Consider the following 55824-nt stretch of genomic DNA (forward strand, 5'->3'; position numbering starts at 1 on the left):
GCACGGCGATGTCGACGCCGTCCTTGCCGGAGCCGAAACCGGAGATCACGCGGCCGCGCACCGGCCAGCGCATCTTGCCGATGCCGGTGGCGTCAGGCGCAACGGCATCGTCGTCCTCGGCCTGCTGGATGACTTTCGAATCTTTCTTCGGCGGCGTGTAGGACGCCAGCGTTTCCGACGGCGTGGTCTTTGCCGCTGGCTGCGTCGTGGCCGTGATCACCGGATCGATCTTGGCAGGCTTGGCGCTGGCGACCGTCGCGGCCCCACCAGTCGGCACCTTCAGGGTCTGGCCGATCTTAAGCAGTCCATCCTTCATCCCGTTGGCCTGCTTCAGAGCAACGACGCCAACGCCGGTCTTCCTGGCAATCGAAGACATCGTATCGCCCGACTGGACCGTGTAGGTCCCAGCGGCCTTGGCCGCGGCCATCTGCGGCTTGGGCTGCTTGGGCTGGTTTGCGGCGGCCGCCGTGTCGACCTGAGCGGCGGACTTGCCCTCCTTCAGCTTCGGCTGCTGGGGCAGGACCGCGACCTTTTCGGGTGCCGTGGCCGGCTGGTCGTGCTTGCCGTCTTTCGCCGGCTTGACCTCGGCGACTTTCGGCTCGCCTTTGTTCGAGTAGGCATAGGCCGGGATAACCAGCTTCTGGCCGGTCTTCAGACCCTTGGTCGCGCTCAGCCCGTTGACCTTCATGATCGCGTCGGCCGGCACCTTGTAGTGCTGCGCTATGCCTGAAATCGTTTCACCGTCCCTGACGACGATCTCGGTCGCATGCGGCGTACCAGCAGCTGCCACGCGCGGTGCATCGGGCTGCGCAACCTTGAACGGCGATGCGGCCGGAGCGACGGTACCGGTCGTGGTCCTGTCGACATGCGGCGCCGCAGCCAATGCGGTGCGCATCGGCTTTGCGGCAGGCGCCAGTGCGGGAGCCGGCTGCGCCTGGGCAACGGGCGGCGGCAATGGCCGCGTCGAAACCGGCTCGAGGCTGGAGCGGCTGACCGACTGTGTGTGGCTGCCATCGATGGGGGCGGCCGCGACATCACCCGGATAGGGCTGCTGTACGGCATCCTGCTTGTTGATGATCGCGCGCTGATTGTTCGTCGAGGATGTAAAGACGTCGTCGACGCCATTGAACCGCGAAACCTGGGAACTGCATCCCGCAGCAGCACCCGCGACCACCAGTATGGCGCAGCCTCGCGCCAGATTGCGACCGTTTGTCTTCAAAACTCTGAGTTGCATCGCACTAACCCGCACATACCCGGTACAAACTAGGCATGATTAAAGCGCGTTAATGTTACTCGACGGTTAACCCCATGGAATCCGGCGAAATTTTTCTTAAAATATTAGAGGGTGAGCTGAGGGGAGATTTTACGTCAGCCGAGCCGGTGTCGAGGACGGGCGCGAAGCTGGCGTTTGCAACATCGCCTATATGACGGCGGCCACGCTGCGCAGGATAGGCTGCAAGCGGACAAGGCCGATATCCTCACGCTCGAACCGGCTGCCGATCTTGGTCAGCTTGGCCAGCACCTGCTCGCCCTCCTCGGGCCCGATCGGGGCGATGACGATGCCGCCGCTCGACAGTTGGTCGAGCAGGAAGCGCGGCAGGCTGTCGAAGGCTGCCCATGCGACGATGCGATCGAACGGCCCTTCGTTCGGCAGCCCGCCGGAACCATCGGCCTGGCGCACGATGACATTGCCGATACCGAGCGCCTCGAAACGCTGCCTGGCCTGCTCGACGAGCGTCCTGTAGCGATCGGTGGTGACGACCCGCGCCGCCAGCCGCGACATCACGGCCGAGGTATAACCGGAGCCGGTGCCGATCTCGAGCACGCGATTGCCCTGCTCGATGGCGAGTGCGGCGATCACCGCCGCCTGCATGTCCGCGCCTTCGATCGCCTCGCCGCATTCGATCGGCAGCATGCGGTCCGACCAGGCGATCTGATGGAACTGGGCCGCCAGGAAGCCGCGCCGCGGCGTCGCCTCGAAGGCTGCGATCAACGCCTTCGGCACCGTCCCCCTGCCGCGCAGGCGCAACAGAAAGGCGGCAAAGCCTTCACGGTCATCGAGGCCCTGGTTCATGCAAGCGCCTTGCTCAGTTGATCACGGATTTCATGCGCGGTGAGGTCTAGCTGCAGTGGTGTCACCGACACCAGCCTGTTGCGCAGAGCATAGAGGTCTGTGCCTTGCTTGCCTTCGACCGGCTCGCGGCCGAAACGCAGCCAGTAATAAGGCAGGCCGCGCCCGTCACGGCGCTCATCGACCCACAAGCTGTGCACCAGTTTGCCTTGCGAGGTGACGACCGTTCCGGCGACCTCTTCTGGAAGGCAGTTCGGAAAATTGACGTTCAGCAAAACACCGTCCGGCAACGGCGTCGCGACCAGTTTCTCCAGCAGCGCCGGCGCCAGCGCCTCGGTCGTCTCGTAGGGGACGACGCGGTCCTCGCCGACATAGCTGTAGCCCTGGCTGAGCGCGATCGAGCGGATGCCGAGCAGCGCGCCTTCCATGGCGCCGGCGACGGTGCCGGAATAGGTGACATCGTCGGCGATGTTGGCGCCGGAATTGATGCCGGACAGGATCAGGTCGGGTGCGCCGGGAAGGATCTTCTTGACACCCATGATGACGCAATCGGTCGGCGTGCCGCGCACGGCAAAGTGCTTCTCGCCGATCTTGCGCAGCCGCAGCGGCTCCGAGATCGACAGCGAATGGGCGTAGCCTGACTGATCCTGCTCCGGAGCCACCACCCAGACGTCGTCGGACAGGGTGCGTGCGACGCGTTCGAGCGACGCCAGGCCTTCGGCATGAATGCCGTCGTCATTGGTCAGGAGGATGCGCATTATTTCGCTTCGATCTTTTCCAGACCGCCCATGTAAGGCCGCAGCACTTCAGGAATGGTTACGCTGCCATCCTCATTCTGATAGTTTTCGATGACAGCTATGAGCGCGCGACCAACCGCGGTGCCCGAACCGTTGAGCGTATGGACGAAGCGGTTGCCCTTGCCGTCTTTGTCCTTGTAGCGGGCGTCCATGCGGCGCGCCTGGAAATCCCCGCACACCGAGCAGGACGAAATCTCGCGATAAGCGTTCTGGCCTGGCAGCCAGACCTCGATGTCGTAAGTCTTGCGCGCGCCAAAGCCCATGTCGCCGGTGCACAGTGTCATGGTGCGGAACGGCAGGCCGAGTCGCTTCAGCACTTCCTCGGCGCATTGCGTCATCCGCTCGTGTTCGGCGAGCGAGGACTCCTGATCGGTGATCGACACCAGCTCGACCTTGTAGAATTGGTGCTGGCGCAGCATGCCGCGCGTATCGCGCCCCGCCGAGCCCGCTTCCGAACGGAAGCACGGCGTCAGCGCGGTGTAGCGCAGCGGCAGTTTTTCATGCGCGGTGATTTCTTCGCGCACCAGATTGGTGAGCGGCACCTCGGCTGTTGGGATCAGCCCAAGCCTGCCCTCCCCGTGCGGCGTGAAGAATAGATCTTCCTCGAACTTCGGCAACTGGTTGGTGCCGAACAGAACGTCGTCCTTGACCATCAGCGGCGGGATGACTTCTTGGTAGCCATGCTCGGTTGTGTGCAGGTCGAGCATGAATTGTCCGAGCGCGCGTTCCATCCGCGCCAGGCCGCTTTTCAGCACGGTGAACCGCGAGCCTGACAGTTTTGCCGCCCGCTCGAAATCCATCATGCCGAGGGCTTCGCCGATCTCGAAATGCTCCTTCACCCAGTTCGGCGGTGTCGGCGCCTTGCCGACGACGCGCTTGACGACATTGTCGTGCTCGTCCTTGCCGACAGGTACGTCGTCGAGCGGCACGTTGGGCAGCACCGCAAGCGCATCGTTCAGCGCCTTGTCGAGTTCGCGTTCGCGCGCCTCGCCATTCTGGATGAAGGTCTTGATCTCGCCGACTTCGGCTTTCAGTCTTTCGGCAAGTGCCGCATCGCCTGAACGCATGGCGTTGCCGATCTCTTTCGAGGCGGCATTGCGGCGCTCCTGCTTGGTCTGCAATTCGGTGACGTGTTCGCGCCGCGCCTCGTCCGAGGCGATCAGCCCGTCGACCGTGGACTGCGCCTCACCGGCCGACCACGAGCGCTTGACTAGCGCCTCGACAAGGGCCTTCGGGTTGTCGCGAATCCATTTGATGTCAAGCATGGTTCATCCGTCCTCAGGAAGCATGTCGCCCAAAAGTGCGCAGCGGTTTTGGACAACGACATGCTCAAAACAAAACTGAAACGCAGCGCTTGATAGCGATGCGTTTCAGCAAGAGGGGGTAAACCGCATCCTTGATCGATGCAAGATGAGGCTAGGCTGCGGCTGCCGTTTTCCACGCAGCCCGGTATTACGAGGCAGCAGGCGCCGGAGGCTCGTCTGGGGCTTTGTCCGCCACGGTTTCCGCGGTGTCCAGCTTCTCGCGCGCCACACGCTGCTTTTCCTGATCGCGCTCGATCAGCCGGGCGGCCCAGATGGAGACCTCGTACAGAAGGATCGTCGGGAGGGCCAGGCCGATCTGGCTCATCGGATCGGGTGGTGTCAGCACCGCCGCGACGACGAAGGCAATGACAATTGCCCATTTGCGCTTCTCGGCCAGCGCCTTTGAGGACAGCATGCCGACCCGCGTCATAAGGCTGGTCACCACCGGCAGCTGGAACACCAGGCCGAAGGAAAAGATCAGCGTCATGATCAGGCTGAGATATTCCGACACTTTCGGCAGCAGCGAAATCTGCACCTGTTCGTCGGTGCCGGTCTGCTGCATGGCGAGGAAGAACCACATCACCATCGGCGTGAAGAAGAAATAGACCAGAGACGCACCCATCAGGAACAGGATCGGCGAAGCGATCAGGAACGGCAGGAAGGCGTTGCGCTCGTTCTTATAGAGGCCTGGCGCGATGAATTTGTAGATCTGCGTGGCGATCAGCGGAAAAGCGATCACCATGCCGCCGAACATTGCGAGCTTGACCTGGGTGAAGAAGAATTCCTGCGGCGCGGTGTAGATCAGCTCGACCTTGTGCGGATCGAGCCCTGCCCACTGCGTCGCCCATCTGAACGGCACGACCAGAAGGTTGAACAGCTTCTTGGCGAAGAAGAAACAGACGAGAAAGGCGACGAAGAAGCCGCCCAGCGACCAGATCAACCGCCGGCGCAACTCGATCAGATGCTCCATCAGCGGCGCCGACGATTTCTCGATCTCGTCCTTTTCCTTGTCCGAAACGCTCACTTGGCGGCTCCCGCCGTCTTCTTGGCCGCCGGTGTCTTGGCCGGCGTAGGCTCCGGATCGGCTTTCGCCACGGTCTTGATCGCGATCGCCTTGGCCGCAGCAGGCTTCGCGGTTTTGCGCGTTTCAGCCTTTGCCGCCGCCACGGTCTTCGCTGGCGCTTTGGGCGTAGGCGGGGCCTTGGTGGCGATCGTTTTCGCCGGCGCAGGAGCCTTTGCGACATTCGTCGAAGCCGTGGCCGGTACTTTTGCAACCGGCATTGCCTTTGCCGGCGCAGCCTTGGCCACCTTCGCCGCGGACGCCTTTGGCGCTACGACCGGTTCTGTCGGCAATGACGACGTCACCACCGAGTCATCGGCCATTGCCGGGAAAATTGGCGCTGCCGGCGTGGCTTCCGGCCCGTTGACGCCAGGCATGGTCGTTGCGCCATTCTTCAAAGGCTCGGCCGCCAGCGGCGTCGAAGCGGCAGGCATTGCCGGATCGGCCGCCGGCTTGGGCTTCATCGCCGCATCGACGCCGGAGCGAACGTCGGCCGCGGCCTGCTCGAACGGATTGAGCTGCTTCTTGATCTCGGCCATCGGGCTGAGGCCTCTGAGCTCGTCGACCGACTTCTTGACGTCGTCAAGCTCGGCTTCCTTCAGCGCTTCGTTGAACTGCTTCTGGAAATCGGACGCCATCGCGCGCAGCTTCGCCGTCGTGCGCCCGAAAGTGCGCAGCATATTGGGCAAATCCTTGGGTCCGACGACCACGATCATGACGATCGCGATGACCAGCATTTCGGTCCAGCCGACTTCAAACATGGCACTCTGTTCCGACTAGAACCTGTGGCTCAGCTCTTGCTGGCTTTTTCCTTCGCGGCCGCAACGGTCTCATCCGCACGGTGTTCGACGGTGCGCTTGTCTTCGGCAACGTCATCGTCGGCCATGCCCTTCTTGAAGCTCTTGATGCCCTTGGCCATGTCGCCCATCAGCTCGGGAATCTTGCCGCGGCCGAACACCAGCAGCACGATCACCAGCACGATCATCCAATGCCAAATCGAAAATGAACCCATAGCAAATCTCTCTCGAACGTTTTCCCTGGCGATGATCTATGCGCTTTCGCGTAGGGATTCAAACACAACTGCGACAGAGTTTATGAAAGGGTGGCGGATGTCACGCATTTTCAACGCGATGGCCCGCTACGAATCCGCGCATCCTCGACAGATTGGCAGCTACGCCAGTCAATCCTCCGTGACGCGCGGCGTCAGCAGGCCGAGTTCCTCGAGGTCGATGTCGGTCAGAGCGTCCTCGTCGTCGGTCAACGCGTCGGGATCGGCCGGCGGCTGCGGAATGGAGAAATTCGACGGCATGCGGCCCGAAAGCAGCCCGGCCCCTTTCAGTTCCTCCATGCCCGGAAGATCGCGGATCTCCTCCAGCGCGAAATGATCAAGGAAAGTGTCGGTGGTGCCGTAGGTGACAGGGCGTCCCGGCGTTTTGCGCCGGCCACGCATGCGCACCCATTCCGTTTCCAGCAGCGTGTCGAGCGTCCCTTTCGAGGTTTCAACGCCGCGGATGTCCTCTATTTCGGCGCGCGTCACTGGCTGGTGATAGGCAATGATCGCCAACACCTCGAGCGCCGCGCGCGACAGCCTCCTTTGTTGGACAGTATCGCGGCTCATTAGGAAAGCCAGATCGCCGGCGGTGCGGAATGCCCAGGCATCGCCGACGCGCACCAGATTGACGCCGCGCCGGGCATAGATCTGGCGCAGTTCGGCCATGGCCAGGGCGACGTTGATGCCATCTGGCAGACGCGCCGCAAGCTGCTTTTCGCTGACAGGTTCAGCGCTGGCGAACACGATTGCCTCCGCCATGCGTACGGCTTCCGCCAGATGCAGCCGCTCGGCCGGATTCTGCACCTGCTGCTCTGAAGGATACTGGGAGAGCGACTCCTCTTCGGGTTCATCGCCGACCTTGAACGGGATAACCGAAGCGTTGGCGCGTTCGCTCATGATGCCACCTCGACTGCCTTGATTGCCTGCGCGCGGCCGCGCAGATAGATCGGAGCGAACACGTCGTCCTGCCGCATGTCCATCGTGCCTTCGCGCACCAGTTCCAGCGTGGCCGCGAAAGAGCTGGCGATCGCCGTGCGCCGCTCCTCGGGGCTGGTCATGTACACGATCAGGAAACTTTCCAGCGTCGCCCAGTCGTGCAGGGCTCCGACCAGGCGGGTCAGGATATCGCGCGCGTCCTTGAGCGACCAGACACCACGCCTGGCGATCGTCACATTGTTGATCGCCTGCTTCTGCCGCTGCTGGGCATAGGCGGTCAGGAGATCGTAGAGCGAGGCCGAATAGGCGTTACGCTTTTCGACGATGACCATTTCCGGCATGCCGCGCGCGAACACATCACGGCCAAGCCGGTTGCGGTTGACAAGGCGAGCCGAGGCGTCGCGCATGGCTTCCAGCCGCTTCAGCCGGAACTGCAGCACCGCCGCCAGTTCCTCGCCGCTTTCGCCCTCATCGCCCGGCTGTTTGGGGATCAGAAGCTTCGACTTGAGGAAAGCCAGCCACGCCGCCATCACCAGGTAGTCGGCGGCAAGCTCGAGCCTGAGTGCCCTCGCCGTCTCGACAAAGGTCAGATATTGCTCGACCAGCGCCAGGATCGAAATGCGCGCCAGATCGACTTTCTGGGTGCGGGCGAGATGCAGCAGAAGATCGAGCGGACCTTCGAAGCCGGCCACGTCGACGACCAGCGACGGGTCGCCGGTGACGCGTGAATCGTCATTCTCGGCCCACAGACGGTCCATCGGTGCGGCCTTCGCGGCCTTGCTTTCCAATGTTTCCGCCACTGCTTTTCACTTTCCCTTGCTAGGCCACCGCATCGAAGTAGGTGGCGAATTCGGCGCGTATCTCGGTTTCTTCCACCGCGTCGCGGTTCTTTATATAGGTCAGCGCCCGCTTTGCGCGCTCCAGCGACGCGCCCTCGAGCCCCGTGGTCCGCGATGCGATGCCGGCCATCTCCTCGAAAACGCCATTGCAGTGAAGGACCAGATCGCAGCCCGCGGCAAGGATCGAGGCCGCCTTTGTCGGGAAATCCCCAGAAAGTGCCTTCATCGAGGTGTCGTCGCTCATCAGCAGCCCGTCGAAACCGATTTCGCGCCGGATGATCTCGTCGATGACCTTGCCGGAGGTGGTCGCCGGATTGTTGGGATCGATGGCGCTGTAGACGACATGCGCCGTCATCGCCATCGGCAGATGATTGAGCTCCCGGAACGGAGCAAAATCATGCCGCTGCAGATCGCTCAGCGAGGCATTGACCACAGGCAATTCGAAATGCGTGTCGGCAAAGGCGCGTCCATGGCCCGGAATGTGCTTCATGACCGGCAGCACGCCGCCCGACATCAACCCTTCGGCCGCGGCGCGGCCGAGTTCGATCACCGGTCGCGGTTCCTTGCCATACGCACGCGCGCCGATGACATCGCTGGCGCCCTCGATCGGCACATCGAGCACCGGCAGGCAATCCGCGGTGATGCCGTAGCGCAGCAGGTCAAAGGCATGCAGCCGCGCCATCAGCCAGGCCGCGCGGGCGCCGGCATCGTGATCGTCGCGCCACAGCGCGCCGAGCGCACCACCGGCCGGATAGTTCGGCGCCAGTGGCGGCCGCAGGCGCTGCACACGGCCGCCCTCCTGGTCGATGAACACCAGCGCGTCCGGACGCCCGATACAGTCGCGCATCTCGGCGACCAGATCGCGGATCTGTTCGGTCTCGCCGATGTTGCGCGCAAACAGGATGAAGGCCCAAGGGCATTCATTGCGATAGAAATTGATTTCTTCGCGTGTGAGCGATTTCCCGGCACAGCCGAGGATCATGGATTTTGATTCGGTCATGTCAGCAGTTTAGGGCTTCACGCGATCAAAGGGAATCATCCGGATCACAAGCCGTCAAACGCCAGATCTGCTTTCCCCATGAAAAAGCCGGCGCGGTGACCGTGCCGGCTTTTTTCAATTGGTTGGCTCCGGCTCTAGCGCGAGACGAAGCAGTTGCCGCCGGCGGCCTTGTAGCTGGTGCACAAATTGATCGCATCATTGCGCGACTGGGCCGGAACGCGCACGCGGTAGAACGTGCCCTTGCCGGCGATCTCGGCCTTGACGATGTTGGCGGTACGGCCGGCGAGCACGCTGCCATAGCGGCGCTGCAGATCCTGATAGCTGGACTGGGCGCTTTCGACCGTCGGCTGTGACGCAATCTGCATCGACCACGAGCCGCCGCCGGTCGCGGTCGACGCCGGATCGATGGACGCAACCTGATCGGGCTTGACCTCGCCGACGACGTCAACCGGCTGGTCGGACGGACGCTGCGGCGCGACCGGAACCTTGGTCGGCGTGTTGGCGGACTGCGCCTTGGCCTCAGCCTTGGGCTTGGCTGTCGCTACCGGCGCTGCCGCCACCGGTGCTGCAGCCACCGGTTTGAGAGCCGGTCCATCATCTGCCTGGGCGGCGGCGGGCGCTACAGTGCCGGTCTGGTCCGCATCGGCCTTCGCCAACGGCGCAACATGCTGCGGCGCCGGGTCGACCGGCTCGGTTGCGGCCACTTGCGTCGCGGCCGGCGCCGGATCCTCACGCGGCACCAGCGAACCATCCGACTTGACCACCATGGTCCTCACCTTGCGCGGCGCAACGGCAACGACATCGGCGTTGGTACCCTTGTCGGCATCCTGCAGCACCTGCGCGATGCGATCCTCGGACTTGGGCGCGGGCGCTGTGTTGTCGGTCGAAGCGGCGCCGGCGGTCGGCACGGCGTTGCCGTCATCGGGTCCGATGGTGACTGCGGCGCCGGCGTTCTGGTCCGGCGAAAGATCGATGGCGCGGCTCGGATCCTTCGCCTGAACGTCCACCGGATCTTCGGTGTTGGTAACCAGTTTCTCCTGGACCGGCTCGGCGGGCTTCGCACCCCTGACCGCGTCATAGACCTTGTTGTCCTGGTTCGGTACCACGGCCCCGCCCGGATTCTCCGGCTTGACCTTGATAGGCGCGTTGTCGGCCTTAACGATCACGGGCGCTTCAGTGCCGCCCTTGCCGCCGAAAGACAGCGCAAAGGCGCCAAGGCCGCCCGCGACCGCCACCCCACCGACAATCGCGGCGATGAGCAGGCCACGTCCGCGCGAAGGCCTTGCAGCCTCACGCTCGCCGAGGCCCGGAACAGCCATCGCCTCATCGAGTTCGGGATCGTAGTCGAGTTCGTCGACGGTGAAATCGTCCGCCTGTGAAGCCGGCTGATTGCCGGGCAGACTGTCGAGATCGAAGCCGTCGGCGGCATCGGCATAACCTGTTGGCGCCGCCGTGCGGGCAGACACTTCCATGGGCCGCGCCGCATAGGTCCGCGCTTCCGGCTCATAACCCAGCGAGGCCCTGTCATAGCCCGGCTTGGCCCTGTCATAGCCCGGCTTGACGCTGTCATAGCCCTGCTTGGCGTTGTCATAGCCCTGCTTGGCTGTGTCATAACCCGGCTTGAAACCCGCGGCGTAAGAGTCATCTTCGTAAGACGCCACGTAGCTCGCGGTAGCGGGAGCGACCTCCACCGCGTTCATCTCGGAGAGAAGGCTGGAGAACTCGGCGTCGAGATCGTCATAGCCAGGCGACGCCGGCTGATCTTCCTCGAAATGCAGTTCCGGAATGTCGAGATCGTCCGCCAGCGCCACGACACGCTCGGGCACATCGACAGTCTCGACATCGGGCATGTCTTCGTAACGCGCTGACTGGCGCGATTGCTGCGCGGATACAGGGGCGACAGTTTCGACCGGCTCGGCCGAACGGTAGGACGTCACCCCGGCGACCGCCGAGGCTGTGGTCATGGGTGCCATCGAAGCGGCCGGCTGACCACCAACCGGAGGCTGAGCGCTAAATGAGGGCTGTTGCGGAACCGGCGTCACGCGGCTCCACGAACGGACTGGCTCGGGCGGCGTGGAACGCTCCGCCGGCCAATCGAGAGAATCCGTCGAATTGTCCCGGGAAGCGGACGCATCACGCGGGTCCAGGCTTTTGGCAAAGGCCGCGTCGAAGGCGTCATCGTCGAAATCGACATCACCATGTCCGGCAGCCTCCGAGCCCGGATCCCGATCTTCAGGTTCATCATGCAAAAGATCGTCGACATCGGCATCGGCCGCCTGGGCGGTGCCGAGGTGGTTAGGCTCCTCAGGAGCGGGTTCGTCAAGATCCCAGTCGAGCTCACCGACAACATCGGCCGGCTCCTCGGTGGTCTCTGCAGCCTCGGCGACAGGCGACTGCGCGGCGACAGCCGGCTGAGCCATGACCGGCTCCTCCTTGGCTACAGGCGCCGAGCGCGCGGTCATGGCGCCCAGCAGCGCATTCAACTCGTCTTCCAGGCTCCGTTCGTCCTCGATCGGGGTTTGCTCCGGCTCGGCTGCGATGACGTCTGGCGCCACCGGCTGGACCGGAGCGGCGACAAACTCAGTGGCCGGTTCTTCGACTGTTTCGGCAAACGTGTCGTCGAAATTCAGGTCGAAAGCATCATCCGACCCTGCTTCAGCGCTGGGCGTCTCGCCCTGCGCATCCGCGCTATCGGCAAGCATATCATGCGCTTCCGGCTCCTCGGATGCGACCGGCTCGTCAGCGCGAACGTCAAAATCCATGTCGACATCTGCCATGCCGTCGTCGAGATGGCTGGCAAGATTTTCGTCGGAGGCAAAATTTTCGTCGGGGGCCTGACCGTCAGGCGCAGCAGCCTGCTCCGGCATGGGGTACTCGACGGGATCGGCAGCCCTGTGGGCCTGTTCCATCACCGAATGGTCGTCGAGCATCAGCTCGTCTTCGAGCGAGATCGCAATCACATCGTCGAATTCATGATCGGAGGCGGCCGTCTCGGCAGCAGGCGCGTCGTCAACAGCGTGCTGGACCTCTTCAGCTTCCTCGTCAATCCGGAAGTCATGGTCGAGCGACGCGGCAAACTCGTCCGCCATCGGCTGATCGTCCTCGAAGGGCGAGACATCCTCAAGCGAACTGGCGACGGCATTGCCGAAATCGGCGTCGAAAGCCGGCTCGACGGACGGTGCGGCTTCGGCAGCGCCCGATTGGCTGGAGCCGGTAGCTTGGTCGTCGACGTCAGCCATGTCCAGATGGAAATCGTCGTCGAGCGAAACCGAAAACTCGTCGTCATCCGTTGCGCCGGCCTCAGCCGCTTCGAACGCCGGCCGATGCTCGAAAGTAGGCTCATGGGCCTCGGCAACCGGAACGGCGTCGCCGTCGTCAGCGCCGAACTCGGCCATCATTTCCTTCTCGAGATCGATATCGAAATCGCCCTCTTCCGCCGCGTGATCGGCGGCTGGGGCTTTCGGCTGGGCGGGCGACTGCGGCTTGACCGGCTGGCGCGGGTCGAACCCCATGATCCTGGTCAGTTCCGCGAACGGATCATCGTCGGCGATGTCGTTGTTGTCGGCTACTCTCAGCTGGGTTCTGTCTGCCATTATTGTTCCCGAACTCGCACTCATTCGGACGCCATGGACGTCGCGTAGGGTTGGCCCTTACCAGCGCAATGTGGGCAAAAGGTGACAGGTTATTTAGTCAAACCTAACGCATTTCGGTGGGCGCGGCGGCTCCGATCAGCGTCAGGCCGGACGTCAAAACGTCTGAAACAGCCTGCACCAGCCCTAGTCTGGCATGCGTCAATTGTCGGTCGTTAACCTTAACAAAACGTAAGTCGGGATTATCCGTGCCACGGTTCCAGTGTCCGTGGAAGCTGGAGGCCAGATCATAAAGGTAGAATGCCAGCCGATGGGGCTCGAGCGCAAGTGCGGCCGACTCGATCAGGCGGGGATATTCGGCAAGCTTGCGGATCAGGCCGATTTCGCCGTCGTCGGTTAGCAAAGCCACGGCGGACGCGAGGCTGTTGCGATCGAAATTAGCCTCGCCCAGTTGCTCGCTCGCCTGCCTGAATACCGAATGGCAGCGTGCCGAAGCGTACTGCACATAGAACACCGGATTGTCCTTGGACTGCTCGGTCACCTTGGCGAAATCGAAATCCAGCGGCGCGTCGTTCTTGCGGTAGAGCATCATGAAGCGGATCGCGTCGCGGCCGACTTCCTCCACCACTTCGCGCAACGTCACGAAATCGCCGGACCGCTTCGACATGCGCACCGGCTCGCCGTCGCGAAACAGCTTCACCAATTGGCAAAGCAGCACGGTGAGCTTCACCTCGTCGCCGGCAATCGCCCGCGCCAGCGCTTCCAGCCGCTTGACATAGCCGCCATGGTCGGCGCCGAGCACATAGATCAGGTCGACGAAGCCGCGATCGACCTTGTCCTTGAGATAGGCGACATCGGCGGCGAAATAGGTGAAGGAGCCGTCCGACTTGACCAGCGCCCGGTCCATGTCGTCGCCGACCGCGGTCGAGCGGAACAGCGTCTGCTCGCGGTCCTCCCAATCGTCGGGCTTCTCGCCCTTGGGCGGCGGCAATTTGCCCTTGTAGATATGGCCCTTCAGCGTCAAATCGTTGATTGCCGAGCGGATCTTCCTGGCATTCTCGGCGTGCAGCGTGCGCTCGGAGAAGAACACGTCGTGATGCACGTTGAGCATCGCCAGATCCTCGCGGATCATCGCCATCATCGCATCAATGGTGCGGTCCTTGACGATGGCGAGCGCCTCGTCGTCCGGCATCAGCAGCAAAGAGCGGCCAAACTCCTTGGCCAGCCTCTGCCCGACAGGGACAAGGTAATCGCCAGGATAGAGACCGGGAGGTATTTCGCCGATGTCCTCGCCGAGCGCTTCGCGGTACCGCAGGAATGCGGAGCGACCGAGCACGTCGATCTGCGAGCCGGCATCGTTGATGACGTATTCCTTGGTCACGTCGTAGCCGGCAAAGGCCATCAGGTTGGCCAGCGCGTCGCCAACGACAGCGCCCCTGCAATGGCCGACATGCATCGGCCCTGTCGGATTGGCCGAGACATATTCGACATTGGTCTTCCTGCCAGCGCCAATCGACGAGCGGCCATAATTGCGGCCTTCGCCAAGCAAGGCGGTCAGATGCACCTGCCAGAAGCCGTCCTTCAGCCGGAGATTGACGAAACCCGGGCCAGCCACTTCAGTGGCGGCGACATCCTTGTCCTCACGCAGCGCTTGCGCCAGTCTCTCGGCCAGCACGCGCGGATTCTGGCCGGTCGGCTTGGCCAGCACCATTGCCGCATTGGTCGCCAGGTCGCCATGGCTGGCGTCGCGCGGCGGCTCGACGGCAATGCGCGACAGATCTGGCGAAACGCCATTACTGTCTTTCAAATCAAGCGCTTCGACAGCTTTTATGATTCGCGCGGTGAAGTCGGCGAAGATATTCATGGGAATGGCTCTGGTGGCTTTACAGGGAATCCGGCTCGTTGGCCGGCAAAATCGAGCCCGGCCTAGCTCAATTCCGGCGTATGGTCAAACAAACGCCGATGTTCCTTGAGCGCATAGGTGTCGGTCATACCCGCCAGAAAATCAGCAACGCTGCGCGCCTTGATGCGAACGGCGGCCCGATCCAGTCCCTCGCGCCAGCCGTCCGGCATGGCGCGCGGATCGGCGAAATAGGCGTCGAACAGATCGTTGACGATCCGCTCTGCGTCCGCGCGCACACGCATGACTTCCGCGTGCCGATAAAGATGCTTGTAGAGAAAGGCCTTCAGTTCTTTCTCGAAGGCGGCCATTTCGGCCGAGAAAGTCACCATCGTCTCGCCAGCCGCCCTCACGGCATCGGCGTTCCGCGGCCTGATGCGCTCCAGATTGGCAGTGGTGGAGACGATGACATCCTCGACCATGGCAGTGATCTGCCGCCGCATCAGCTCATGGCCGGTGCGTACGTCATCAAGAGAGGGGTAGCGTGCGCGCACACCTTTCAGAATGGTTCCGGGCAGCGAAACCGTCTCCAGCATATCCAGCGTCAGCAGCCCTGCTCTCAGGCCATCGTCGATATCGTGCGTGTTGTAGGCGATGTCGTCGGCGATCGCAGCGCATTGCGCCTCGATTCCGGCAAACCGGTCCAGTTCGAGGTCGTGCAACTGCGAATAGTCACGGATTGCCTGCGGCACCGGCCCTTTCAGACCTTGACCGTTGACATCCGTCAGCGGTCCATTGTGCTTGACCAAGCCTTCCAGCGTTTCCCAGGTCAGGTTGAGCCCGTCGAATTCGGCATAGCGCGCTTCCAGCCTCGTCACGATGCGCAGCGATTGCGCATTGTGGTCGAAACCACCCCAGGCGGCCATCTTCTCGTTCAGCGCGTCCTCGCCGGTGTGGCCGAAGGGCGTGTGGCCGAAATCATGCACCAGAGCCACCGCCTCGGCGAGATCCTCATCGCCGCGGAGCGCTCGTGCCAAAGCGCGCGCGATCTGCGCCACTTCGATCGAATGGGTCAGCCGAGTGCGGTAATGGTCGCCCTCATGCGCGATGAACACCTGCGTCTTGTGCTTGAGACGGCGGAAGGCCGTCGAGTGGATGATGCGGTCACGGTCGCGCTGGAACGGCGTGCGGGTCGGGCTCTCCACCTCGTCGAAAAGCCGTCCGCGCGACTTTGCCGGATCGCAGGCATAGCGGGCGCGTGGCCGATAGCCAAATCCGATGTCGCCCAACTCATTGGTCATGGCTGATGCCGCCGCAGTTGACTTGGTCCAGATAATTTGGGCCTGGTTGACTTGGCCCCTCGCGCTTCATACCTATCATGTGAAACCGAAAGCAAGGTGACGCCGATGGGCGCGGATGCCAAGACTGCCATGAAAGTCGACATGACCGAGGCCGCCGCCAAGCGGATCGCAAAGATTGTCTCGAGCGAGGCGGGCAAGACGGCGCTGCGCGTTTCCGTCGAAGGCGGCGGTTGCTCCGGCTTTTCCTACAAGTTCGATCTGGTCGACACGCGCAACGACGATGACGTCGCCATCGAGAAGGATGGCGCCACGGTGCTGATCGACGATCTGTCGCTGGTCTATATGGGCGGTTCGGTGATCGATTTCGTCGATGATTTGATGGGCCAGTCGTTCCAGATCCGAAATCCGAACGCAGTCGCCTCCTGCGGCTGCGGCACGAGCTTTTCCATATAGAATGCCTGCCATCGGCGCGGTCCGTCAGATCGCGCTGGCGGCTGGCCGCGACCTCGATGCAACGCTAGCCTTTTGGCGCGACGTGCTGGGCATGAACCTGCATGCGCGCTTCGATCCGCCCGGCATCGCGTTTATCATGGCCGGCGATATCAGGCTGTTGTTCACCGACGGCATACCGGCAGGAACAGTTTATCTCGACATATCGGGTCTCGACGATTTCCACGCCTCGGCGGCGGCGGCCGGCGTCCCCTTCACCGCGACGCCGACGCTTGTCCATCGTGACAGCGAGGGCTAGTTCGGCCCAGCTGGGGAAACCGAATGGATGGCCTTCCTAAAGGACCCCGCCGGCAATACGATCGGGCTCGTCGAACGCCATCCGCCGCAAGACCCCAACTGAGCAGCATCGGGACCGTTATGAAAATTGTCACCTGGAACATCAACGGCGTGCGCGCGCGCATCGGCAACCTGACCCATTGGCTGACCGAAAGCGCGCCCGATATCGCCTGCCTGCAGGAGATCAAGACGGTCGACGAGCAGTTCCCGCGCGCCGAAATCGAGGCGCTTGGCTACAATGTCGAAACCTATGGCCAGAAGGGTTTCAATGGCGTCGCCATCCTGTCGAAGTTGCGCTTCGACGAGGTTGTCAGGGGCCTGCCCGGCGACGATGCCGACGAGCAGGCGCGTTTCATCGAAGGCGTTTTCTCGACGGACAAGGGCGCGCTGCGCGTCGCGTCGCTCTATCTGCCGAACGGCAATCCGATCGATGACGAGAAGAAGTTCTCCTACAAGCTATCCTGGATGGCACGTCTGGAGCGCTGGGCTGAAGAGCGCCTGAAGCTCGAAGAGGCGCTTGTGCTGGCCGGCGACTACAACGTTATCCCCGAGCCGATCGACGCGCGGTTTCCGGAGAACTGGCTGGGCGATGCGCTGTTCCAGCCGCAGACGCGGCAAGCCTTCCGCCGGCTACTCAACCTTGGGTTCACCGAGGCGGTGCGCGCAGTCACCGACGCGACTGACGCCTATACGTTTTGGGACTATCAGGCCGGCGCCTGGCAAAAGAACAACGGCATCCGCATCGACCATCTGCTTTTGTCGCCGGAAGCCGCCAACCGGTTCTCATCGGCCATGATCGAAAAGCATGTCCGCGCCTGGGAAAAGCCGTCCGATCACGTCCCGGTGGCGATCGATCTCGCGCTCCAGCCAGCCTGACGGCGCTAACCCTCATATCGCCACATTTCGCGCCGTTCATTGCTTGGTCAGCATGGCGGCTGGGATTCTATGACCATACGATTTCATCTTTGTCCGATCGGCCTGGCATTTGCCATGGCCGCTCCTGCCGCGGCGCTTGCCGATCAGGAATGCCTGGCCAATGGAAAATCCTACCAGCTTGGCCAGGTCGCCTGCCTGACGCTTGCCGGCCAGAGCCATCTTGCCCGCTGCGACATGGTGCTCAACAACACCTCGTGGACGAAGGTCGGCGACAACTGCCCCGCAAACACGATGGCGCCGCACCTGCATGCCACACCGATCTCGACGCCCGCGCCCAGCATGGTGCCGACGGAGCCGACCGAGAACTGATTCCGACAGGCGGCAGCAGCGCCTACTGGTCCGAGTTGCTGCCCTTGGTGAGGATATCGTCCGCCAGCGAGATCGCGGTGCGGCGGTCGGCTTCGCCGGCGGTGGCAAATGCCTCCTCCTGCATGCCGCGTATCCAGGGCTGATCGGCCGGCGAAGCGCGTTCGAGCGCAGCCGTCATCATCGCCAGGCCGCGAACGATCTTGCCGCTCTGGAACAGCAGGTGGCCTAATGTCGCCTGCGCGCCGGCATGGCCCTTCTCGGCGGCGAGTTGGAACCAGCGCCCAGCCTGCTTGACACTGGCCTTCACGCCGCCCTCGCCCTTCAGGAACATCTGCCCCATCTCGAACTGCGCGTTCGGATTGCGGTAGTTGGCGGCGGCGCGCATGTAATATTCCTGAGCGGCCACCTCGTTCTCGGTGACCGGACTGCCGGGAATGCCCTTGCGCAGATAGTCGCCAAGCGCCACCAACGCATCGGAGACATAGCTTTCCTCGGGCGAGCCGGGCTCGACATCCTGGTCGACGATCTCCGAGAAGAACTTGAACGCCTCATAGTCGTCGCGCGCCACGCCGTCGCCTTCCGCATACATGCGGGCAAGCTTCCAGGTGGCGCCGATCTGGCCGTTTTCGGCGGCGTATTTGTAGGCCTCGGCGGCCTGTTCCTTGTGTCCGTTCTTGTAGGCGGAGAAGCCGAACTGGAACACCGCCCACGGGCTCGACTGCGGCTTCACGCCGGTTTTGTCGTCGAACACCTTGTCATCGAAGGCCATGGCCTGGCCCACGGCGCCAAAGGTCGCGCCAAAAGTGGCAGCCACGACCAGTGCCGAAAAGACAGACGACCTCAACAACTCAGATGTCCGCATAGCAATGTGTTTCTTTCGCACCGCCCGGATGGGTCACAGCGCCATCGCGCGCCGGCCCCACCGTCTGTGCATATTTCCAAATCGCGCCCGACTGATAGTCGGTCTTGCGCGCCTTCCAGGTCTTCGCCCTCGCCGCCAGTTCGCTTTGGGATAACGCCACATCGATCGTGCCGTTCACCGCGTCGATCGAGATCACGTCGCCATTCCTGAGCAACCCGATCGGACCGCCCACCGCTGCCTCCGGCCCGACATGGCCGATGCAGAAACCGCGCGTCGCGCCCGAGAAGCGCCCGTCGGTGATCAGCGCCACCTTGCCACCCATGCCCTGGCCATAGAGCGCTGCCGTCGTCGACAGCATTTCGCGCATGCCGGGGCCGCCGCGCGGCCCTTCGTAGCGAATGACGAGAACCTCGCCTTCCCTGTAGTTGCGATGCGTTACCGCCTCGAAACATTCCTCTTCCGAATCGAAACAGCGTGCCGGGCCGGAGAACTTCAGCTCCGACATGCCGGCGACTTTGACGATCGCGCCTTCGGGGGCGAGGTTTCCCTTCAACCCAACGACACCGCCGGTTTGGGTAATGGGTGTGTTGGCCGGGCGGACCACATCCTGGTGTTCATTCCAGGCAACGTGCTCCATATTTTCGGCCAAAGTGCGGCCAGTCACGGTCAGGCAGTCACCGTGCAGATAGCCGTGGTCGAGCAATGTCTTCATCAACAGCGGGATGCCGCCGGCCTCGAACATGTCCTTGGCGACATATTTGCCGCCCGGCTTGAGGTCGGCGATGTAAGGCGTCTTCTCGAAGATCTTCGCCACGTCGAACAGGTCGAACTTGATGCCGGCCTCGTGTGCGATCGCCGGCAGATGCAGTGCTGCGTTGGTCGAGCCGCCGGTGGCCGAAACCACGGTCGCCGCATTTTCCAGTGCCTTCAGCGTGACGATGTCGCGCGGCCGGATATTTTTCGCGATCAACTCCATGATCTTTTCGCCCGAAGCGAAATTGAAACGATCGCGCATTTCGTACGGCGCCGGCGCGCCACAGGAATAGGGCAGCGCTAGGCCGATCGCTTCGGCGACGGTGGCCATGGTGTTGGCGGTGAACTGGGCGCCACAGGAGCCAGCCGACGGACAGGCCGCCTGTTCGATTTCGAGAAGCTCGGCATCATCGATCTTGCCGACCGAATGTTGGCCGACTGCCTCGAACACATCCTGCACGGTGATGGGGCGGCCGCGGTAGCTGCCGGGCAGGATCGAACCGCCATAGATGAAGATCGACGGCACGTTGAGCCGCACCATGGCCATCATCATGCCGGGCAGCGACTTGTCGCAGCCGGCCAGCCCAACCAGCGCGTCATAGCAATGTCCGCGCATGGTGAGTTCGACTGAATCGGCTATGACCTCGCGCGACACCAGCGACGACTTCATGCCCTGGTGACCCATGGCGATGCCATCGGTGACGGTGATGGTGCAGAATTCGCGCGGCGTGCCATTGGCGGCCGCAACGCCCTTCTTGACCACCTGCGCCTGGCGCATCAGCGAGATGTTGCAGGGGGCCGCCTCGTTCCAGCAGGATGCGACGCCGACCAGCGGCTGCGCGATCTCGGCTGCCGACAAGCCCATTGCGTAGAGATAGGAACGGTGCGGCGCCCGCGCCGGACCGACGGTCACATGGCGGCTGGGGAGCTTAGCCTTGGAAATGACTTTGGCGTCCATACTCTTCCTTGCCCACATCTTCCCTGAAAAGGGGGCGATGCGGCCTGCCCCATCGCCGAGCCTTTTGGCGCGTGTCCCGAGACAAGATCGAGGTGCGCCGGGTTTATGGCGGGAAATGGGCAATTTCCTTGGCCTGACCTTTAGCGCAGGGGTTGTTCAGAAAGTGTTGCCGAAACGTCACAATTGCACGAGGTGAAAGCGGTGCTGTTTATATGCAACGCGGCTTGGGTAACTGGACGCCTGACCAGACCTGCCAACGAAAAAGGCCGAGCGATGCCCGGCCTTTTTCGTTCAGCTTTTCAGAGGTTTAGAACTTGATCTTGAGGCCACCTGAAATCGCCGTGACGAGATCGTTACCGAAGTCGTAGGTGGCGTCATCCCCAATAACTTTACCGTTCTCCCCAATCAATATACCGGAATGACCGCTTGTCAGCACGCCAACCGCGCCAGCCAAGCGAACCTCGATATTCGGCTTAGGGGTGTAAGCGACACCGCCCCCCAGCGTCCAGGTGTCCGTCTGCGAGCCGTAGCCGTGAGAAGTGCCGCGATCCCAGGAGAGCTGGCCGGCCGCACTCCACTCGTCGTTGAACTTATGACCGATGCCGCCCGTGACCGTCCAGCCATCACGATACATCAGGTCGAGCGACGTTACTTCGCCTGGCGAGTTCGTGAAGCAAAACGCGCTTGGGACACCGACCGGACAGATCGGCACACTCTGCAGCACGCTCCAGTTAACCCACTTGATCGAACCGAAGGCAAGCCAGCCGGGCGCGATGCCCGACTGCATTTTCAATTCCACCACATCCGGCATGTACTGCGTTGAGCCGTAGATCGGAAGAACGACGCTGCCGACATTTGTCAGATCGAGCGTGCCCGAAATGTTATCGAGCTTAACTTTCGAATTATAGACGAGGCTCGCGCGCAACGCGATGTCGGGGATTTCGTAGGCAAGGCCGGCGCGCCAGCCCCAGCCGTTGCTCGTCAGATCGACGCGACCGGTGCCGCCGAAGTCGGGCACCAGCGGTGACACCAGGCTTTCCTTGAAACCGTAGACCTTCTGGTAGAAAACACCGCCGATAAAGCGGAGTTGACCCTTGCCCGCATCCATTTTGTAAGAGCAAGTCGCAGCGTAGTTATCGCTTTTGATGTCGGTTTCCATGTTGGAAAACGCACCATTCCACACGCCGGGCGCAACATGCGCACCCCAAGGCTGCGAGTAGTCAATCATACAGTCGACACCTTGGACGATTTGGGCCTTCGCGCCGATGCGCGGGACCCAATAGTTCTCGGCCCCATCGGCCGAGGTCCCGAAACCTAGGTCGGCCCCGCCAGGACCGCGCGCATTCTTGAGCTTACGATCCGGCATCACGTAAGTCGCTTCCGCTTCCGTAGAGAACGGCGCAGGGTCAAACAAAAGATCGATGTCGTAACCGCCGCGCTCCAGGCCGCCAGCATGCGCCGAACTCATCGCGGTTCCGATCAAAGCCAGCGACAAGCACCCTGCCCCCAGCAGTGCTTTCAGACGCAAATTGTTCATGGATGTCCTCCCCCGAATAACCGTGCATCAAGCTAGAACCAATTCAGGTTAACGGTGCAACAACGAATTCAAGAAGCGTACACGTACAGTTGATCAGAGTGCGTTTTCCGCAAAATTCCGACTCTCCCGCAACACCGAAAACACGGCATTTGGGTGCAAATGAACCAACAAAATCGGGGAAACTTCTCCAAAATGGCCCAAGAAAAGGGCATTTTACGGGGTATCCGGCCCCATTGTTACATTATGGCAACAATGGGGCTAAAACTTCCGTTTACGTCAACATTAACGCAACGGAATGTCTATTTTCGCGGCAAGAAACTGTCGTTTTAGAGGGCGCTAAAATCTCACGAATCCCGCCCTCAACCGGCGTCGCGAACCCTGGTCAACGCGACCGAAAGCTTCTCCTGTGCGTCGCGGTATTCGGCCAGCTTTTCGCGCTCGGCCTCGACGATCTCTGCCGGCGCGCTGGCGACGAACCTTTCGTTCGACAGCTTCTTGTGCAGGCGCGCGATTTCCTCGGTCACCTTGGCCAATTCCTTCCGCAGCCGTGCCGCCTCCGCGACAAGATCGATCAGGCTGCCGAGCGGCAGGCAGATCGTCGCCTCGTTGAGCACGATCTGCGCCGAGCCCTTTGGTGCGACATCGGCCAGCGAGATGTCGCCGACGCGTGCCAGCCGCCTGATCGCCGAATCCTCGCGGACAAGCCGTTCGCGCGTCACATCGTTGGCACCGACCACCACCAGCGGTGCAATGGCAGCCGGCGGCACGTTCATTTCCGAGCGCACGGAGCGGATGCCTGAAACGAGGTCGACCAGCCAGTTGATGTCGGCGGCAGCATCCGCGTCTTCGAAGTCCGGCGATGGCCATGCGGCATGGCACAGCAGCGACGCGCGTTCCTTGCCTTCGCCTGCAGTCTGCGCCCACAGCTCCTCGGTCATGAACGGCATCATCGGATGCAGCAGCTTATAGATCTCGTCCAGCACGAAAGCGACGCATGCGCGGCTTTCGGCCTTGGCCGCCTCGTCAGTGCCCATGAACACCGGCTTCAGCAGTTCCAGGTACCAGTCGCAGAACAGGTTCCAGACGAAGCGGTAGGCGGCACCCGCCGCCTCGTTGAAGCGGTATGAGGTGATGCCATCGGTGATCTCGCGCGCGGCGCGCGTCAGCTCGGTCAGGATCCAGCGGTTGACCGCCAGCTTGGCGTCGTTCAGCCAGAAATCGTCATCGCGCGCAACCTCGTTCATCTCGGCAAAACGCGTCGCATTCCACAGCTTGGTGCCGAAATTGCGATAGCCGGCGATGCGCGCCGGGTCGAGCTTCACGTCGCGGCCTTGGGCCGCCATCACTGTCAGGGTGAAGCGCAGGGCATCGGCGCCGTATTCGTCGATGAGGTCGAGCGGGTCGATGACGTTGCCTTTCGACTTCGACATCTTCTGCCCGTTCTTGTCGCGGACCAGCGCATGGACATAGACGGTGTGGAAAGGCTCCTCATCCATGAAGTGCAGGCCCATCATCATCATGCGGGCGACCCAGAAGAAGATGATGTCGAAGCCGGTCACCAGCACGTCGGTCTGGTAGTAGGTGCTCAGCTCGGGCGTCTCGTCCGGCCATCCCAAGGTCGAGAACGGCCACAGCGCCGACGAGAACCAGGTGTCGAGCACATCCTCGTCGCGGGTCAGGATCTCGCCTGGCTGGAAATTCTCGAGCTTGTCCTCGACCCAGGCCTTCCACGGCCCTTCTAGCGCCAGATAATATTCGATCGCCGCGCCGAGCGCCTCTTCCTCAGTCTTCTCGACGAAGACCCGTCCGTCCGGCCCGTACCAGGCCGGGATCTGGTGGCCCCACCAGAGCTGGCGCGAGATGCACCAGGGCTGGATGTTCTCCATCCAGTCGAAATAGGTCTTCTCCCAGTTCTTCGGCACGAAGTTCGTGCGGCCCTCGCGCACCGATGCGATCGCCGGTTTGGCCAGCTCCGCCGCGTTGGCATACCATTGCTCGGTCAGGAACGGCTCGATCGGCACGCCGCCGCGGTCGCCATGCGGTACGGCGTGGCGATGCGGCTCGACCTTTTCGAGGAAGCCACCCTCTTCCATCAGCTCGACTATCTTCTTGCGCGCGACGAAGCGGTCGAGCCCATCGAGTTCATCCCAGACCGCCTGGCGCTCCGGCGTCACCTCGAGACCGGCAAGAAAATCCTCATTGTCCTTGAGGCTTACCGTCGCCGCGGTGGTCAGGATATTGATCGCCGGCAGCTTGTGACGCTTGCCGACCTCGAAGTCGTTGAAGTCGTGCGCCGGCGTGATCTTGACCGCCCCGGAGCCCTTCTCAGGGTCGGAATATTCATCCGCCACCACGGGAATCTTGCGGCCGACGATCGGCAGAACGATTTTCTTGCCGAGCAGGTGCCGGAAACGCTCATCGTCGGGGTGCACGGCAACGGCCGTATCGCCCAGCATCGTCTCGGGGCGCGTCGTCGCCACGGTGATGAAGGTTTTTGGGTTTTCCGGATCGAAGGCGTGGCCCTCTATGGGGTAGCGGAAATGCCAGAGATTGCCGTTGACCTCCTGCTGCTCGACCTCGAGATCAGAGATCGCGGTCAGCAGCTTCGGGTCCCAGTTCACAAGACGCTTGTCCTTGTAGATCAGGCCTTCCTTGTAGAGCGTGACGAACACTTCGAGCACTGCCTTGGACAGGCCCTCGTCCATGGTGAAGCGTTCGCGTGACCAGTCGGCGGAGGCGCCGAGCCGCTTCAGCTGGTTGAAGATCGCGCCACCGGATTCGGCCTTCCACTCCCACACTTTCTCGATGAACTGCTCGCGGGTCAGGTCGCGGCGGTGGATCTGCTTTTCCATAAGCTGGCGCTCGACCACCATCTGTGTGGCGATGCCGGCATGGTCCATGCCCGGCTGCCACAAGACGTTCTTGCCGCGCATTCGCTCGAAGCGCACCAATATGTCCTGCAGCGTGTTGTTAAGCGCGTGCCCCATATGCAGCGAACCGGTGACGTTCGGCGGCGGGATGACGATCGTGAAGGCCTCCGCCCCCTCCTCGGCCCCGGCACCGGCGCGAAACGCGTCGGCCTCTTCCCAGACTTTGGCGATCTTCGGCTCGACGGTTTTGGCGTCGTAGGTCTTTTCAAGCATGGGAAAATGGTCCGCGCTGTCGGGAGTTTTGCTGGTCCGGTGTAAATCGGAAGGTTTTGGCCAAGTCAACCGCAAGGGCTGTCGCGGCATTCACAGGCAGATAGGCGCGGCCTTGTTCATTTCAACGCACGGCATGCCCGCATCTGGCGCAGAGCTTCGCCCTTGGCGTCCGATAGGGTTTTCTGCAATCCGACCGGCGGACGTAGAAGATCTCGAACACGGTCCATTATGGTAAGTGAATCCGGCGGCGACCCTGTCTGCCTCGCTACCAATACAAACTGAGCTCCCCAAAGAAACGGCGCCCCGAAGGCGCCGTCTCTTTTTGGCAATCGATACGGATACTACTGCGCGCCGCGCGCCACGCGCTCGATCTCTTCGCGCACCAGCCTTTCGACCAGCGTCGGCAGATTGTTGTCGAGCCAATCCTGCAGCATCGGGCGCAGCATCTCTTCGGCCATCTCGTCGAATGTCTTTTTGCTGCGGCTGGCAAACGCGTCGGAAAGCTCGCCAAAAGCGGCGGCAACCTGCCGGCCCGTATGCTCGGAAACGATCCCCGGACGCGCCGCGTCACTAACTGGCGTTGGCCGTGCCGCGTCTGGACGAGGCGTCTCGGAGATCGCCTTCGCGCTCGGTTCGTCCCTTGAATCGTCGGCCGGCGGCTGGGCAACCGGCTTGCGTGCCTCGGCCCTGTCCGACACCATTTTGGCCTGCTCACCAACCGCGGCGATCTCGCGCCGCCAATCGGCAACGGGGGCAGTGACGGGACGCGGTGCCGGCGCGTCGACCGCGGCCGGCTCGGCGGCAACCCGGGCGCTGACCTCGGCAAGTGTCATCGATGGCTTCGCCGGAGCCGGATCGGCGCGAATCGGCGTTTCCATACGCGCAATCACCGGCTCGGCCGCCGGCGGCTGCGCCTGGACTTCCGCCAGCGTCACGGGCTTCCTGACCTCGGGAGCTGCATGCAGGTCGGCACGGAATGCCTCGACGTCGGGGGCAGCATCGCCGCTCGACGCCGGCTCCAGATCCTGGCGCAACTCATCGGCGTCGCCCGGCTGCTTGCGGCCGCCGTCGCTGTCCTCGATGATTCGCCTGATGGAAGCCAGGATCTCTTCCATGGAAGGTTCGCGCTGTGCGCTGCTTGCCGTTGCCATCGTCACATCCGCCGCCTTTGTGACCTCTGTGGATTTCCGCTCCGGCAAGGCCGGATCGAATCATGGCCACAGCGTAGCCGACGGATCGCCGCACGAGAATCCCCAATCTGGGGACTTGTGGGATTTCAACAGATTAGCGCGATCTCAAGCCCAGGAGGAGCGGAGCAAGCAATTCTGCTCAAACGGCGAGACGGAAAAAACCGGACCGGGCGCCCTCAGCGGCCGTCCGGCGTGCGCAGGCCGATCCACTTGTCCTTGACGGCGTTGTAGTGCTCTTCAGGCTTGTATTTCGTCACCTGCAGGCCGAGGCGGTCGACGGACAGGCGGCCGGTCGCCTGCAGGATGGCATAGCTCGCCACCACCACATCATGCTCATAACTCGCCTGGTTGATCTCGGCGGTGATGACCGTAGCCTGTGCGTTGAGGACATCGAGCGTGGTGCGCTGGCCGACATTGCGTTCTTCGATGACGCCGTTCAACGCCAGCTTCGCGGCCTCGATCACTTGCCTGTTGGCCGTCAGCTGCTGCTGCGCGGCGGTGTACTCGGTCCAGGCGGCGGTGACGGCCTGGCGCACTTGGTCGCGGCTGACATCGACCTCGATGCGGGCCCGGCTGAGCGATTCCTTGTCCTGGCGCACAATCGCCGAGGTGCGGCCACCGGAATAGATCGGGATGGTCAGCGTTGCGCCGACGCTGGCCGAATTGGTGGTGCCATCCTGCGTCGAGAGGAAGCCCGGCACAGTGTTGCGATAGGCGCTCGATACGCCGGCGGAAGCCGACAGCTGCGGCAGCAGCGCGCCTTCGGCCGACTTCACCGAAAACGAAGCTGCGTCGACCAAATGCTGTGTGGCAAGGATGGCCGGGTGCTCGTTCGAGGCCACCCCGATGGCGGCAGCCAGGCTCGACGGCAACAGCTTTGCCACCGGGGAAGCGCCTTTGAGCTTGCCCGGTTCGTCGCCGACGATCTGGCGATAGCTCGCGGCACTCGCCAGTGCCTGGGCCCGGGCGGCGCTCAGCGATGCCACGGCGGCAGCCCGTGAAGCATCGGCCTGCGCGACGTCGGTACGCGTGCCTTCACCAACCTCGAAACGCGAACGCGCCGCGCGCGCCGTTTCGGTGAGGAATTGCAGGTTCTGCTCGGTCAGCACGGCGATCTGGCGGTCGCGAATCACATTCATATACGCCTGGGCGGCGCTGAACAGGGTGTTCTCTTCGGTGTTGCGCAGGCTTTCGACCGAAGCGCGAACCTGTGATTCGGCGGCAGCGACATTGTTCCTGGTCTGAAAGCCGTCGAACAGCGTCTGATTGATCTGGACACCAAAATTGCCGGTGGTCAGCCGTACGCTCCGATCCGCACCGGTGAGATGGCTGCTGGAGTAGTCGATTGTCGCCGAGCCGTTGATGGTCGGACGCCAGCCCGATTTGGCGATGGCGACGCTCTCATCGGTAATGCGAACGCCGGCGCGGGCCGAATTCAGTGAAGAATTGTACTGATAGGCCTTTGCGAGCGCGCCTGAGATGGTTTCCGCCGAAGCGGCAAGTGGGGACAGCATGGTCGCCGAAACGAGGACGGCGGTGAAAAGTGACTTTCGTACAGACGGCACGGTTAAACCCTCATTCGTTTTCCATGGGAACTGCGCCGCACCGGCTTCTCATCGTGATCAGCCGCCGCCGCGTGTTCGATGTTCCCTGCTGCTCAGCCCCAAAGTGCCCCCAGTTTGCGGATAGCAACGATTGTTCAAATGCAAGCGACCATGACAATGCCTCTGCTGCAAGGCAAAATCATTCAAAACTCGAAAGCATGAATACGTTCGAATCCCGGTAGTGGCTTAATTGCCGCATTAAACGCGCGTCTTCCGGTTACAACCCCCCCGGCCTTAAAAAAAAGTCGGGCCAGGCCGGAATTACCTTGACCTTCAACGGCGACGAGTCGGCCGCCTTCGGCAAGCTGGTCGAGCAGCGGCACTGGGACTTCCGCGACGCTGCCGCCGACGAAGATGACGTCATAAGGCGCCTGGGCGGCATGCCCTTGTGGCAACGCCCCCTGCACAACCGTCACATTGCTGCAGCCAAGCGACGATAGCGTCGTTCTGGCGGTTTCCGCCAGCGCCGAATCGCTTTCGAGCGCCACCACGGACCTGGCCAGCCGCGACAGGATAGCCGAAGCGTAACCCGTGCCGCAGCCGACATCGAGCGCCGAGTCGGTCGACTTGATCTCAGCCAGTTGGATGAGCTTGGCCAGCGGCGAGGGTTCCATCAGGTAGCGCGCGCCGTCCGCGCCAGTGGCAATGCGGATGTCCTCGTCGATGTAAGCGAGATCGCGCTGGGCGGCGCCAACAAAAGCCTCTCGTGGCACGACGAGCATGGCCTCGAGCAGCGGCGCGCTGGTCACATCGGTGGTGCGAACCTGGCCATCGACCATCTTGACGCGAAGCTCGGAGAAATCAGCGCTCATGTTCGAACCAATCCGCTTGCCGCGCCAGAACCGCGGTTCATTACGTCAAGAACTTCAGGCCCCCTACGCTTGCTGCGCGGGGGCCCGGGCGTTGGAGGCCTCGCCCGGAATCGAACCGGGGTGCAAGGATTTGCAGTCCTCTGCGTAACCACTCCGCCACGAGGCCTCGTTGCTCCCGGCGTTCCACCCGGTTCCAATAGGTTGCGGCGAAAATGCCGTCAAGCGGCCACCGTGCATTCCGAACGGTTTCCCTATGCGCCGATCCGGGCAGACCCTGTCAAATCGTCAGGCCCCAAGCCCACAGCTACATTAGATGATTCTTAAGCATAGCCTTCAACGGTTCACGCGTTGAGCACGGACGGAGACAAGGCCATGCGCCAGGCAATGGAGATGATAGACAAGAATGCTCGGCCAGCCCTTGTCCTGAGCGCGGTGCGGGATAGTGTCCGGAAGGTTCTGCAAAAAGTTTTGGAGAGAGAACGGTCGTCGCGCTGAGGCGTGCCCACGCCATGTCAATCCGGCCGGCGCCGCCGTTCCCACCAGACGACAAAGCGTCGGCGGTGGCGCCGCACCATGGCGAACTCATAGGAAAGCACTAGCAATCCGAGCGGAACCATCCAGAAACCGAGGATCGGCAGGAACCCGAGGATGCCGCCGATGGTCAGCAGGACACCGATGGTGATTCTGAGCCCGCGCGAGCGCGGCATTTTGAACTCGCGCCCGAAAACTGAGATTTTGCGCGCCGGCATGTGGTTATCTTGTGCTGTCATCGTCTCGAAAGATTGACCCGTTTTGATCGTTCAGAAGCATCAGCGAACCCAAGCGCGGCCGCGCTTTCGGTTCGGTGTCCCTGCCAAGACTGCTAATATGAGGGCATCTCTCGACGATTGCGAGAAACGCCTGTGCGAAAAAGCCTCGGAAAAATGCGAATTGCTTCTTTGCAAAGCCGAAAAGGGCAGCTATACGCTGCGCAACTCGCATAAGAGCCTCCGTTCCCCGGTAGCTCAGTGGTAGAGCAACCGGCTGTTAACCGGTTGGTCGCTGGTTCGAATCCGGCCCGGGGAGCCATTTTGCGTGTCTAGTGCGTTGTTTTCGTTATGCTTTGTAGAAGACGCAGACGGCCTTCCCCTCTTTTTCTCCCCGCTTTTGGACCGCGCAACAAAGACACGCACCAATGGCGGGCTCTCATTCCGCAACCACGGAACCTGCCGCCCGCGAGAGGGTTGAGCCTGGTGGCGGCGAAGCATCGTGTCCCTCCAAGAGCTGTGTCGGGCCTCGCGCCCAAATTCGCCGCCACACCCGGCAACACAAAACCCCGCACAAGGCGGGGTTTTGTCATTTCCAACAGTGTGGAAGCATCAGGCTGCCAGCAACATATCGCCGGTGAGGTATTCATCGTCGGCTGTCAGGGCCGCGGGAGCGAGGCGGCTGGCGTGCACGATCGCAAATCTCGCCTCGTCATCATAGAGGCGCTCTACAACGTACAGCCCTCGACCGCATGGGCCGGCGATGACATGTCCAGTCCACTCACCGTCGCTCACACACTGCCGCAAGGCAAACAGTGGCATGCTCGCCGCTTCCACATTAACCGTCATCGCATTCATTCTAGGCTCCTCGTTGCGTTTCAAATCATCTGATGTTATTCAAAATGAACAAGGCAAGGCGTTGTGTCAAGCGGATTGTATAGGGTTATGCAAAATGTCAATCTCTTCTGAGCAATCTCGGGCCGCCAGGGGGCTTTTGAACTGGTCTCAGGGAAAGTTGTCGGAAGCTGCAGGGGTCGCCCGGGCAACGATCGCAGAATTCGAGGGTGGCAAGCGTCGGCCAATCGCCAACAACCTTGCGGCCATCCGTATGGCCCTCGAGGCGGCCGGCGTGGAGTTCATCAATGGCACGGGCGTCAGGTTGCGGACGTAGAGCGGGCGGCAACGTGTGCAACTCCACAGGTTGTCACAGTGGGCGGAGCTCTGGCAGTTTCCAGCCAAACGCCAGCAAGGAGGATTTGCAAATGGCCCGCACGCAACGGCTGATGAATGCCAGTGATATCCCAGCTTTTGTCGACCGGGTTATCAAGGCCGGCTGCGATATATGCGCTATCGGGGATGACATGTACGTCCTCGGCGAATTCGAGGAGCAGGACGCAGCAGAGGATGAGCTTGAGAGGGTCGGGGAAGAGTTCGGAGATCGTGATTTTTTGCTGCTTGAGATCGTAGCGTATCTGAAGTCGATCGGTCGGCATATCGATCCCAAATCGCCCATGGAGACCTGGTACGGCAACGAAGGAAATCGAAGGTCGCACTAAGCCTAGCGCCTACCGGTTTCACCAATTTACCAAATTAAAACAAGCGTTTGACTCCACGGTGGCTTTGTGGAATTCCTCCCGAAATGTCAGATATTCCATCGCCGACCCTTCTAGGAACGATCCACACCGCAAAAGAAGCTGCGAGCCGGCTCAAGATGACGCGGCGGCGCGTGATCACGCTCGGCAAGCGATATGGGTGCTGCTCACTGGACGGGAGAAACGCGCTGTTTTCAGAGCAAGATTTGCTCGACATCTGGCAGATTATGCGGGCTCCGGCCACTGCCACCAAGCGCCCTACCGCCAGCGCGATCGCTTTCTATACAGCGGATGCTTCCTACAAGGACCTTCTTCGTAAAGACCAACGAAAAATCGACGAAAAGCGACGCCTGCGCAAGGAACGCGAGACAGCCGAGCGTGAGCGACGGCTTGAAGCAAAGCGCCAGGCGACACGTGCGAAACTTGATGCTCGGGTAGCCAAGCGGGGCGCCGCCTTGGAAGCAAAGTCGGCTTTACGCGCGGCAGCGGATGCCGAACCGCTCGACGTCAACAATCGCGACCCGGCGTACTGGACGGAGGAGCGCAAGTTGCGTCTGCGTGATGAGCGTATTGCCAGGCTGAGCAGGGATGCGAAATGATACCCGAACCCCGCACCGTCACCAACGCAGCACTCGATCGCTTGCCGCTCTTCGCAACTGACCTCGAGATCGCAACGGCGATCGTTGGCAGAGCACGGGCAGATTTCTGGCGGGAAGCCATCATGCCGACGTTGGAGAAAAGCGGCTTTCCGAGCATCGATCCGCTGCACAAAGCTCGACCGGTGGCGTTGGTAAAGCAGTTTTATGCAGCATACTTCGGCATTACGGCCGGTATCGCAATGGCAAAGCCGGACGGCGAGGAAAGATTGGGGCAATGGCGGAAGCGAAAATCTAGAACCTGGCCGCCCGCTCATACTAAATAAAAAAGCGCGCCCTGGTTACAACGCCAGGAACGCGCTTTGACTTTGGAGCGCCTAAGTCGGTCCGCCGAAACCAGCACGCCCGAACCGGCGCGCCAATCGCAACGTAGAACGTTTATTCGCCGGCAGCAACTCGACTTGTGCCCGACCGCGGAGCATGTTGCTGACATGGGAATGGGAGGGGCACGTGATGATCGCCGAAGGCGTCGACGGATCAATAGAACTTTTCGAACATCGAATCCTTATCTCGAAAACCGGCAAGCCACAGCTAAGCGTGCCGCTCGCCGACATCTCAGAAACGCGCTTCCGCTCTGCCGCTGTATTCTCGGATGGGCACCTTCAAATATGCGCTCGTGAGACAATGATTAACGGAATGCTTGGGACAATCTTCTTCCGTCCGAAAGCTGGCGACGATTTTGCTAAACTTCGAACCGCGATCAACCAAAGAATAGTTACGCCCGCAGAGCCTACCGCCGCAATCCAGGATGCGGAGGATGTTGGCGCAATGAGGATCATGCTGTCATCTGGCACATGGATCCATGTGGACAGGATCAAACTATATGATGCAGCGAAGGTAACAGAAATTGCCACCCTTCAAGCTCAAGCCGCAAAGGCGCTGGGGCCTTCCGGCGGCATGGTCGGCGTATTTGGCTCGCCCAGTGTGACGTTGGCCGCCGAAGCAGCAACGCTGTCGTTGATTAGCGGTTTCATTGCAAGCGTTACACAGAAACAGGGCGTCGAGGCGCTTCGAAAGGCGCAAGGCCTTTATCAAGAGATGCTAATGCGGTCCGGAAGATTCTTCGACGTTCAATGCATTTCTGGAATCAGATTGCCCAAGCCCGGTGCTTGGTTTGCTGATCATGAGGGATACCGATACGTACATGGCGGGGACGATTTCCTCTGGGTCGAGACTTCCCAAGGGCCACTGACGGTAAACTGGCCACACATTTCAGTTGTGCGGTTTGTCAGCGTGCCTCCCGCGATCGCACCATGACGTCGACCGAATAGCGAGAACAAAGGATTTGCCGTTTACTCGCCCGCTATGATACTTGCGCGCCATTGATAGTTGTTGCAAAGTTGTGTGGGGGGGCATCAATGGAATTCGTTATTTTTTGGCTGATATGCGCCGGGGTCACGGCAGCAATCGCTTCGTCTAAGGGGCGAAGTGGTTTTGGTTGGTTTCTGATTGGCGCGCTGATCGGGATATTTGGGATTATCTTAATAGCGTGCCTCCCCTCCCTGAAAGGGCGGCCCGGTAACACCTACTATGATCCCGAAACACGGACGATCGGCGCGCCTCCAACTTCCACCCGTCGAATTAAAAGTTGCCCCCAGTGCGCTGAAGAGGTGCTGGCTGATGCCAAGATATGCCGCTTCTGCCGGCATGAATTCGCGTCGGCTCGGACATAAGGTGGTTGCGCAAAGGCCCAACCGTACAATTATAGCAGAAAGAATGTTTATGAAATTTCTTGTCGCGTTTGCTGTCGCGTTCGCTGCCACAACCTTTGCCGCGCGAGCCGAATGCTACGGCGAAGCGGAATACCAAGTTTGCTCGGATTCTTATGTTGACCCAAATGGCGATATCCATGCCCGATCCTATGATACGGAAGGAAATGACTATTCGCTCGATACCGAGAGCCGTCAATTGCCGGGAGGCGGCAATGAGGTAACCAGCAGTGACAGCGAAGGAAACTCCTATTCGATCCAATCCTGGTCAGATTCGGCGGGGTCTCATACTGTCGACAGCGAAGGCAACGAATGCACGATTACGCCACTGGGTACGATGATCGGATGCGGCCAGTGAAAAGAGCGGCTATTACGACCGCTGCTATCGTAGCGGGATGCGCGCTCCTCGTCTGGTTCAGCGGCATTCGCATTATCGTCATTCAGCCCATTGGAGCTATTCCGGACGGCGTCACGGTTATCGTATCTGGTATAAATACGAACTTCATTGATAGCCCGGATGCAATTTGCCAACGCGAGCAAGGTGGCGTTTCGCTACTCTGCCGAGGAATAACAGCTGCGGCAGTCGCACGTGACGGGAAGATACTGCTACGCCTTCCTTACAGCGCCATATTGTTTCGCTTAACTGGCGCTCCAGATATAGATCGCTAAAGGCAGGGGTTATCGGGGGATGTCGAGTTGAGCAGATTCCAACATGTCGTTGCGGTTACTCTTTGCGCGGGCATGACGGCCCATCCGGTCTTAGCGATGTCCACAGACGAGGCGTGCGCACAGATGGCTGGCGCTGCAGAGTCCGTCATGAAAGCGCGACAGAACGGTATTGCGCTACAGAAGGTGCTCGGAGTCGCTAACAACCCCCAATATGCATCAGGCAAGGATGGCTTCCGCGCAATCATTATGATGGCTTACGGCAAGCCTCGCTTTAATACAGAAGAGAACAAACAGAGAGCGATCGACGATTTTCGCGATGAGGTCCAGCTCTACTGCATGAAGCTGGAAAACTAGCTGTTTTGGCTGCGCTTACGTTTTGGAGGCAGCAATTGCCCTACGATATCAATCCTCGACAATCCCTTTGACCGACGCATGCCGCAGCTTGGCCTCGCCGCGCAGGTGTTTGACGCGCGCCTTTATGCCCGGCTTGAGCCATTCAACTCCGGCCATTGCCTTTGGAGTGCCTGCCGGCGCCTTGCGGCCGGCCTGGACACGTTTCCAGAGGCGCTCGCGGATGTCCTTCGGCAGCGTGATAAAGGCTGACCCAGCATACTTGCCGCCCTGCCCCATTAGCGCCATGGGCGGTTTGCCTGGCACGCGCTTGACGCCTAGCAGTTCCAGTTCCGAAAACTCATAGCACTTGATCTTCAGCCATGCGTCCGACTCGCCGCTCCTGTAGGGCGCACCGCGGCGCTTTGAAACCATGCCCTCGAGGCCCAGGCGCTCGACGCCTTTGAAGAACTCGGCCCCGCCACCATCGACGTGCTGGCTGAATTGTATTGCGCCGGTCGCCGGCTTGACGAGATCCCATAGCATCGCGCGGCGCTCGACGGCGGGAAGCGGCCGCAGGTCTTTGCCGTTGAGATGCAGCAAGTCGAAGGCGACGAACGCCAGTCGCTCCGCATTCCATGCCATAGCCGAGCGCAGCGCATGGAAGTCTGGCGAGCCGTCAGCCGTTGGCGCAATCACCTCGCCGTCAATTATCGCATCACGCGCGCCGAGCGTCTCTGCCGCTGCCACTATCGGCCAGTAGCGCGACGTCCAGTCGATGCCGGTCTTTGTGTATGCGCGAGCCCCGTCCCAATCGATAATGACCTGCGTACGATAGCCGTCGTATTTGATTTCGTGGATCCAGTCGTCGCTAACTGGCGGCTCCTCTACTAGGCGCGGCAACTGCGGCGGTATGAACTTGAGCCTGCCCTTGGCGGCAACACTCTGCATACACTCGGCTCCAACAACGCGAATCAAGCCGCAGCACTCGATTCAGTTCCACGCATTTTGGCTAAATCGTATACTAGGAATTTAGTCCTAATTATATACGTGACAAAGCATGTGTGATTCGATAGAAAAGCCGGGACAGGCCGGCACGTTTTTAAGAATCGGAGACAGGTGCTATAAAGCCGCAAACCAAACGGGGTGCGGTAGGGTGAAGCGCGTCAACTTGCTTGAGTACTTTGAACTAGCCGAGTACCTCCACTCGGGAAAAAACCAAATTACATTTGAAGGCACCATAAAGGGTGGAATGGTCTGGGTTGCTATTTCCGGCCTTCCAAACTTGTTGGACAATTTCATTCGTGACGACAACGGGTTCTCGACCAGCAAGACAGTGGCGCGCGACTTGTCATCAATCATACAAGAGTGGATCGCTACAAACGTGATGGATGCAAACTCGCCGCCATCGTTTTCGACAGCCGGTTTCAATACCGATTTTTCAAGCTGGCAGCTAAGTGCGATACGAGCCAAGATGGATGCATTTAAAAGCGTCTTTGCAGCGGAGTGTTCTGAGGTTGATGTATATTCCGTTGGCCAAATTTCGCTTTATAAAACTTCAGATCTCGTTTCATCCGCTTCAAAGACATTACCTGCGGAGACGAGAGCGAGCATACCATTCGAAGCTGCAATTGAGTTTGACGATGCTGGCCGATGCTTGGCGTTCGGTCTTGCTACGGCAAGCGGGTTCCATGCCCTTCGCGGCCTAGAACTGGTCATCGATGCTTACCTTCGCGCATTCGGCGTCACCAAGAAATTGCATTCCTGGAATGATTACGTGAACGCCGCCAAAGCGCTAGCAGAAGGTGACGGAGATAAAAAGCCAGCGCTGAAGGTCGTTCAAATGATCGATAGGATGCGCAATTTAGATCGCAATCCATTGATGCACCCGCGCGACACTTTAGATGAGATAGGCGCGGACATGCTGTTCAGGTCGAGCGCGCTAACGGTATATGAGATCGTTAAAGACATGAAGGCGAACGGACGCACGATCCTTGACAATGATGCGACCGCCCATAACCCTGTTCTGATAGCTCTCGGCAAACCGGACAAGGACGCGGCGGCATGAAGTCGGAAAGATGCCAAGACTGACGAGAAGCGCTTCAACGAGACCGTGCAGCGGATGCTGAAGACGCCGCCTAAGCCGCACGAAAAGCCTTCGAAACAAAAAACAGCCAAGGACTTAAAGAAACGCTCTGATAAATTGGGAATTTAGTCCTATCCATGCTATGCCCGCACGCATGGAACTAACCGAGATCGTCTACAGCAAATCCTATTGGGAAATCCGCTTCGAGGACATACCGGAATGGTGGGTCCTCGGCATTCGATGTGGCTGCTGCGGCCATGAGGCGCCGACCGATCGAGAAAAACTCCGGCGCTTATCAGGAGAAGCTTATATTAGGTTTTCCACAAAAAAGACAAGATGTGTCAAGTGTTCCAATCGTCATCTAAATAGAATATTCATCGCCGGCAAGTTGCCTCGTTAACGCTCGGAGCGTACCTCGCTTTCGTCACAGGGTCTCCAGCCGCATTAAACACAAAACCCCGCCTGGCCGAAGCCAAGCGGGGCGAAAGTTAGGTGTTAAATTACGAAACCCGCCGTGCTGGCGTGCGCTCAAATGCGCGATCGAGGCGCTCGTGCAATCCGTCGATGCGGTTGCCAACGCCCTCGATAGCGCGAAGCAGTTGCGCAGTCTGTTCCTGCATTCCGGCCTTGGTGGCGAATGTCTCGGCCGCGTGCAGCTTGTGAGCGGCCAGGCTGCGTTGCGCCTCCTCGCCCTTCTCGCCCGCATCTTTGATCAGCCCCCACATTCGCCAGAATGCGGCCGACACGGCACCGAGCAACATCACGATAAAGCCGGTCGCAGTCATTATCTGCTCAGCCGTCACTTCTTTGCGCCCTCCGCATGCCGGATGGCTGCATCGCGATCGTGGTAGAAGTCACGAAGGGCCTTGAACCGCTTGCCGCACGTGATGAGCGCCTTGCGATCCGAGATCCATAGCCGCTCGACGGTACGCTGCACGACAACTCCATCCTGCACTATGCGTACCGGTCTGAGGCAGTCTTTGACCAATGCGCGATCCGGCTCGTCTAGTTGCGGTGGCGGCACTGAGACATTAATGGATTGCGTCGATGCGCAGCCGGCTGTCGTTAGACAAAGCAGGCCGATCGCGATCAGGATCAGCGTCCGCTTCATCCGATTTTTCCTTGATCTGCTGTTCCAGAGCGGCGTTGTCGGCCGCGAGTTCGTCGAGGCGCTTGGCCTCGATTGCCTTGGCCTGCGCGTTGGCCTGGCTAATGCGAGATACCTCGGCATTGGTGGCCGCCTTGATGGCCACCTCGCGCTGCTCGTACTTGAGCGACCATGCCGCGTCCGCGCTGCTGTAGCCGGCGTGATAGGTGTAGCCAAGCACGGCCACGACGGCCAAGGCGGCCAGGCCGTACAGGATGAGCGAGGCGTAGCCGCCCGTCAGTGCGTCCAGCCACTTCATGATGGCAACCCCGACACGCAGAGCTCGGCCTCGCCCATACGATGAGCGTCACCATTCTCGCGACGATTCACCAGGCCATCGAGCCTTACGCCGCCAGCCTTGTTGAATGCGGTCTGTGCAAGGCAGGCGTCGTGGTAGCGATGCTGGCCCACCCGCTCCGCTGTCGTGGAATCGACCTGGCGCTGGACGCCGTAGTTGTAGGCACCAGAGATCATCGAAGCCTGCAGAGAGATCGGCGCACCTGGGTAGCCCGGCACGCGGTCGACCAGTGGCAGGTAATAGTCGAAGATCACTCGTTGGATCAGTTTGGCTTCGCACTCGGCCGGCGTGAACTTCATGCCCTTCTTGACGTTGAGCGTCTCGCCGTAGCAGACGGTCCAGACTGGATGCTTCGGAAGCCTGTCAAGGTATGCTGTGGTGCGCAGCCCCTCCCACGGCATGATCAGGTATTCGACGGCCAATTTGACAGCCGGCGGCACGTAGCCCTTGTCGATCGACGCCCGAATGGTGACAGACGGGGAGACGGCCGCCACATGGTGTATAGCGACGGGCGCAATCTCAGGATGGCTAGGGGTGTAGGCGCTCCAGCCGCTTGCGGCCGCAATAAGCACGGCGGCAATGGCCGCCTTGCCGCGCTTTGTCGCGACAATCTTATGGATTGGCATTATGCCTCCTCGTCGGGCTGCCACAGAAGGCGTGCCGCCCATGCACCACCAAGCAGCGCAAGCGTCGCCCACCACGGCAGAAAGTCCATGGCCGGAACGGTATTCAGAATGATGTCTGTAAGCGCGGCGAGCTCGATAAGCCGCAGCGACCAGGCGCGCTTAAGCACCCGCTCGACGTCGGGAATAAGTTTCATATGGTTTTCCTTAGTGGGCTAGCCGTGGATCGGGCAGGCGCATAGCGTTTGACCCTTGCTGCCGCCCGTCATGCGGTTTAGAAGGCGAGAGATATTGCCGAGGGTGGTCATTGCACTCAGCCAAACAATTTGGAGTGGCGATTTTTCAGGTTGCGATTTGGTGCTCTGAGAGGTAGTCAACATCCCATTACCAATTTACGGAGTAAGGTCGTGACGCAACCCGCAGATGTATTCGACCCACTCAACTCCGGGGCGCGCAATGTCTTGCGTGCTGCGCATCGCACACTCGAAGAAGCTACAAAGGAGGCTCCGACGCCTGCGGTGACCCTTGTCGAACACGACCGAGCCAAAATGTCCGCTGGTCCATGGGCATATACAAAGCTTGTGGAGCCGGCGACGACTGATCGCTTCAACGAAAAGGCCTACCTCGCCATAAATCCCGACATTCGAAACGCCATTGCTACCGGCCAGTATGCTAGTGGGTTGGACCAATTTACCAAAATCGGCCACACGCAAAATCGCAAGATGTTTTTCAACGACATCGACATCATTGCAGATATCAAGCGGTCGAAGCTTGATCGTTTCAAGGATGCGTTCCTGCCAGGCATCTTAACCAATCCTCGCACCTTCGCTCTGGACACGGTTGGCGACCAGTTCGCCGAGGATGTCCCGATCTCAGCTTGGGGCTACAATCCCAACATTTTCGAGGTCGTCAACAGGCATCGTGGTGGCGTCATTGTCGATCTAGGTGCCGGTCTACGTCCCGAATATTTCCATGACATCATCAATCTTGAACTCGGCAATTTCATTACGACGGATGTCCGATCGTTCGGCGAAACACTCCCCTTCAAGGATCAGTCAATCGATTGTCTGTTTTCGATTGCCGTATTCGAGCATGTGATGCGCCCATGGGATGTCGCGAAAGAGATCAAGCGCGTGATGAAACCCGGTGGTACCATCCACATTGACACAGCCTTCATGGCCGTTAGGCACGGCTACCCGAACCACTATTACAACATGACCCTTGAAGGGCTGGCCAACCTGTTCCCCTATGTTGAGGTGGAGAAGACCGGCGCCTCCGTCTTCGGGCATGCGACCTATTCGCTCTACTGGATGGCAAGGAATTTCCGGGATGGCCTGCCTGAGCAGAACAAGGGGGAGTTCGAAAATATGACCATCAAGGAATTCCTCTCCTTCTCAGACCCACACTATGTCCTTGAGGCGAAGCCCTACCTTCGCGAACTATCCAAGACCGCCAATGACGACATGGCCTTCAATATTTCGATGACCGGGACGGTGCGCAGCTAGTCAGGCGCTAGTGCCGCCTTTTTGGCGTTTGCGATAGTCGCGGCGACGGCAGGAACCCGGTGCCATGCCTCGGCTTGCGCAATGACAGTTTTGATGTCGACATCCGATAGGGGTGGGTAGCGCAGGTCTTTGACCAGGTTGGCGTTGATCTGCGCAAGAGCCTCTTCGACCGACATCAGCGGAGGAACGACGCCCCGATGTGGCTCGCGAAAAGCCTCCTGCCCTGTGTCAGGGTCGGCAAGCCTTTTCATGAATTGCACGATTACATGGCCATCCATGCAGAGCGTCAGATATTCCAGCGTTGTGGTTTTCATCGTCGGGCTTTCCGTTAGAGGGTGCTGTAAGAGCCGCTGACATCAAGCTGTGCGGCGACCTCGATTGCGATGTTTGCGCGCGCAGCGTTGCTCGCTGCCTGGAAGAACTCCAGATACGTCGTCGCGTTCACGACTTCGGCCGTAACCTGGCTGGTGTAGGTCAGGTTCGAGTAGCAGACCGAGGCGGCCGCGACGTAGTTGCCGCAGGCTGCGGGCAACGTGCCAAGCCGAAGGTTGCCGGTTCCAGTGTGGGCGCTCCAAACGACCGTCGCCCAATATTGGTACGTCGTTCCGAACTTGGCGTAGCGGCCGAATTGCCCGCCATAGGTTCCGGCGCCTGCCGACGTGCTGCCAATGATCAGAGGCGTGAAGGTGCCGACCTCTTCGAACAGCAGCGCACCGTTGCCCGCTTCATCAGTGATAGCCGAACGTAGGTTCGCGCTGGAGGGCGTGGCAAGGAATGTAGCGATGCCCGTTCCGAGGCCACTGACACCGGTAGAAACCGGAAGGCCAGTGGCATTGGTCAGTGTGGCCGATGCGGGAGTTCCAAGTGCGCCACCTACAAAGTACGCCGCTCCGGTTCCGACTTCATCGGTCAGTGCCGCGCGTAACTTGGCACTGGTCGGATCAGCAAGCCAGTTAGCCACAGCCTGTACATCAAGACTGAGGTTGATATTGCCACCGCCAGATGACGTGTCGGTAAACTCGACAGGGGTCGGAGCAAACGCCGGAACGTCCCGAACCAGACCTCGTGTATATTTGATATCGGCGGAAGTGCCGTCGATGTTGACGCACTTGGTTACGCCCGAGAAGAGCGGCTTGTGGATCACGCCGCCAAGGCAATTGTGGACATAAAACCCGTCGAATTCCTCCGGCGTCAGGCTAGTCGTCAGGTTAAAGACCGTAGCATCGTTACAAGACACTCTCGGGCAGTTGATAAATTTAACCGCCGTAGAGACAAATCCAGCGGGAGCATATCCCCACTTGTGTATCTGCGGGCTGTTGAGCACGACATCAAAGTAGTCTTGAATGACAAACCCGTCATAAAAGACGTTGGCGTGACAGTTATTGAAGCAAACCCACGGAAACTGCGTTCCGCCAACACCGGTAGGCGTGTCTCCGGCGAGATTGAACCCGAAATTGACTAGAACGGCAACGCAGTGATCAAATATAAGCCCCTCGTAGTGCCCGCGAACCTTCCATGCCATATCGGCAGAATAGACGTGGCAGTCACGGAAGACTGGGTCTGTTGGAGATGCACGTTTGAATGGATCAACTGCGTCGTAGTCCGACTGTAGATCCCACCCGGTTGTCATCACTGTGTTGGTCGCCTGAGCCGTCAGAGCAAACGCGTCCCCACCCTGTCCCCATATGATGACGTTCTCACAAACAGGTCTCATTATGTTGACAAGGGTGATGCCCTTTTTGAACCCGGTCGTCTGACGGCCCACGCCGTCAAACGTACTCCCTCTGACCTCGACATTTTTGGCATTAAAACGGCTAGGCGAACGATTAAACTCGCCATCAACGACACCGAACTTGACATAAATGCCATACGACACCGTCGCTTGGCTCGTCAGAAGCGAGAAATCATGGAATGCGACCGGATAAGTGTAGTCATCATTCGTGATTGACAACACGTAGGTATTGATGGCGACACCTGTATCTAGCAGCCCGGACTTGCCCTGCCCAATGCCGCGTATGCTGACTGCCTTGTTGGTCAACGTGATGGCACTGGCAACGGCAAATAGTTTGGTTAGCAGTATTGGCAAACCCATAGCCAGTGCAGCAGCGATTGCGGCACTATCATTGGTTGCCGCGTCTCCTACCGCGCCGAACCATTCGGGCAACACTTCGCCGTCGTAGATACGAACCCATGCGCCAACCGTGGCTGCGACAGCATCGGCTTTGACGTAGATGCCGTTCAGCGTGTCGGCCGCAACCTGCGCGGAGAAATTGCCAAGCGTCCAAACGAAATCTCCGGAGCGACCTCCGGCTATCAGAGAGACTTTCTTGAATGTGGCGGAGTCAACAGCCTTTAACGCGGCGATGGAATCGGCGGTTGTGGAAACGGGGCCACCCGAGAAGACGCCCTCAAGCCACGTTCCCCACTCGCGAATTTTTGATTTAGCTGGCTTGTTAGCGCCGGACGCAGGCACTCCATCCGTCACAAAATCTCGGAAAAGGGTGTTCGCAAAATCGACCAAAGCGGCCTCCTAAAATGAAAGAAGGCCCGCACTGGCGAGCCTTGAGTATGGGATTTTTGACCGCCTTTAGCGGCTTAGGTCACAACCACCGATCCGGTAGCAACACTCGCGGATTCAACGTTCGAGGCGTTGGCCGCCTTGATCCAGTAGTAGTACGTGCCAGCGGCTAGGCCGCCGTCCACATAGCTGTCAGCGGTCGATGGCGGCCCGTATTCCGTGCGCACTAGAACCGCCGTACCTTCGGTGTTGACCGTGTTGCGGCGAATGTTTGCGGCCACGTAATTTGCGCTGTTCGGGCTTGTCCAGTTAAGCGTCACCTGACCGGCGGCGCCAGTCTTGCTCACGCCGGTAACGACACCTGGTGCAGTCGGATCTGCGACCGGAGTTACCGTCTGTGAGGCAGTCCACGCGCCCGTGCGTCCAGTGAGGGTCACGAAGCGCACCTGCGCCTCGTATTGCGTGCCATCAGAGAGCGCACTGGTATTGGCCGATGTTGCGCCCTTGCTGATTGGCACAACGCTCCAATCGGTATCCGATACCTTCTTGTACTGGCCCTGAATGATAAGCGCATCTGTCGTTGATGCGGTAAACGCCAAGACGCCGTACGGAATCTGCTGGCTGCCGACCGTGATGCGCGAGACGCCAAACGAAAAGCCAGATGGCAAAGGAACACTCTTGTCGACCGATGTAACCTCCGAAACAGGCGCCGTACCCTCTTCGCTTGCCGCATCCCAGGCGTAAGCCGTCGACGGCATAGATTGAACCTGCAACGATACGCCGGTCAGGATTCCACCATCGCCAATGACGAACTTGAAATCCTGAATTTCGAACACCTCATCGATGCTGAATAGCGGATAGGTGATGCGCACAAATCGTTTGCCGAACACAGCCAAGGCGCGAAGGTTGCACTGGAACACGCCCACCCAAGACGGATTAGCGCGAAACGCCTCGATCTTCATAAGGCGTCGCGCCTGGCCGTGTGAGGGCGCCATGTTGAATTGCTTGTCGGTCGCTATTTCGCCTCGCATGGCGACGTCAATGTCATCAATCCACTGGTCTGCATCCGTCGACTGGTAGTCATGAAACGGAGACATGTAAGTGGCGCGAATGATGTTGGCCGTCGTAAGCACGTCGCGACCGCGCGCGACCTCGGAGAAGCCTGTGATTGCGTCCGCGTCAAGCGTCACGGTCGGCTCAGCCCAAGTTCCAACGTCGAGCGTCAGCCCGCCATCGGACGTCGGCACAAGGCGTCCATCGCAGACCGCAGTCATGCGCGACAGGACGTCGGCTGGCCGCTCGTCAAGTTGATAGGATCCCCAAATGCGATAGCGATCTTCCGTGCCGCCTGCCTTGAGTGCTACATTCTCTGTGCACCTATTGTAGGCCGCGAGCCACCCGGCTGCGGCAAGCGGCGTATTAACAATGCTTGCCGGCAAGCGCATGCCGTCCGCGTGCGTGATATAATCGCGAATGACGTCTGCGGCGTTGTCTGACCAGATATTCGTATTTGTGCCGAGGCTGTAAACGATGGAGCCTCGTGCAACCACGCGGTAAAGCGTGTTGAGGATATTCGGAAAAACCGACGAGATCTGATCGGAACCAACCGCGCGCTGAATTGCAAACAACGACGACACGCCGTCCCCGCGGTGGCTTGTATCCCACTGCGAAAACTGTGCTGTAAGCTGAGTGTACGATGTCTCCGTTGAGAGACCAATTCGAGCGCGAACTTCGGCCTTAGAATTGTATGGTGCCGACGTGACGACGTTGCTGCCATTCACCGTCACCAGATTGTCGTCAATCCAGTATTCCTCAATGGCATCGAGTTGACCCGTGCCAAGTGCGATTACCTTGTAAAGGTCGCCGTTCTTGCTCTCTACAAAAGCCCACGGGCCGGACGCTTTGACGCGACCGTAGTGACGAACGCGGGCCGCCACCGGGTTTTTGACCGATGTTTGAATATCCTGCGGCTTTGGCGGATCGGGACGGAATAGCGAGCTCGCCAAGTATGACAGGCCGATCGACACGCCGATCTGAATCGCACCAACAACGGCAGGCACGAGAATGCCAAGCGCAGCACCGCTCGCGCCAATAGACGTCAGAGCAAGCAGGACAAGACTTTCAAGGCCCATCACGGCGCGGCCAAAGATGGACCGGCTGTCTTCCTGGTGAAGCCCATTCGATATGTATCTAGTTCTCATACCGACCAAGCCTTCCAAAATCTATCGATTGGCACGGCTATGGCGCCCGTCTCATGGCGCGCAAACCAGAAGTCTCCGGCATGAATGGCCGGACACATCACGCCCTTTTCATTGACGATAAGACCGACGTCGCCAGCTATCGGCGCCATTGTCTTTCTGAACCCGCCAGCTCGAGCCGCCCGATTGATGAGCACGGCAAACATCTGCGGGACGGCAAGCCATTCGGCCGCGTCCACGGCATTGCGCAGTTGGCGACCAAATGCGGAGACCGGAGACACCCCAGCCATCCGCTGCACCCAGCGATCGACCGTGCCGCCACAATCTGTGACGCCCTTTTCGTAAGGGCGCTCCATCTCAAAGGCGATGTAATCCCGCACCGCCGCCAGGCGCTCGGATTCGGTCATGGTAGTCTGCCTAGTATTAGATTTTGCTAATAATCGGGATAGGTAACCGTCTTAACCAAGATGGAAGACACGAACCCGAAGAACTTATCGCCTGGCGATCGGGCCTGCTGGTCGCGGTCAGTGAACCTGCCATACGAAGGCCTGCTACGATTAAAGAAGGCGTTCTCAGCCACAATCGAAATCGACTGGACTGCGCCGTCCGTGCCTTGCATTTCGGTGCGTGACACGCGCGGCGGTTGCATGAAGCCCCACCATAGGGGCAGTGGGCCGCCTACGTTCTGCCACTCACTATCGAATAACTGCAGATAAATTGTCATCAACTGCTGATCAACAGACGGCGTATCCTCTAGTGCCTTAGCCAAAAAGCCAAGCGCCTGGTCGGGTAAGCCATCGACGGAAACTGTGACGTTATCCGAGGCGCCGTTTCCAGAGAGGCCTAAGCCGTCAATCGTGCCCATACCATGCATCGGCAGGTACGTGTTGCCGCCCGTAAGTAGTGCCGTGTTACCATTCCACGCGTACTCGGCTCCGCTCTGAAAGTCGAACTTAACTAATAGGCTGCAAAAAACACGGCTGGCTGTCAAAAGCGCCAACTGATCAGATGTAAAGAAATCAGACAACATGACACCTATGCGGCGATCTTATCGCCAATCTTATCCGGAAAATTCAAATAGCAGTCATCTCCCCATGCTGCGTAGGCGGCTCGATCGTAGGCCAGCGCTGCCTCTTCGGCCGTTGTGAATGTGCCTAGATGCTTTCTGGTTCCGCCTGCCCTTATTGATGTGCTGTATTTCTTCCGTCTAGTCTTGAAACTCACACCCTTAAATCCACTAGATGGCAGGCGGTTATGTTGCCCTCTTCCGGATTTCTCTTTAGTCTCATCGCTTCTTTGATATTGGGCTTCAGCTATTTTTTTCCTAGTCTCATCGCCATGCGTCTTGCCAGTATTTGCCAGCGCAATCTTATCTCGCCATTCCTTTGATTTCGGCCTACCCCTGCGAACGGATCTGAGTTTAGCTCTAGTCTCATCGCTCTGATTCAACGATGCGATTGATATCTTTCGCTTCGCTTCGTCGCTATGCTTATATCCCGCTATTCCTTCGCCACCATCTGTCAGGTTAACAAGAGTACCTGTACCGAGATCACGTCGACCGTAGCGTTCTATCAGTTCGATTTCGTGAGCGTGAGCCTCCGACTCGTGAATGAACTCGTCCACGATCTCGACAGCGCAACCACCTTGCGCATATACAGCCTTAAAGGCTTTGGAACGAAATCTTCCATTTGTTCTGAAGGCGCGATCAGGGGTACCGCCCTTGCCAACATAAAACGGCACACCAGCGCTGTCGCGCCACACGTAAACGTAAAATTCCATATGCAAGTCACCTAGTCTTGCGCATCACCTTAAGGATTTGGTGCTTGGCAGGCGCGAGGTGAGCGCGCTTTTTCGGGAGCTACCCTAGCCAAGCAATGCGTATATGGGCATTTCGCCAGATTTTTATACGTCCTCTATGAACGAAACGCTGGGGGACGAAAAACGCCGCATAGCCAATTCCAAATCCAAGCCGTCGTCTTGCGCCAAACGCATTTTGCAAACCGGATCATCGAACTCGAGATGGTCACCAGCCGTAATGGCCTCGCGTAACGGCGGACGGATAGTCATTACGCCCGTTCCCGCGTCGTAAGTGCGGATCCTGTAAAGGCGCTCACCAATTGAGAAATGCTGCCCCGGCTGAATGCTGTCAGCGGCGTAGGTCACTGTTGCCGTAATCGTCGTGGCGCGCACTGCCGCATTTGCCGCGGCAACCACATTGGTCAACGAACCGACATAGCCTGTGCCGTCATCGAATAGAGCGTCGTCGCTATGGGGAACTTCGGCGAATAGCGCTTCCTCATCAGCCGACAATACGGCGCCAGAGCTAGGGCCGTAGCCGCGGCAAAGTGGAATGAGAATAGATCCTAGTCGCCCCTCCAACAAAGCCGCAATGGCGCGGTGCGCTAACACCGCCTGCCGGCTCTTCACGACGACATTGCCAAACGTCGCCTTCCAAATTCCCGCATCTGATGCCACCACTTGGGTGGCGCCCGAGACGGACGCCGGCCCCGCGAGGGACCGGCTATCAAGATCGAAGGAAACGTTGGTAGGCCGCAGGACTTCTTCTGGCCAACGGATTGTCATATGTGTTCCTTTGGCTTCCTAGAGATTCCGCGCCTGCGCGTTGGCAATAAGCCCGGGCATTTGGCCCTTAACGGCTTTAGTGCTTCGCTGAACGGCTACTTCGACGATCGTGCCGGAGTGCGTTTGGATGCGCCTATCGGCAATGTCGGCCATGCGGCCACTATCGTCCTGAAGCACCAGTCGGACAGTATCGGTCGAGCTCCCGCCGCGACCGGGTATCCGGCCGGGCATCGCAGGCATCGGGATTGCTCCGCCGACTATGCCGCCGTTCGCGTAGCCGCGCCGCATCGAATCGACGCGCTGTGGGCCGCCCCATCGCCTTACGTCATCCTGACTCCATACAACCTCGCCCTTGTGGACGATGCCGGCTGGCTCATTCTTGCCGCCGTTACCGGTGTAACCGCCGTCAGCAAACAAGAAGCTGAACAAGCCACCAAGAATGCCGCCGCCCGACTTGCCGCCCATCGGGCCGTCAAACAGCGCATTAAGGCCAACCTCAAGGAGCTTATCGGCAACCTTGCTAAGCGCGTTTGACAGCGCCTCAGTTGCCGACTTGCCGGATTCCAGATCCTTGATGAAGCCACCAAGCACGTCCTTGCCTAGCGCCGAGGATTCGGCCATCTTTTGGCTAAGATTCTCGACGCCTTGCTGCATTTGATTGCGTGCGGCATCGGCGTTCGCATACTTCTCGGCAAGGGCATCAATCTTGGCTGCATATTCCGGCGTGATCTCAACGCCCGCCGCCATGGCATCGTTGATGAGCTTCTGCTTGATCTCAGCCTTAGACTGGGCGTAGCCGTAGTCGTTGATGAGCGGATTAACGAGGCCAAGCGCCTTAGCCTGCTCATTTAGCAGATCGATCTGCCGCTGCGTTTCCGCCAGGTTGTTGTTGAATTTGTCCTGGCCTTGGACAGCCTTCTTAACGCCAGACGGAGCGCCACCAAGGAACGTGTCGGCCTCTGTGTTTCGGCGGTCCTTGTTGATCCCGCCATTGTCAGAGCCAAGTCCACGAATGGCTTGCACAACAGTCGCCTGATTGCCTGTCTTGATCGCTGCAACAATGCGATCCGGCAAGCTGCCGTAATTGTAGGCCAGGCTCGTCAACGCGGCTTGCTGGTTTTCATCGAAGCCGTTGAAGGTATCAGCGCCGATCTTGTTCTTGATTCCGTCTTGGAATTCGCCGATACGTCGCACCAAGTCCCGATTGGCGTCAGCCACCGAAACGGACATGCCCTGCGTGATTTTCTGAACACTGCCGTCCGCAAGAGTGACCGTATCCGAGCCATAGCCGGCGCGGTATGCGTTGACGTCGTATTTGGGCTTCGAAATGAAGCCCTCGAACTGCTTCACCATGTCGACGGAATTCGTAACCGACTTGCTCGCCGACTTGGCGATGTCCTCGGCCGCTAGTTCCTTCGCTGCCTGGATCTTGGCTGCGGCATCGGTGATTGCTACGCCGACCTTTTGCGCCGCCGACTCAATCTGCTTGGCTCGAGTGTCTATGTCCTTTTGCAGATCGGTGCGGTTGGCATCCGCATTGCGCCCTGAAACGAAGGCGGCGTAGGCGGTGGCGCCCTCCTGGTCTGCGCGACTCTGTGCGCGATCATCTGTGTTAAGGTTCGACGCCGACACCTTTGCGGCCTCGGCGGCAACCTTAATCGCCTTGAGTTTGACAATCATCAAATCAAACTGATCGATGATCTGCGGTGATGTCCCGGGATCCAGCTCGACTAGACGGCGGACCTCCTTCGACGCGTCCTCTGCAGAGATTTTCGCCAGCGCCAGTTTATCTCTTAGATCATCAAAGCCCTTGCCCTGCTCTGCGGTAAGGTAGCCGCCCCTCGTACCTTCGTCTCGCGCCTTGAAAAAGGCATCCATGGCTTCAGTGACGTCTTTGATCTGTGATGCAGTTGTGCCCGTAGCGGCCGTGCCGGCTGCGTCTACGGCCCCGCCAATTGCCTTCTGAACGTTGGCGTCCGCCAGCAACTTTAGGGAGGCTTTGAGCGGCTCAAATTTCTCCAGTACGCCATCTAGGAAGCCAAGGAACTTGCCGGCAGGACTTCCTGCCACAGACACAAGCGCATCGGACAAACCGCTGATAATGGACGAGACATCGGCAAGCGCCGACCCGACCTCATGGCTTGCGCCAGTTACATCACTGAGCTTGCCAATGGCCTCAGTGACGGCGTTATTCACCAGCGTGAAGCCCTCAGCAATGGTGGCTGATGTCGCGCCGTAAGCGCGGTCAATCATTGGCTTGGCGTTCAGTATCGCTTGAAAGACACGGTCCACGGAAAGCTTTCCGTCTGCGCCAAGTTGCTTAAGGCCGCCAATGGTGGTCTTGAATTCGTTGGCGATAGCCTGCGCGATAAGCGGCGCGTTCTCACGGATAGACCGAAGCTCGTCGCCTTGTAAGATGCCGCTCGAAAGCGCCTGGCTCAACTGTAAGATGCCGGCCGCCTGCTCGCTAGCCTCGGCGCCGCCAGCCTTGAATGCCTTGTTGACGATCTCTGTAGCGTCCGCGACTTCCTGCTCATTCTTGGCAACGCCAGCCGTGGCGCGAAGAAGCTTTGCGTAAAGATCGACCGTCTCGCCTAGACCGGAGCGCGTGCCCGTGGCGATCTTGTTGATTTCGTCAAGCGAGCGCGCCGACCGCCCGCTGACAACAGCCGAGGCGGCGATCTTATTGCCGGCTTCAGTCCATGCGTCTGCGTAATCCTTGATCTTGTCGGCCGCAAACGCTCCAGCGAGGCCAGCAGCGCCTCCCTTAAGGCTGTCAAGGCCGCCCTTTAAGCCACCGAACGACAACCCACCAAAGGACAGCCCCTCGTTGAGCTTCTTGTTGGTCTCTGTAAACTGCCGCTGAATGTCCGTCAGTTGCTTCTTTGCGGTCGCATTGGCCTTGGTGAGCGCGCGCTCGAATTTGGTTGTCGATGCATCAAGGCTAACTATTAGCCGTTCGAGGTCAGTTGCCATAATCCGCCATTAATGCTAACGGCGCACCTTGAACTCGCGCACCATGGTTTTTGTTGTTGCCGGCTTGGTCTTTGCAGGCCACGTGCTCAGTGATCGGCACTGGCGCAGCGATGCGTACGCGAAGCAATTCGAGACAACGCCATGGGCACTAGCCAGAGTGCAGCCGATCGCTGAAAGCGCGGCTCAGATCGCGTCGAGGTCGATGTCTTTAGCGTAAATCGCGGTAGCGCTGGCGTTAAGGTGCACAATGTCTCTGGGCGCCGGCTTTCGGCCGTATTCTTGCACTGTACGTTCCGCAGCCAGGACGGCAGTCGCATCGATTCCGTGCCTGTGTTTGTCGCTGACTTGGCGTCTGGTGATACGGCAAACGAATTAGCCCAGATGCCAAACGACATCAGTGCGGCAACAGTAGACTGCCGCACTGAATACGCGCACGCTAGCTATCAAACCCGGCAATACCCATCGCCTCGAGCCTATCTTCGCTGATCGTGCCGCCTTTTGGCTTCGCACCATTGGCCTCCGCATATCCTTGCGTGGCGTCAACGAACTCAAGCAGGGTCATAGCGCCGATAGGCTGATGCAAAACGCCAGCCCATTTGTAAATTGCACTCCATCGGATCTTCCCACGCGGCAGCGGCTTTAATCCGCCGCTACCGCCTTCGGTTCCCCCTCGTCGCTATCTCCCTCCTCGCTGTAAAGCGTATGGGTAAGGATCGCGCGAGCCAGCAGGACGTGCTTGACGCCGAAGTCTTCCTCGACGTGGCGACGCACAAGCTTGCGCGCGTCTTCCTTGTCTATCCCGCCACCTTCCAACGCGAGACGAATGGTTGATACTACATCGTCCACCCGCCATTCGCCATTGATCAGCCTGGACAGGATGAATGCCGGCCCCGCATCGCAGCGATCCTGCAATGCTCGCAACAGGTCGATGGTGAGCAGGAAGGTGTTTTCACCTCCCTGCCACGTTATGTCTACTCCTCTAGCCATCTATCGCTGATTACGGCTTGTCGGTACGGGCTGGCGTACCGTCCAGCTGCAACTCAACATCCGCCGTAACCTTCTTGCCTTTGGTTCGCGAATTCTTCAGCGATGCCAGAAGCGCCGGACCAGATTCGATCTCGATATCACCAGAGGCAGCCGCGGTGTCGCGAATGCGGACGTTCTTGACGGCAGCCGAATAGAACCACGCCTTGAGCATGTCCTGGCTGGTCTTAGCCCAGACACCGGTTGCAGAGATCGAAACGTCGATAGACCGCACCTGCTTCTCAACGCTCAGCGGGAGTGATTCGTCGTCACAATCCGGGATCTCTGTGCTGTCGATCGTAGCCGTTCGGCTAATCGTCACGTCGGTCATGCCGCAGATCGGGGTATAAATCCCGCTGCCACTCACGAGCTCGACGTCCAGAATCATTTCCTCGTATTTTTCAGTCTGCGCAGCAGCCATGTGCTTGCCTTTCGTTCAAAAGAAAGGCCGCTCACAGGCGGCCATTTGACTTCGATGTTTCGGTGGCTTTAAGCCGCTTACCTGGCGGCTTTGTTTCCTGCGCCTTGCCGGCAGCTACCGCGGCCTCGACAAGATCGCGCGGATAGTTCTGCGGCTCCGGCTTTGCCTCGACTACGAAGGCGATGGCTTGCCGTGGACGCCGGTCGTAGTGGAACCTGTCGTTAAAGATCGCCCACACGTCACGTCTCTTCGATGAGCGCGGTTACTGTGATGATGCCGTGTGATGTGAGGCCGTCCGAATCCCGCACATACCGAATTGCCGGCACTCTGATTTCGACAAGCGCGTTTTCGGTCGGCATGGTCAGGTTGGCTTCGTGCAATACCGCCTTGACGCGATCGCCAATCTGCTTGCATGCCGGGAAGCCAACAAGCCGGCTCCATGCGTCCAGTTGAAAGGTATGCTCGCCAGAAACGATGCAGCCATCATCATCTTCGACGTAGTCGTGCGGGCCGAAACTGATATAGGCTTGCTTGGGCTCTGCGAACGCCGTTGACGGCGGCTGGTCCCACACGCCATTGATCAGAGCCATGAGCGGGGCGTCGGCCTTAAGCGTGTTTAGGATCAAGTCCTGAAGGTCGAGTGAAGCGCTCACTTGGCACCATCCTTGACGCCCTTGGAAATGGCGCGGGTTATTGCTGACTTGGCGGCGCGCTTATTGGCCCGATAGATCGGATAGAAAAACGGCGTTGCCGACATGTTTTGCGTACCGAACTCATGGAACCATGCGTAAAATTCATCCCCGCCGCCTGCGAAGATGCTTATCCGCAGGCCAGTTGTGTTCCTGCCCTGCTTGAATGTCCTGCTTCCCTTGCCTTTGCCGGTAGTGACGTGGCCGACAGTCATCGTTCCCTTGGGCGCATTACCCCAGCACCAACTGATGCTCATTTGAAGGTCGCCCCTATCGACTGGGGCGTGCTTCTTCATCTGTGAAACGATCTTATCGGCTTGAGCCGCAAGGACGTCACGGACTTGATTGTAGACCTTCTCGGGGATCGACTTTGTAAGCTTGCGGTTTAGGTTCGCGAGACCCTGTGCAATCGTGTTGTCGGCCATGCTCTACCCGCTAGCCACGCCCGTCTCGCAAAGGAATTCGAGATTGCCGCGGTCTTCAGATTCTTGCGGTTGCTCACGGATGTTAAACACCTCACCACTTCGCGCGTCGATTGCGCGCCATTCGGCCGTAATCTGTCGCGTTGCTGACGAGCGGCGCACCGTTACGGTGGCGAACGTCTTGGCCGCCAGACGGGCCGCCATGATGGCCTCGCCTGCGCCGCGAAGGATGTATTTCCTGCTACCCGCAACAGTGAATTGCGGATACCAGTCGGCCACTTCGTTCCCATGAGAATCATCCATCGCGACGCGGACTTGGAATTGGAAGCGCCTATTGAAGCGCCCCGCCTCCATTACGCGAGCGGAACGTTCGGGAATTCGATATCGACGTTAAGCACGGTGGTCGACGCGCCGAGGCCGAGCAGACAGGTGTAGTCGCCGGTTACGTTGTCGGCCACGGGGCGAATGCCGCCCGGCGTACCCGATGCGTAATACGCTACGCCAGCCAGAATGGCGCCGCCGATCGTAAGCGGACCCTTCGTGCAAACGGCAATCGGCTGATTAGCCGAAGCGCTATTAAGCGCGATGCCAACGGCGTTGCGGACGGCTGCGGTGGCGCTGTTCACGTCGGCAAGGCCGTACTTGCCCGTGGTAGGGTCAAGGTAGACTACCTGGCCCGCAGTGATGGTGGCGCCGGCTGTGCCTCGGGCAATGGTTGCCGAGTTGCCCGCAACCACATTGGCAGCGGTGATAACAATGTCAGTCATTTTGGAATCCTATCCTTACGCAACAGGCTTCGTTGCGGCGTGCCCGAGCATGATCGACGCGCCGTAGACTGCGCCAGTGGTCGCGCCAGCAACGGTAACGGCCACGCGCAAATAGCGTCTGGTACCGAGATATCCGACCTTATAAACCTTGCTTGCCGTAGGCGCCGAGCTAACGACGGGCTTAGTGCCCTGCAATTGTCCGGCCGCGACCGACGTAAACGTGCTGTTGTCGTCGGACTCCTGCATATCAAAAGTGTGAGTGCCGTCTGTCCAAGCGCCGATGCCGATTACAAAAACGGCTCCGGAGTAGCCGTTGACATCAACACCCGTGCCATTGGCAGAGGCGTTACGTGCGGCCGGCGCAAGCGACTGGGTAAAGCCGACATCGCTGTATGAATCTCGCATTGTTCATCCTTGCGGCGTGGCCGCGGTTAGTAATATCTGTGATTGCTCAAAAGCGAATCGAACGACGTCCAACCGGCTTCCGCAGCGCTCTCGCGTGTTTGATAAAGGTCAGCGATGCGCAGCAAGATTGCGTGCTTGAGGGCAGGCTCTACTTGGGCGAAGCCAACTACGGCTGTCAGCGTGATCAGTGAGCCGTGCTGTTTCGGTGGCCATACCTGGCCGTACTTCAAAACAATCGCTTCGCCGCGCAACTCATAGACCGTGGTTGCCACGGTCTGTGCACTGCCGTTCGTGTCGACATAGGCTAGCGACGTGACCGACTGGACAGGCAGAACCGAAAGATGCGCCAGATCGCACCAACTGTCGGTCTGCGCTGTGACCGTTTGCGTCGCGAGATATGCGCCGCAGTACTTCTCAGCGTGGTTGCGGGCGGTGGCGATCAAACCATTGACGTAGTCGTCATCATCATCGAAGTCGACGCGGACTTGCCGCTTTGCCTCAACGAGCGAGACCGGCTCGCTAGTTGCTGGCGTCGTTACCGTCGCTGGAAGCCACATCGCGCTTTCGCCTTTCCGCTGCCGGTGTTGCTACGGCGCGCTCAATCTTTGTTTCCGAGACAGGAAGCGCGAAGCCAGCATCGATAAGGCGGATTGCGTCTTCATCGTCCCAGTCGGGCTCGGCGCCGGCGTTGAACGCGTTATGTGCGCCTGCAAGGCTCACAAGCAGTTTGATTTTCATTTTGTCTCCGAAGCGGGCGGCGGGTCACCGTTTGGCAACCCGCCTATTCCCAATTAGGCCTGCTTGAGGTGCTTGACCGCGGCGGTATCCAGCAGTTCACCGTCGAAGCGAATTAGGCCTGCGATGCCGAGGTCTGGCCAATACCTTTCTTTAAGAACCCCAATTACAGGAGTTCCAACCTTGCGGACCCAATACTTGCCGAAGTCGCCGAAGATCACCGTCTTGTTGCCGGTCGCGATGCTGGCAACAGCCTGGTTGATGTAATAGCGATAGCCAAGCAGCGTGCCTGGCTGACCCTTGGTGATATCTCCCATCTGCCACAGGTAGTTGCCCTGGCCGTCCTTCAGCTTGCGGATAGCCGACAGCGTCAGGTCGTTGAACTGGAAGCCAATCTTCGGCGACTGGCGGTAAGCCGGGTCGATCGAGTGAATCAGGTCAATCAGTTCATCGGACGCGATGGCCGTGGCCGAGGCCGCAGTCTTGCCGAGCGTCGAGGCGGTAACGATGCCGTTCGGAGCGGACGTGCCGGTACCGGTCGTAAGCTGCGAATTGGCCAGTCGGCCGAGGCGCTCGCCGAGCAGATCGGCAAGCAGCGCTTCCATGTTGAAGATGGAATCCTGAGCCAGCTGCCAGCTGAACTTCACGAACTTCGTATTGAAGTCATACGCCTCGAGCTGCTTCTCGCCGAACGCCGCATCAGCCGAACCGTCGTCGGTCAGCGCCGTACCTTCGGTGCCCTGAACGCCAGTGTTGCCGGTGTCATCCGTGGTCGGGATCGGCAGCGCATTGCCGGACGAAGTGTTGAGCTCACTGACGACGTTGCCATCATACATCGGACCGAAAGCCTTAATGGACTTGACCATCAAGTTCTGCAGTTCAACCGGAATGGTATAGCCGCCCGCCGCATTGGCGCCGCCAGTCTGGATGCGCTTTTCGATATCCTGCACGCCGGCGCGAAGAATGGCGCGCTCTTCGGCGTCCAGTCCCTCAGTCGAGGCACCGTTGGCCATGAACTTATGGAACACCTCGCGGTATTCGGCCTTC

The 55824-nt window shown here is 59.8% G+C and carries 59 protein-coding genes, 2 tRNA genes and 1 pseudogene (2 of these 62 only partly in view); 14 read left to right on the plus strand and 48 right to left on the minus strand.

Annotated elements, in window-relative coordinates:
- The 13 genes from NKI20_RS01970 to NKI20_RS02030 form a co-directional block, all read right to left on the minus strand.
- Window positions 1-1234, minus strand: partial view of a peptidoglycan DD-metalloendopeptidase family protein gene (locus NKI20_RS01970; RefSeq protein WP_352827843.1) — the 5' portion only. It extends 278 nt beyond the left edge of the window; 1234 of the gene's 1512 nt are visible here — the first part of the coding sequence; the start codon lies at window positions 1232-1234; the stop codon falls past the left edge of the window.
- Window positions 1235-1420: 186 nt separating this feature from the next.
- A complete protein-coding gene (locus NKI20_RS01975; RefSeq protein ID WP_352827846.1) occupies window positions 1421-2074 on the minus strand; it encodes a protein-L-isoaspartate(D-aspartate) O-methyltransferase in 654 nt (217 codons plus the stop codon).
- Window positions 2071-2829 (minus strand): 5'/3'-nucleotidase SurE, encoded by a 759-nt coding sequence (gene surE / locus NKI20_RS01980; RefSeq protein ID WP_023757618.1) that lies wholly within the window; start codon window positions 2827-2829, stop codon window positions 2071-2073. The genes NKI20_RS01975 and surE overlap by 4 nt, the downstream gene beginning before the upstream one ends.
- The gene (gene serS / locus NKI20_RS01985) at window positions 2829-4133 is read right to left on the minus strand and encodes a serine--tRNA ligase (protein WP_352827851.1); all 1305 of its coding nucleotides are present in this window, start codon (window positions 4131-4133) and stop codon (window positions 2829-2831) included. Before serS ends, surE begins: the two co-directional genes overlap by 1 nt.
- Window positions 4134-4320: 187 nt before the next feature.
- Window positions 4321-5196 (minus strand): twin-arginine translocase subunit TatC, encoded by an 876-nt coding sequence (gene tatC / locus NKI20_RS01990; RefSeq protein WP_352827854.1) that lies wholly within the window; start codon window positions 5194-5196, stop codon window positions 4321-4323.
- Entirely contained in the window at window positions 5193-5993 is an 801-nt protein-coding gene (gene tatB, locus NKI20_RS01995; protein ID WP_352827857.1) for a Sec-independent protein translocase protein TatB, read from the minus strand. The genes tatC and tatB overlap by 4 nt, the downstream gene beginning before the upstream one ends.
- 29 nt (window positions 5994-6022) lie before the next feature.
- The gene (locus NKI20_RS02000; protein ID WP_013531295.1) at window positions 6023-6244 is read right to left on the minus strand and encodes a twin-arginine translocase TatA/TatE family subunit; all 222 of its coding nucleotides are present in this window, start codon (window positions 6242-6244) and stop codon (window positions 6023-6025) included.
- Between the two features lie 168 nt (window positions 6245-6412).
- Entirely contained in the window at window positions 6413-7180 is a 768-nt protein-coding gene (gene scpB / locus NKI20_RS02005; RefSeq protein ID WP_023757622.1) for an SMC-Scp complex subunit ScpB, read from the minus strand.
- On the minus strand, window positions 7177-7977 hold the full coding sequence (locus tag NKI20_RS02010; RefSeq protein ID WP_352607052.1) for a segregation and condensation protein A: 801 nt from the start codon (window positions 7975-7977) through the stop codon (window positions 7177-7179). Before NKI20_RS02010 ends, scpB begins: the two co-directional genes overlap by 4 nt.
- A gap of 61 nt (window positions 7978-8038) precedes the next feature.
- Entirely contained in the window at window positions 8039-9058 is a 1020-nt protein-coding gene (gene nagZ / locus NKI20_RS02015) for a beta-N-acetylhexosaminidase (protein ID WP_352827861.1), read from the minus strand.
- Between the two features lie 134 nt (window positions 9059-9192).
- A complete protein-coding gene (locus NKI20_RS02020; RefSeq protein WP_352827863.1) occupies window positions 9193-12651 on the minus strand; it encodes an SPOR domain-containing protein in 3459 nt (1152 codons plus the stop codon).
- A 103-nt stretch (window positions 12652-12754) separates the two neighbouring features.
- Entirely contained in the window at window positions 12755-14512 is a 1758-nt protein-coding gene (gene argS / locus NKI20_RS02025; RefSeq protein ID WP_352827866.1) for an arginine--tRNA ligase, read from the minus strand.
- 62 nt (window positions 14513-14574) lie between these two features.
- Window positions 14575-15789, minus strand: a complete 1215-nt coding sequence (locus NKI20_RS02030; RefSeq protein ID WP_352827868.1) for a deoxyguanosinetriphosphate triphosphohydrolase — start codon at window positions 15787-15789, stop codon at window positions 14575-14577.
- A 105-nt stretch (window positions 15790-15894) separates the two neighbouring features.
- On the opposite strand from NKI20_RS02030, the gene erpA reads away from it, so the two are divergent.
- The 4 genes and pseudogenes from erpA to NKI20_RS02050 all read left to right on the plus strand — a co-directional run bounded on the left by erpA (window position 15895) and on the right by NKI20_RS02050 (window position 17820).
- Entirely contained in the window at window positions 15895-16242 is a 348-nt protein-coding gene (erpA, locus tag NKI20_RS02035) for an iron-sulfur cluster insertion protein ErpA (protein ID WP_352827870.1), read from the plus strand.
- A gap of 1 nt (window position 16243) precedes the next feature.
- Window positions 16244-16639 (plus strand): annotated as a pseudogene (locus NKI20_RS02040) (VOC family protein).
- A 17-nt stretch (window positions 16640-16656) separates the two neighbouring features.
- A complete protein-coding gene (xth, locus tag NKI20_RS02045) occupies window positions 16657-17451 on the plus strand; it encodes an exodeoxyribonuclease III (protein WP_023757630.1) in 795 nt (264 codons plus the stop codon).
- Between the two features lie 114 nt (window positions 17452-17565).
- Complete coding sequence (locus tag NKI20_RS02050; RefSeq protein WP_245266432.1) at window positions 17566-17820, plus strand: hypothetical protein; 255 nt, start codon at window positions 17566-17568, stop codon at window positions 17818-17820.
- Window positions 17821-17842: 22 nt separating this feature from the next.
- Here NKI20_RS02050 and NKI20_RS02055 read toward each other — a convergent pair whose 3' ends face one another.
- From NKI20_RS02055 to NKI20_RS02095, 9 genes are all read right to left on the minus strand, one after another.
- Entirely contained in the window at window positions 17843-18682 is an 840-nt protein-coding gene (locus NKI20_RS02055; RefSeq protein WP_023757632.1) for a tetratricopeptide repeat protein, read from the minus strand.
- The gene (ilvD, locus tag NKI20_RS02060; RefSeq protein WP_023757633.1) at window positions 18669-20393 is read right to left on the minus strand and encodes a dihydroxy-acid dehydratase; all 1725 of its coding nucleotides are present in this window, start codon (window positions 20391-20393) and stop codon (window positions 18669-18671) included. The genes NKI20_RS02055 and ilvD overlap by 14 nt, the downstream gene beginning before the upstream one ends.
- A gap of 307 nt (window positions 20394-20700) precedes the next feature.
- The gene (locus tag NKI20_RS02065; protein ID WP_352827875.1) at window positions 20701-21930 is read right to left on the minus strand and encodes an outer membrane protein transport protein; all 1230 of its coding nucleotides are present in this window, start codon (window positions 21928-21930) and stop codon (window positions 20701-20703) included.
- 359 nt (window positions 21931-22289) lie between these two features.
- The gene (locus tag NKI20_RS02070) at window positions 22290-25073 is read right to left on the minus strand and encodes a valine--tRNA ligase (RefSeq protein ID WP_352827878.1); all 2784 of its coding nucleotides are present in this window, start codon (window positions 25071-25073) and stop codon (window positions 22290-22292) included.
- A gap of 341 nt (window positions 25074-25414) precedes the next feature.
- Window positions 25415-26224: a DUF2497 domain-containing protein gene (locus NKI20_RS02075; RefSeq protein ID WP_352827881.1), complete on the minus strand. Its 810-nt coding sequence runs from the start codon at window positions 26222-26224 to the stop codon at window positions 25415-25417.
- Window positions 26225-26439: 215 nt separating this feature from the next.
- The gene (locus tag NKI20_RS02080) at window positions 26440-27828 is read right to left on the minus strand and encodes a TolC family outer membrane protein (RefSeq protein ID WP_352827884.1); all 1389 of its coding nucleotides are present in this window, start codon (window positions 27826-27828) and stop codon (window positions 26440-26442) included.
- Window positions 27829-28010: 182 nt separating this feature from the next.
- Complete coding sequence (locus NKI20_RS02085) at window positions 28011-28679, minus strand: protein-L-isoaspartate O-methyltransferase family protein (RefSeq protein ID WP_352827886.1); 669 nt, start codon at window positions 28677-28679, stop codon at window positions 28011-28013.
- A gap of 92 nt (window positions 28680-28771) precedes the next feature.
- Window positions 28772-28845, minus strand: a tRNA-Cys gene (locus NKI20_RS02090).
- A 346-nt stretch (window positions 28846-29191) separates the two neighbouring features.
- Entirely contained in the window at window positions 29192-29449 is a 258-nt protein-coding gene (locus tag NKI20_RS02095) for a hypothetical protein (RefSeq protein ID WP_023757639.1), read from the minus strand.
- 223 nt (window positions 29450-29672) lie between these two features.
- Here NKI20_RS02095 and NKI20_RS02100 point away from each other — a divergent pair.
- A tRNA-Asn gene (locus NKI20_RS02100) sits at window positions 29673-29747 on the plus strand.
- A gap of 290 nt (window positions 29748-30037) precedes the next feature.
- Here NKI20_RS02100 and NKI20_RS02105 read toward each other — a convergent pair.
- Window positions 30038-30283 carry a hypothetical protein gene (locus NKI20_RS02105; RefSeq protein WP_352827889.1) on the minus strand — a complete coding sequence of 82 codons (246 nt, stop codon included), beginning with the start codon at window positions 30281-30283 and terminating at the stop codon, window positions 30038-30040.
- Between the two features lie 94 nt (window positions 30284-30377).
- Here NKI20_RS02105 and NKI20_RS02110 point away from each other — a divergent pair, with 94 nt between their 5' ends.
- The 7 genes from NKI20_RS02110 to NKI20_RS02145 all read left to right on the plus strand — a co-directional run bounded on the left by NKI20_RS02110 (window position 30378) and on the right by NKI20_RS02145 (window position 34405).
- The gene (locus tag NKI20_RS02110; protein ID WP_352828085.1) at window positions 30378-30596 is read left to right on the plus strand and encodes a helix-turn-helix domain-containing protein; all 219 of its coding nucleotides are present in this window, start codon (window positions 30378-30380) and stop codon (window positions 30594-30596) included.
- Between the two features lie 91 nt (window positions 30597-30687).
- The gene (locus tag NKI20_RS02115) at window positions 30688-30981 is read left to right on the plus strand and encodes a Y4lK-related protein (RefSeq protein WP_352827890.1); all 294 of its coding nucleotides are present in this window, start codon (window positions 30688-30690) and stop codon (window positions 30979-30981) included.
- A gap of 83 nt (window positions 30982-31064) precedes the next feature.
- Window positions 31065-31616, plus strand: coding sequence for a hypothetical protein (locus NKI20_RS02120; RefSeq protein WP_352827893.1), 552 nt, complete (start codon window positions 31065-31067; stop codon window positions 31614-31616).
- Window positions 31613-31939 (plus strand): hypothetical protein, encoded by a 327-nt coding sequence (locus NKI20_RS02125; protein ID WP_352827894.1) that lies wholly within the window; start codon window positions 31613-31615, stop codon window positions 31937-31939. The genes NKI20_RS02120 and NKI20_RS02125 overlap by 4 nt, the downstream gene beginning before the upstream one ends.
- A 184-nt stretch (window positions 31940-32123) precedes the next feature.
- Window positions 32124-32930: a hypothetical protein gene (locus NKI20_RS02130; RefSeq protein WP_352827895.1), complete on the plus strand. Its 807-nt coding sequence runs from the start codon at window positions 32124-32126 to the stop codon at window positions 32928-32930.
- A gap of 465 nt (window positions 32931-33395) precedes the next feature.
- On the plus strand, window positions 33396-33740 hold the full coding sequence (locus tag NKI20_RS02140) for a hypothetical protein (RefSeq protein ID WP_352827901.1): 345 nt from the start codon (window positions 33396-33398) through the stop codon (window positions 33738-33740).
- 338 nt (window positions 33741-34078) lie between these two features.
- A complete protein-coding gene (locus NKI20_RS02145) occupies window positions 34079-34405 on the plus strand; it encodes a hypothetical protein (protein ID WP_352827904.1) in 327 nt (108 codons plus the stop codon).
- Window positions 34406-34453: 48 nt separating this feature from the next.
- Here the strand turns inward: NKI20_RS02145 and NKI20_RS02150 are convergent, their stop codons facing one another.
- The gene (locus NKI20_RS02150) at window positions 34454-35332 is read right to left on the minus strand and encodes an ATP-dependent DNA ligase (protein ID WP_352827906.1); all 879 of its coding nucleotides are present in this window, start codon (window positions 35330-35332) and stop codon (window positions 34454-34456) included.
- Window positions 35333-35537: 205 nt separating this feature from the next.
- Here NKI20_RS02150 and NKI20_RS02155 point away from each other — a divergent pair, with 205 nt between their 5' ends.
- Window positions 35538-36449: a hypothetical protein gene (locus tag NKI20_RS02155; RefSeq protein WP_352827907.1), complete on the plus strand. Its 912-nt coding sequence runs from the start codon at window positions 35538-35540 to the stop codon at window positions 36447-36449.
- 518 nt (window positions 36450-36967) lie between these two features.
- Here the strand turns inward: NKI20_RS02155 and NKI20_RS02160 are convergent.
- Genes NKI20_RS02160 through NKI20_RS02180 form a run of 5 tightly spaced genes read right to left on the minus strand, consistent with a single transcriptional unit; the run spans window position 36968 to window position 38732 of the window.
- Window positions 36968-37252: a hypothetical protein gene (locus tag NKI20_RS02160; protein ID WP_352827909.1), complete on the minus strand. Its 285-nt coding sequence runs from the start codon at window positions 37250-37252 to the stop codon at window positions 36968-36970.
- A 14-nt stretch (window positions 37253-37266) separates the two neighbouring features.
- Window positions 37267-37578: a dehydrogenase gene (locus NKI20_RS02165; RefSeq protein ID WP_352827911.1), complete on the minus strand. Its 312-nt coding sequence runs from the start codon at window positions 37576-37578 to the stop codon at window positions 37267-37269.
- Window positions 37499-37873 (minus strand): hypothetical protein, encoded by a 375-nt coding sequence (locus NKI20_RS02170; RefSeq protein ID WP_352827913.1) that lies wholly within the window; start codon window positions 37871-37873, stop codon window positions 37499-37501. Before NKI20_RS02170 ends, NKI20_RS02165 begins: the two co-directional genes overlap by 80 nt.
- Entirely contained in the window at window positions 37870-38538 is a 669-nt protein-coding gene (locus tag NKI20_RS02175; RefSeq protein ID WP_352827915.1) for a lysozyme, read from the minus strand. Before NKI20_RS02175 ends, NKI20_RS02170 begins: the two co-directional genes overlap by 4 nt.
- Complete coding sequence (locus NKI20_RS02180) at window positions 38538-38732, minus strand: hypothetical protein (RefSeq protein WP_352827917.1); 195 nt, start codon at window positions 38730-38732, stop codon at window positions 38538-38540. The genes NKI20_RS02175 and NKI20_RS02180 overlap by 1 nt, the downstream gene beginning before the upstream one ends.
- Before the next feature lie 210 nt (window positions 38733-38942).
- Here NKI20_RS02180 and NKI20_RS02185 point away from each other — a divergent pair, with 210 nt between their 5' ends.
- Window positions 38943-40040 (plus strand): class I SAM-dependent methyltransferase, encoded by a 1098-nt coding sequence (locus tag NKI20_RS02185; protein WP_352827920.1) that lies wholly within the window; start codon window positions 38943-38945, stop codon window positions 40038-40040.
- Here NKI20_RS02185 and NKI20_RS02190 read toward each other — a convergent pair.
- The 19 genes from NKI20_RS02190 to NKI20_RS02280 form a co-directional block, all read right to left on the minus strand.
- Entirely contained in the window at window positions 40037-40354 is a 318-nt protein-coding gene (locus NKI20_RS02190; protein WP_352827923.1) for a hypothetical protein, read from the minus strand. The genes NKI20_RS02185 and NKI20_RS02190 overlap by 4 nt on opposite strands.
- Window positions 40355-40368: 14 nt before the next feature.
- Entirely contained in the window at window positions 40369-42561 is a 2193-nt protein-coding gene (locus tag NKI20_RS02195) for a hypothetical protein (RefSeq protein WP_352827928.1), read from the minus strand.
- A 74-nt stretch (window positions 42562-42635) separates the two neighbouring features.
- Window positions 42636-44759: a phage tail protein gene (locus NKI20_RS02200; protein ID WP_352827931.1), complete on the minus strand. Its 2124-nt coding sequence runs from the start codon at window positions 44757-44759 to the stop codon at window positions 42636-42638.
- On the minus strand, window positions 44756-45163 hold the full coding sequence (locus tag NKI20_RS02205; protein ID WP_352827932.1) for a DUF6950 family protein: 408 nt from the start codon (window positions 45161-45163) through the stop codon (window positions 44756-44758). The genes NKI20_RS02200 and NKI20_RS02205 overlap by 4 nt, the downstream gene beginning before the upstream one ends.
- 26 nt (window positions 45164-45189) lie before the next feature.
- On the minus strand, window positions 45190-45786 hold the full coding sequence (locus tag NKI20_RS02210) for a hypothetical protein (protein WP_352827935.1): 597 nt from the start codon (window positions 45784-45786) through the stop codon (window positions 45190-45192).
- A 5-nt stretch (window positions 45787-45791) separates the two neighbouring features.
- A complete protein-coding gene (locus NKI20_RS02215; RefSeq protein ID WP_352827937.1) occupies window positions 45792-46535 on the minus strand; it encodes an NUMOD3 domain-containing DNA-binding protein in 744 nt (247 codons plus the stop codon).
- A gap of 123 nt (window positions 46536-46658) precedes the next feature.
- The gene (locus NKI20_RS02220) at window positions 46659-47339 is read right to left on the minus strand and encodes a hypothetical protein (protein WP_352827938.1); all 681 of its coding nucleotides are present in this window, start codon (window positions 47337-47339) and stop codon (window positions 46659-46661) included.
- Window positions 47340-47357: 18 nt separating this feature from the next.
- On the minus strand, window positions 47358-50315 hold the full coding sequence (locus NKI20_RS02225) for a tape measure protein (protein WP_352827940.1): 2958 nt from the start codon (window positions 50313-50315) through the stop codon (window positions 47358-47360).
- A 639-nt stretch (window positions 50316-50954) separates the two neighbouring features.
- Window positions 50955-51302 carry a gene transfer agent family protein gene (locus NKI20_RS02230; RefSeq protein ID WP_352827942.1) on the minus strand — a complete coding sequence of 116 codons (348 nt, stop codon included), beginning with the start codon at window positions 51300-51302 and terminating at the stop codon, window positions 50955-50957.
- Between the two features lie 10 nt (window positions 51303-51312).
- The gene (locus tag NKI20_RS02235; protein ID WP_352827944.1) at window positions 51313-51759 is read right to left on the minus strand and encodes a phage tail tube protein; all 447 of its coding nucleotides are present in this window, start codon (window positions 51757-51759) and stop codon (window positions 51313-51315) included.
- Between the two features lie 31 nt (window positions 51760-51790).
- Window positions 51791-51997 carry a hypothetical protein gene (locus NKI20_RS02240; protein ID WP_352827946.1) on the minus strand — a complete coding sequence of 69 codons (207 nt, stop codon included), beginning with the start codon at window positions 51995-51997 and terminating at the stop codon, window positions 51791-51793.
- 1 nt (window position 51998) lies between these two features.
- On the minus strand, window positions 51999-52412 hold the full coding sequence (locus tag NKI20_RS02245; protein ID WP_352827947.1) for a DUF3168 domain-containing protein: 414 nt from the start codon (window positions 52410-52412) through the stop codon (window positions 51999-52001).
- Window positions 52409-52873 (minus strand): HK97-gp10 family putative phage morphogenesis protein, encoded by a 465-nt coding sequence (locus tag NKI20_RS02250; RefSeq protein WP_352827949.1) that lies wholly within the window; start codon window positions 52871-52873, stop codon window positions 52409-52411. The genes NKI20_RS02245 and NKI20_RS02250 overlap by 4 nt, the downstream gene beginning before the upstream one ends.
- Before the next feature lie 3 nt (window positions 52874-52876).
- Window positions 52877-53224: a head-tail adaptor protein gene (locus NKI20_RS02255; protein WP_352827951.1), complete on the minus strand. Its 348-nt coding sequence runs from the start codon at window positions 53222-53224 to the stop codon at window positions 52877-52879.
- Window positions 53224-53637 carry a hypothetical protein gene (locus NKI20_RS02260; RefSeq protein WP_352827952.1) on the minus strand — a complete coding sequence of 138 codons (414 nt, stop codon included), beginning with the start codon at window positions 53635-53637 and terminating at the stop codon, window positions 53224-53226. The genes NKI20_RS02255 and NKI20_RS02260 overlap by 1 nt, the downstream gene beginning before the upstream one ends.
- Before the next feature lie 15 nt (window positions 53638-53652).
- The gene (locus NKI20_RS02265; protein ID WP_352827955.1) at window positions 53653-54042 is read right to left on the minus strand and encodes a hypothetical protein; all 390 of its coding nucleotides are present in this window, start codon (window positions 54040-54042) and stop codon (window positions 53653-53655) included.
- Between the two features lie 26 nt (window positions 54043-54068).
- Complete coding sequence (locus tag NKI20_RS02270; RefSeq protein WP_352827957.1) at window positions 54069-54599, minus strand: head-tail connector protein; 531 nt, start codon at window positions 54597-54599, stop codon at window positions 54069-54071.
- A complete protein-coding gene (locus tag NKI20_RS02275) occupies window positions 54562-54780 on the minus strand; it encodes a hypothetical protein (RefSeq protein WP_352827959.1) in 219 nt (72 codons plus the stop codon). Before NKI20_RS02275 ends, NKI20_RS02270 begins: the two co-directional genes overlap by 38 nt.
- A gap of 53 nt (window positions 54781-54833) precedes the next feature.
- Window positions 54834-55824: the 3' portion of a phage major capsid protein gene (locus NKI20_RS02280; protein WP_352827960.1), read on the minus strand. 281 nt of this gene lie beyond the right edge of the window; the window shows 991 of its 1272 coding nt (coding positions 282-1272); its start codon lies beyond the right edge, outside the window — the gene reads right to left on this strand; it ends in the stop codon at window positions 54834-54836.

This window comes from Mesorhizobium sp. M0830 (assembly GCF_040319965.1).
Taxonomy (GTDB): domain Bacteria; phylum Pseudomonadota; class Alphaproteobacteria; order Rhizobiales; family Rhizobiaceae; genus Mesorhizobium.

Excerpts from the sequence above, each read along its gene's own strand:
- NKI20_RS01975 (WP_352827846.1), bottom strand. The coding sequence starts at position 2,074 with ATGAACCAGGGCCTCGATGACCGTGAAGGCTTTGCCGCCTTTCTGTTG.
- surE (WP_023757618.1), bottom strand. The coding sequence starts at position 2,829 with ATGCGCATCCTCCTGACCAATGACGACGGCATTCATGCCGAAGGCCTG.
- serS (WP_352827851.1), bottom strand. The coding sequence starts at position 4,133 with ATGCTTGACATCAAATGGATTCGCGACAACCCGAAGGCCCTTGTCGAG.
- tatB (WP_352827857.1), bottom strand. The coding sequence starts at position 5,993 with ATGTTTGAAGTCGGCTGGACCGAAATGCTGGTCATCGCGATCGTCATG.
- NKI20_RS02000 (WP_013531295.1), bottom strand. The coding sequence starts at position 6,244 with ATGGGTTCATTTTCGATTTGGCATTGGATGATCGTGCTGGTGATCGTG.
- scpB (WP_023757622.1), bottom strand. The coding sequence starts at position 7,180 with ATGAGCGAACGCGCCAACGCTTCGGTTATCCCGTTCAAGGTCGGCGAT.
- NKI20_RS02010 (WP_352607052.1), bottom strand. The coding sequence starts at position 7,977 with ATGGACCGTCTGTGGGCCGAGAATGACGATTCACGCGTCACCGGCGAC.
- nagZ (WP_352827861.1), bottom strand. The coding sequence starts at position 9,058 with ATGACCGAATCAAAATCCATGATCCTCGGCTGTGCCGGGAAATCGCTC.
- NKI20_RS02020 (WP_352827863.1), bottom strand. The coding sequence starts at position 12,651 with ATGGCAGACAGAACCCAGCTGAGAGTAGCCGACAACAACGACATCGCC.
- argS (WP_352827866.1), bottom strand. The coding sequence starts at position 14,512 with ATGAATATCTTCGCCGACTTCACCGCGCGAATCATAAAAGCTGTCGAA.
- NKI20_RS02030 (WP_352827868.1), bottom strand. The coding sequence starts at position 15,789 with ATGACCAATGAGTTGGGCGACATCGGATTTGGCTATCGGCCACGCGCC.
- erpA (WP_352827870.1), top strand. The coding sequence starts at position 15,895 with ATGGGCGCGGATGCCAAGACTGCCATGAAAGTCGACATGACCGAGGCC.
- xth (WP_023757630.1), top strand. The coding sequence starts at position 16,657 with ATGAAAATTGTCACCTGGAACATCAACGGCGTGCGCGCGCGCATCGGC.
- NKI20_RS02050 (WP_245266432.1), top strand. The coding sequence starts at position 17,566 with ATGGCCGCTCCTGCCGCGGCGCTTGCCGATCAGGAATGCCTGGCCAAT.
- NKI20_RS02055 (WP_023757632.1), bottom strand. The coding sequence starts at position 18,682 with ATGCGGACATCTGAGTTGTTGAGGTCGTCTGTCTTTTCGGCACTGGTC.
- ilvD (WP_023757633.1), bottom strand. The coding sequence starts at position 20,393 with ATGGACGCCAAAGTCATTTCCAAGGCTAAGCTCCCCAGCCGCCATGTG.
- NKI20_RS02065 (WP_352827875.1), bottom strand. The coding sequence starts at position 21,930 with ATGAACAATTTGCGTCTGAAAGCACTGCTGGGGGCAGGGTGCTTGTCG.
- NKI20_RS02070 (WP_352827878.1), bottom strand. The coding sequence starts at position 25,073 with ATGCTTGAAAAGACCTACGACGCCAAAACCGTCGAGCCGAAGATCGCC.
- NKI20_RS02075 (WP_352827881.1), bottom strand. The coding sequence starts at position 26,224 with ATGGCAACGGCAAGCAGCGCACAGCGCGAACCTTCCATGGAAGAGATC.
- NKI20_RS02085 (WP_352827886.1), bottom strand. The coding sequence starts at position 28,679 with ATGAGCGCTGATTTCTCCGAGCTTCGCGTCAAGATGGTCGATGGCCAG.
- NKI20_RS02095 (WP_023757639.1), bottom strand. The coding sequence starts at position 29,449 with ATGACAGCACAAGATAACCACATGCCGGCGCGCAAAATCTCAGTTTTC.
- NKI20_RS02105 (WP_352827889.1), bottom strand. The coding sequence starts at position 30,283 with ATGAATGCGATGACGGTTAATGTGGAAGCGGCGAGCATGCCACTGTTT.
- NKI20_RS02110 (WP_352828085.1), top strand. The coding sequence starts at position 30,378 with ATGTCAATCTCTTCTGAGCAATCTCGGGCCGCCAGGGGGCTTTTGAAC.
- NKI20_RS02115 (WP_352827890.1), top strand. The coding sequence starts at position 30,688 with ATGGCCCGCACGCAACGGCTGATGAATGCCAGTGATATCCCAGCTTTT.
- NKI20_RS02120 (WP_352827893.1), top strand. The coding sequence starts at position 31,065 with ATGTCAGATATTCCATCGCCGACCCTTCTAGGAACGATCCACACCGCA.
- NKI20_RS02125 (WP_352827894.1), top strand. The coding sequence starts at position 31,613 with ATGATACCCGAACCCCGCACCGTCACCAACGCAGCACTCGATCGCTTG.
- NKI20_RS02140 (WP_352827901.1), top strand. The coding sequence starts at position 33,396 with ATGAAATTTCTTGTCGCGTTTGCTGTCGCGTTCGCTGCCACAACCTTT.
- NKI20_RS02150 (WP_352827906.1), bottom strand. The coding sequence starts at position 35,332 with ATGCAGAGTGTTGCCGCCAAGGGCAGGCTCAAGTTCATACCGCCGCAG.
- NKI20_RS02160 (WP_352827909.1), bottom strand. The coding sequence starts at position 37,252 with ATGACTGCGACCGGCTTTATCGTGATGTTGCTCGGTGCCGTGTCGGCC.
- NKI20_RS02165 (WP_352827911.1), bottom strand. The coding sequence starts at position 37,578 with ATGAAGCGGACGCTGATCCTGATCGCGATCGGCCTGCTTTGTCTAACG.
- NKI20_RS02170 (WP_352827913.1), bottom strand. The coding sequence starts at position 37,873 with ATGAAGTGGCTGGACGCACTGACGGGCGGCTACGCCTCGCTCATCCTG.
- NKI20_RS02175 (WP_352827915.1), bottom strand. The coding sequence starts at position 38,538 with ATGCCAATCCATAAGATTGTCGCGACAAAGCGCGGCAAGGCGGCCATT.
- NKI20_RS02180 (WP_352827917.1), bottom strand. The coding sequence starts at position 38,732 with ATGAAACTTATTCCCGACGTCGAGCGGGTGCTTAAGCGCGCCTGGTCG.
- NKI20_RS02190 (WP_352827923.1), bottom strand. The coding sequence starts at position 40,354 with ATGAAAACCACAACGCTGGAATATCTGACGCTCTGCATGGATGGCCAT.
- NKI20_RS02200 (WP_352827931.1), bottom strand. The coding sequence starts at position 44,759 with ATGAGAACTAGATACATATCGAATGGGCTTCACCAGGAAGACAGCCGG.
- NKI20_RS02205 (WP_352827932.1), bottom strand. The coding sequence starts at position 45,163 with ATGACCGAATCCGAGCGCCTGGCGGCGGTGCGGGATTACATCGCCTTT.
- NKI20_RS02210 (WP_352827935.1), bottom strand. The coding sequence starts at position 45,786 with ATGTTGTCTGATTTCTTTACATCTGATCAGTTGGCGCTTTTGACAGCC.
- NKI20_RS02215 (WP_352827937.1), bottom strand. The coding sequence starts at position 46,535 with ATGGAATTTTACGTTTACGTGTGGCGCGACAGCGCTGGTGTGCCGTTT.
- NKI20_RS02220 (WP_352827938.1), bottom strand. The coding sequence starts at position 47,339 with ATGACAATCCGTTGGCCAGAAGAAGTCCTGCGGCCTACCAACGTTTCC.
- NKI20_RS02225 (WP_352827940.1), bottom strand. The coding sequence starts at position 50,315 with ATGGCAACTGACCTCGAACGGCTAATAGTTAGCCTTGATGCATCGACA.
- NKI20_RS02230 (WP_352827942.1), bottom strand. The coding sequence starts at position 51,302 with ATGGCTAGAGGAGTAGACATAACGTGGCAGGGAGGTGAAAACACCTTC.
- NKI20_RS02235 (WP_352827944.1), bottom strand. The coding sequence starts at position 51,759 with ATGGCTGCTGCGCAGACTGAAAAATACGAGGAAATGATTCTGGACGTC.
- NKI20_RS02250 (WP_352827949.1), bottom strand. The coding sequence starts at position 52,873 with ATGGCCGACAACACGATTGCACAGGGTCTCGCGAACCTAAACCGCAAG.
- NKI20_RS02255 (WP_352827951.1), bottom strand. The coding sequence starts at position 53,224 with ATGGAGGCGGGGCGCTTCAATAGGCGCTTCCAATTCCAAGTCCGCGTC.
- NKI20_RS02260 (WP_352827952.1), bottom strand. The coding sequence starts at position 53,637 with ATGACTGACATTGTTATCACCGCTGCCAATGTGGTTGCGGGCAACTCG.
- NKI20_RS02265 (WP_352827955.1), bottom strand. The coding sequence starts at position 54,042 with ATGCGAGATTCATACAGCGATGTCGGCTTTACCCAGTCGCTTGCGCCG.
- NKI20_RS02270 (WP_352827957.1), bottom strand. The coding sequence starts at position 54,599 with ATGTGGCTTCCAGCGACGGTAACGACGCCAGCAACTAGCGAGCCGGTC.
- NKI20_RS02275 (WP_352827959.1), bottom strand. The coding sequence starts at position 54,780 with ATGAAAATCAAACTGCTTGTGAGCCTTGCAGGCGCACATAACGCGTTC.